This is a genomic window from Amycolatopsis balhimycina FH 1894, assembly GCF_000384295.1.
GTDB classification, from domain to species: domain Bacteria; phylum Actinomycetota; class Actinomycetes; order Mycobacteriales; family Pseudonocardiaceae; genus Amycolatopsis; species Amycolatopsis balhimycina.
Genome location: NZ_KB913037.1, coordinates 1729979 through 1787120, shown reverse-complemented (window position 1 = coordinate 1787120; position 57142 = coordinate 1729979). Strand labels below are relative to the sequence as shown.

Annotated in this window: 49 protein-coding genes and 1 pseudogene; 31 read left to right on the top strand and 19 right to left on the bottom strand. The window is 70.4% G+C overall.

Annotated features, from left to right (window positions below; all coding sequences use genetic code 11):
- The first annotated feature begins 78 nt into the window (after window positions 1-78).
- The 5 genes from A3CE_RS0107240 (at window position 79) to A3CE_RS0107220 (ending at window position 8130) form a co-directional block, all read left to right on the top strand.
- Complete coding sequence (locus A3CE_RS0107240) at window positions 79-1023, top strand: NADP-dependent oxidoreductase (protein WP_026468244.1); 945 nt, start codon at window positions 79-81, stop codon at window positions 1021-1023.
- 29 nt (window positions 1024-1052) lie between these two features.
- Window positions 1053-2003, top strand: a complete 951-nt coding sequence (locus A3CE_RS0107235) for an alpha/beta hydrolase (RefSeq protein WP_020639407.1) — start codon at window positions 1053-1055, stop codon at window positions 2001-2003.
- Between the two features lie 27 nt (window positions 2004-2030).
- A complete protein-coding gene (locus A3CE_RS0107230; RefSeq protein WP_020639406.1) occupies window positions 2031-2978 on the top strand; it encodes an NmrA family NAD(P)-binding protein in 948 nt (315 codons plus the stop codon).
- A 230-nt stretch (window positions 2979-3208) separates the two neighbouring features.
- Entirely contained in the window at window positions 3209-6022 is a 2814-nt protein-coding gene (locus A3CE_RS0107225) for a glycoside hydrolase family 2 (RefSeq protein ID WP_020639405.1), read from the top strand.
- A gap of 29 nt (window positions 6023-6051) precedes the next feature.
- Window positions 6052-8130: a PQQ-dependent sugar dehydrogenase gene (locus A3CE_RS0107220; protein WP_026468243.1), complete on the top strand. Its 2079-nt coding sequence runs from the start codon at window positions 6052-6054 to the stop codon at window positions 8128-8130.
- A gap of 65 nt (window positions 8131-8195) precedes the next feature.
- Here A3CE_RS0107220 and A3CE_RS0107215 read toward each other — a convergent pair whose 3' ends face one another.
- The gene (locus tag A3CE_RS0107215; protein ID WP_020639403.1) at window positions 8196-8972 is read right to left on the bottom strand and encodes a hypothetical protein; all 777 of its coding nucleotides are present in this window, start codon (window positions 8970-8972) and stop codon (window positions 8196-8198) included.
- Window positions 8973-9223: 251 nt separating this feature from the next.
- Here A3CE_RS0107215 and A3CE_RS0107210 point away from each other — a divergent pair, with 251 nt between their 5' ends.
- A complete protein-coding gene (locus tag A3CE_RS0107210; RefSeq protein ID WP_020639402.1) occupies window positions 9224-9847 on the top strand; it encodes a dihydrofolate reductase family protein in 624 nt (207 codons plus the stop codon).
- A gap of 65 nt (window positions 9848-9912) precedes the next feature.
- Here A3CE_RS0107210 and A3CE_RS0107205 read toward each other — a convergent pair whose 3' ends face one another.
- The 3 genes from A3CE_RS0107205 to A3CE_RS0107195 form a co-directional block, all read right to left on the bottom strand.
- The gene (locus tag A3CE_RS0107205; protein ID WP_020639401.1) at window positions 9913-10482 is read right to left on the bottom strand and encodes a dihydrofolate reductase family protein; all 570 of its coding nucleotides are present in this window, start codon (window positions 10480-10482) and stop codon (window positions 9913-9915) included.
- 165 nt (window positions 10483-10647) lie between these two features.
- Window positions 10648-10860, bottom strand: a complete 213-nt coding sequence (locus A3CE_RS0107200; RefSeq protein ID WP_020639400.1) for a hypothetical protein — start codon at window positions 10858-10860, stop codon at window positions 10648-10650.
- Between the two features lie 72 nt (window positions 10861-10932).
- The gene (locus A3CE_RS0107195) at window positions 10933-11814 is read right to left on the bottom strand and encodes an oxidoreductase (RefSeq protein WP_026468242.1); all 882 of its coding nucleotides are present in this window, start codon (window positions 11812-11814) and stop codon (window positions 10933-10935) included.
- Between the two features lie 62 nt (window positions 11815-11876).
- Here A3CE_RS0107195 and A3CE_RS50315 point away from each other — a divergent pair, with 62 nt between their 5' ends.
- Complete coding sequence (locus tag A3CE_RS50315) at window positions 11877-12461, top strand: TetR/AcrR family transcriptional regulator (protein ID WP_020639398.1); 585 nt, start codon at window positions 11877-11879, stop codon at window positions 12459-12461.
- A gap of 105 nt (window positions 12462-12566) precedes the next feature.
- Here the strand turns inward: A3CE_RS50315 and A3CE_RS0107185 are convergent, their stop codons facing one another.
- Complete coding sequence (locus A3CE_RS0107185; RefSeq protein ID WP_020639397.1) at window positions 12567-12956, bottom strand: helix-turn-helix transcriptional regulator; 390 nt, start codon at window positions 12954-12956, stop codon at window positions 12567-12569.
- A gap of 56 nt (window positions 12957-13012) precedes the next feature.
- Here A3CE_RS0107185 and A3CE_RS0107180 point away from each other — a divergent pair, with 56 nt between their 5' ends.
- Window positions 13013-13582 (top strand): GNAT family N-acetyltransferase, encoded by a 570-nt coding sequence (locus A3CE_RS0107180; protein ID WP_020639396.1) that lies wholly within the window; start codon window positions 13013-13015, stop codon window positions 13580-13582.
- 274 nt (window positions 13583-13856) lie between these two features.
- On the opposite strand, the gene A3CE_RS0107175 is transcribed toward A3CE_RS0107180, so the two are convergent.
- The 3 genes from A3CE_RS0107175 to A3CE_RS0107165 are packed head-to-tail and all read right to left on the bottom strand — an operon-like array spanning window position 13857 to window position 16774.
- Window positions 13857-14576, bottom strand: coding sequence for a TetR/AcrR family transcriptional regulator (locus tag A3CE_RS0107175; RefSeq protein WP_020639395.1), 720 nt, complete (start codon window positions 14574-14576; stop codon window positions 13857-13859).
- A 43-nt stretch (window positions 14577-14619) separates the two neighbouring features.
- Window positions 14620-15840 (bottom strand): FAD-dependent monooxygenase, encoded by a 1221-nt coding sequence (locus A3CE_RS0107170; RefSeq protein ID WP_020639394.1) that lies wholly within the window; start codon window positions 15838-15840, stop codon window positions 14620-14622.
- Between the two features lie 43 nt (window positions 15841-15883).
- The gene (locus tag A3CE_RS0107165; RefSeq protein WP_020639393.1) at window positions 15884-16774 is read right to left on the bottom strand and encodes a helix-turn-helix domain-containing protein; all 891 of its coding nucleotides are present in this window, start codon (window positions 16772-16774) and stop codon (window positions 15884-15886) included.
- Between the two features lie 63 nt (window positions 16775-16837).
- On the opposite strand from A3CE_RS0107165, the gene A3CE_RS0107160 reads away from it, so the two are divergent.
- Genes A3CE_RS0107160 through A3CE_RS0107150 form a run of 3 tightly spaced genes read left to right on the top strand, consistent with a single transcriptional unit; the run spans window position 16838 to window position 18692 of the window.
- A complete protein-coding gene (locus A3CE_RS0107160) occupies window positions 16838-17467 on the top strand; it encodes a DsbA family protein (RefSeq protein WP_245589446.1) in 630 nt (209 codons plus the stop codon).
- 20 nt (window positions 17468-17487) lie between these two features.
- Entirely contained in the window at window positions 17488-18294 is an 807-nt protein-coding gene (locus tag A3CE_RS0107155) for an MBL fold metallo-hydrolase (protein ID WP_020639391.1), read from the top strand.
- A complete protein-coding gene (locus A3CE_RS0107150; protein ID WP_020639390.1) occupies window positions 18285-18692 on the top strand; it encodes a nuclear transport factor 2 family protein in 408 nt (135 codons plus the stop codon). Before A3CE_RS0107155 ends, A3CE_RS0107150 begins: the two co-directional genes overlap by 10 nt.
- Window positions 18693-19009: 317 nt before the next feature.
- Here A3CE_RS0107150 and A3CE_RS50310 read toward each other — a convergent pair whose 3' ends face one another.
- On the bottom strand, window positions 19010-19864 hold the full coding sequence (locus A3CE_RS50310) for an SDR family NAD(P)-dependent oxidoreductase (RefSeq protein WP_020639389.1): 855 nt from the start codon (window positions 19862-19864) through the stop codon (window positions 19010-19012).
- Between the two features lie 33 nt (window positions 19865-19897).
- Window positions 19898-20038 carry a hypothetical protein gene (locus A3CE_RS54840; protein WP_020639388.1) on the bottom strand — a complete coding sequence of 47 codons (141 nt, stop codon included), beginning with the start codon at window positions 20036-20038 and terminating at the stop codon, window positions 19898-19900.
- 599 nt (window positions 20039-20637) lie between these two features.
- Here A3CE_RS54840 and A3CE_RS50305 point away from each other — a divergent pair.
- From A3CE_RS50305 to A3CE_RS0107125, 3 genes are all read left to right on the top strand, one after another.
- A complete protein-coding gene (locus tag A3CE_RS50305) occupies window positions 20638-25251 on the top strand; it encodes a DUF6531 domain-containing protein (RefSeq protein WP_051183745.1) in 4614 nt (1537 codons plus the stop codon).
- Window positions 25252-25272: 21 nt separating this feature from the next.
- Window positions 25273-25419: a hypothetical protein gene (locus A3CE_RS56195; RefSeq protein ID WP_020639387.1), complete on the top strand. Its 147-nt coding sequence runs from the start codon at window positions 25273-25275 to the stop codon at window positions 25417-25419.
- Window positions 25420-25602: 183 nt separating this feature from the next.
- Complete coding sequence (locus A3CE_RS0107125; RefSeq protein ID WP_020639386.1) at window positions 25603-26796, top strand: AI-2E family transporter; 1194 nt, start codon at window positions 25603-25605, stop codon at window positions 26794-26796.
- Between the two features lie 80 nt (window positions 26797-26876).
- On the opposite strand, the gene A3CE_RS0107120 is transcribed toward A3CE_RS0107125, so the two are convergent.
- From A3CE_RS0107120 to A3CE_RS58370, 3 genes and pseudogenes are all read right to left on the bottom strand, one after another.
- Window positions 26877-28079 carry an MFS transporter gene (locus tag A3CE_RS0107120; RefSeq protein WP_020639385.1) on the bottom strand — a complete coding sequence of 401 codons (1203 nt, stop codon included), beginning with the start codon at window positions 28077-28079 and terminating at the stop codon, window positions 26877-26879.
- A gap of 83 nt (window positions 28080-28162) precedes the next feature.
- Window positions 28163-28726, bottom strand: a complete 564-nt coding sequence (locus tag A3CE_RS58375; protein WP_245589779.1) for a LysR substrate-binding domain-containing protein — start codon at window positions 28724-28726, stop codon at window positions 28163-28165.
- Between the two features lie 245 nt (window positions 28727-28971).
- A pseudogene (locus tag A3CE_RS58370) lies at window positions 28972-29040 on the bottom strand (LysR family transcriptional regulator); the annotation flags it as partial.
- A 151-nt stretch (window positions 29041-29191) separates the two neighbouring features.
- On the opposite strand from A3CE_RS58370, the gene A3CE_RS0107110 reads away from it, so the two are divergent.
- The 8 genes from A3CE_RS0107110 to A3CE_RS0107075 all read left to right on the top strand — a co-directional run bounded on the left by A3CE_RS0107110 (window position 29192) and on the right by A3CE_RS0107075 (window position 39003).
- A complete protein-coding gene (locus tag A3CE_RS0107110) occupies window positions 29192-30154 on the top strand; it encodes a cyclase family protein (protein ID WP_020639383.1) in 963 nt (320 codons plus the stop codon).
- A gap of 23 nt (window positions 30155-30177) precedes the next feature.
- On the top strand, window positions 30178-31302 hold the full coding sequence (locus tag A3CE_RS0107105) for an FAD-dependent oxidoreductase (RefSeq protein ID WP_020639382.1): 1125 nt from the start codon (window positions 30178-30180) through the stop codon (window positions 31300-31302).
- A gap of 14 nt (window positions 31303-31316) precedes the next feature.
- Window positions 31317-32255: a VOC family protein gene (locus tag A3CE_RS0107100; protein ID WP_020639381.1), complete on the top strand. Its 939-nt coding sequence runs from the start codon at window positions 31317-31319 to the stop codon at window positions 32253-32255.
- On the top strand, window positions 32255-33154 hold the full coding sequence (locus A3CE_RS0107095; protein WP_020639380.1) for a fumarylacetoacetate hydrolase family protein: 900 nt from the start codon (window positions 32255-32257) through the stop codon (window positions 33152-33154). The genes A3CE_RS0107100 and A3CE_RS0107095 overlap by 1 nt, the downstream gene beginning before the upstream one ends.
- The gene (locus A3CE_RS0107090; RefSeq protein ID WP_020639379.1) at window positions 33151-33873 is read left to right on the top strand and encodes an SDR family NAD(P)-dependent oxidoreductase; all 723 of its coding nucleotides are present in this window, start codon (window positions 33151-33153) and stop codon (window positions 33871-33873) included. The genes A3CE_RS0107095 and A3CE_RS0107090 overlap by 4 nt, the downstream gene beginning before the upstream one ends.
- A gap of 11 nt (window positions 33874-33884) precedes the next feature.
- Window positions 33885-35021: an alpha/beta fold hydrolase gene (locus tag A3CE_RS0107085; RefSeq protein WP_020639378.1), complete on the top strand. Its 1137-nt coding sequence runs from the start codon at window positions 33885-33887 to the stop codon at window positions 35019-35021.
- Between the two features lie 376 nt (window positions 35022-35397).
- Entirely contained in the window at window positions 35398-37506 is a 2109-nt protein-coding gene (locus tag A3CE_RS0107080) for an RICIN domain-containing protein (protein ID WP_051183744.1), read from the top strand.
- Between the two features lie 27 nt (window positions 37507-37533).
- Entirely contained in the window at window positions 37534-39003 is a 1470-nt protein-coding gene (locus A3CE_RS0107075; RefSeq protein ID WP_020639376.1) for an RICIN domain-containing protein, read from the top strand.
- Between the two features lie 76 nt (window positions 39004-39079).
- On the opposite strand, the gene A3CE_RS0107070 is transcribed toward A3CE_RS0107075, so the two are convergent.
- A complete protein-coding gene (locus tag A3CE_RS0107070) occupies window positions 39080-40633 on the bottom strand; it encodes an alpha-L-arabinofuranosidase B (RefSeq protein ID WP_020639375.1) in 1554 nt (517 codons plus the stop codon).
- Between the two features lie 286 nt (window positions 40634-40919).
- On the opposite strand from A3CE_RS0107070, the gene A3CE_RS0107065 reads away from it, so the two are divergent.
- Both A3CE_RS0107065 and A3CE_RS0107060 read left to right on the top strand, forming a co-directional pair.
- Entirely contained in the window at window positions 40920-41270 is a 351-nt protein-coding gene (locus A3CE_RS0107065) for a PadR family transcriptional regulator (RefSeq protein WP_020639374.1), read from the top strand.
- Window positions 41267-41986 (top strand): hypothetical protein, encoded by a 720-nt coding sequence (locus tag A3CE_RS0107060; protein ID WP_020639373.1) that lies wholly within the window; start codon window positions 41267-41269, stop codon window positions 41984-41986. Before A3CE_RS0107065 ends, A3CE_RS0107060 begins: the two co-directional genes overlap by 4 nt.
- A gap of 126 nt (window positions 41987-42112) precedes the next feature.
- On the opposite strand, the gene A3CE_RS0107055 is transcribed toward A3CE_RS0107060, so the two are convergent.
- Genes A3CE_RS0107055 through A3CE_RS0107045 form a run of 3 tightly spaced genes read right to left on the bottom strand, consistent with a single transcriptional unit; the run spans window position 42113 to window position 45227 of the window.
- On the bottom strand, window positions 42113-42889 hold the full coding sequence (locus A3CE_RS0107055; protein ID WP_020639372.1) for an ABC transporter permease: 777 nt from the start codon (window positions 42887-42889) through the stop codon (window positions 42113-42115).
- Window positions 42886-44364: an ABC transporter permease subunit gene (locus A3CE_RS0107050; RefSeq protein WP_020639371.1), complete on the bottom strand. Its 1479-nt coding sequence runs from the start codon at window positions 44362-44364 to the stop codon at window positions 42886-42888. The genes A3CE_RS0107055 and A3CE_RS0107050 overlap by 4 nt, the downstream gene beginning before the upstream one ends.
- On the bottom strand, window positions 44361-45227 hold the full coding sequence (locus tag A3CE_RS0107045; RefSeq protein ID WP_020639370.1) for an ATP-binding cassette domain-containing protein: 867 nt from the start codon (window positions 45225-45227) through the stop codon (window positions 44361-44363). The genes A3CE_RS0107050 and A3CE_RS0107045 overlap by 4 nt, the downstream gene beginning before the upstream one ends.
- Before the next feature lie 171 nt (window positions 45228-45398).
- On the opposite strand from A3CE_RS0107045, the gene A3CE_RS0107040 reads away from it, so the two are divergent.
- Window positions 45399-46061 carry a response regulator transcription factor gene (locus A3CE_RS0107040; RefSeq protein ID WP_020639369.1) on the top strand — a complete coding sequence of 221 codons (663 nt, stop codon included), beginning with the start codon at window positions 45399-45401 and terminating at the stop codon, window positions 46059-46061.
- The gene (locus A3CE_RS0107035; protein WP_020639368.1) at window positions 46058-47263 is read left to right on the top strand and encodes a sensor histidine kinase; all 1206 of its coding nucleotides are present in this window, start codon (window positions 46058-46060) and stop codon (window positions 47261-47263) included. Before A3CE_RS0107040 ends, A3CE_RS0107035 begins: the two co-directional genes overlap by 4 nt.
- Before the next feature lie 270 nt (window positions 47264-47533).
- Here A3CE_RS0107035 and A3CE_RS56190 read toward each other — a convergent pair whose 3' ends face one another.
- Window positions 47534-47677: a hypothetical protein gene (locus A3CE_RS56190; RefSeq protein WP_020639367.1), complete on the bottom strand. Its 144-nt coding sequence runs from the start codon at window positions 47675-47677 to the stop codon at window positions 47534-47536.
- A 487-nt stretch (window positions 47678-48164) separates the two neighbouring features.
- On the opposite strand from A3CE_RS56190, the gene A3CE_RS0107025 reads away from it, so the two are divergent.
- Window positions 48165-51140 carry an ATP-binding protein gene (locus A3CE_RS0107025; RefSeq protein WP_020639366.1) on the top strand — a complete coding sequence of 992 codons (2976 nt, stop codon included), beginning with the start codon at window positions 48165-48167 and terminating at the stop codon, window positions 51138-51140.
- 62 nt (window positions 51141-51202) lie between these two features.
- Here A3CE_RS0107025 and A3CE_RS57330 read toward each other — a convergent pair whose 3' ends face one another.
- Entirely contained in the window at window positions 51203-52108 is a 906-nt protein-coding gene (locus tag A3CE_RS57330) for a LysR family transcriptional regulator (protein WP_020639365.1), read from the bottom strand.
- 176 nt (window positions 52109-52284) lie between these two features.
- Here A3CE_RS57330 and A3CE_RS0107015 point away from each other — a divergent pair, with 176 nt between their 5' ends.
- The 4 genes from A3CE_RS0107015 to A3CE_RS0107000 are packed head-to-tail and all read left to right on the top strand — an operon-like array spanning window position 52285 to window position 57050.
- Entirely contained in the window at window positions 52285-54624 is a 2340-nt protein-coding gene (locus A3CE_RS0107015; RefSeq protein ID WP_020639364.1) for a CaiB/BaiF CoA-transferase family protein, read from the top strand.
- Between the two features lie 16 nt (window positions 54625-54640).
- Window positions 54641-55477 carry an enoyl-CoA hydratase-related protein gene (locus A3CE_RS0107010; RefSeq protein ID WP_020639363.1) on the top strand — a complete coding sequence of 279 codons (837 nt, stop codon included), beginning with the start codon at window positions 54641-54643 and terminating at the stop codon, window positions 55475-55477.
- Between the two features lie 2 nt (window positions 55478-55479).
- Window positions 55480-56637, top strand: a complete 1158-nt coding sequence (locus A3CE_RS0107005; RefSeq protein WP_020639362.1) for a thiolase family protein — start codon at window positions 55480-55482, stop codon at window positions 56635-56637.
- A gap of 14 nt (window positions 56638-56651) precedes the next feature.
- Window positions 56652-57050, top strand: a complete 399-nt coding sequence (locus tag A3CE_RS0107000; protein WP_020639361.1) for a Zn-ribbon domain-containing OB-fold protein — start codon at window positions 56652-56654, stop codon at window positions 57048-57050.
- Window positions 57051-57142: the final 92 nt, after the last annotated feature.

Below are 57142 nucleotides of genomic sequence, written 5' to 3'. Positions count from 1 at the left end.
CTTCGAATTCGAAGCAGCAGTACTGTGTCTCTAGTTGCTTCAAGTTCGAAGCAATCCGAAGCGAAAGCGAGACTTCCGATGAAGGCAGTGCGTTTCCACGATTACGGCGCCCCCGACGTCCTGCGCTACGAAGACGTGGAGCAGCCCACGCCCAGTGCCGGTGAAGTCCGGGTCCGCGTCGCCGCGACGTCGTTCAACCCCATCGACGCCAGTGTGCGCACGGGAAACATGCGCGGCCCCATGCCGGTGGCGCTTCCGCACACTCCCGGCCGCGACGTCGCGGGCACGGTCGATGCACTGGGCGAGGGGGTCGACGGCTTCGAGGCCGGTGCCGCGGTCATCGGTTTCCTGCCGATGACCGACGATGGCGCGTCCGCGGAGTACGTTCTCGCCCCGGCCGAGGTCCTGACGCCGGCGCCGAAGAGCATCCCGCTGCCCGACGCGGCCGCGTTGCCGGTGGTCGGCCTCACCGCGTGGCAGGCGCTGTTCGACCACGGCAAGCTGACGGCCGGGCAGCGCGTGCTGATCAACGGCGCCGGCGGAGCGGTCGGCGGCTACGCCGTGCAGCTGGCGCACAATGCCGGCGCCTATGTGATCGCCACGGTCAGTCCGCGCAGCAGCGACGCGGTCAAGTCCGCCGGTGCCGACGAAGTCGTCGACCACACCACCGCCGGCGTGCCGGCGGCGGTGACCGAGCCGGTCGACGTCGTGCTCAACCTCGCCCCGGTCGACCCGGCCGAGCTGACCGCGCTCGCCACCCTGGTCCGTCCCGGCGGGATCGTGGTCAACACGACGGTGTGGATGCCCGCACCCAGCGACGAAGAACGTGGCGTGCGGGGCATCGACCTGTTCGTCCGCAGCGACGCCGACCAGCTGGCGCAGCTGGTGGCGCTGGTCGACCGCGGTGACCTGCGCGTCGAGGTCGCCGATCGGGTGCCGCTGGCCGAGCTGCCGGCGCTGCACGCACGGGCCGCCGACGGCGCGGTGCGCGGCAAGGTCGTCGTCCTCCCGCCCACCGCCTGAAACCCACCCGACCCCGAAAGGCAGCGACCATGTCACTGAGCTTCGACCCCGAAATCGCCGAAGCGCTGGCCCCGATGGCCGGCGCGATGGCAGACGCCGCACCACCGGCGGTGGGCGACATCGCGGCGCGGCGCGCCATGTGGGAGCCGATCATCGGCGCCGCGGGAACGGCCCAGCCGATCCCGGCCGACGTCAAGACCAGCGAGCACCACGCGACCGCGGACGACGGCACGAAGATCACGATGCGCTGGTACGCCAAGGACGGCGCCACCCCAGGCCCCGCTGTGCTGTTCTTCCACGGCGGCGGATACATCTTCGGCCACATCGACCACTTCGACGGGCCCGTCGCACGCTACGTCTCCGCCAGCGGCGTGCCGATGCTGTCGGTCGAATACCGCCGCGCGCCCGAGCACCCTTACCCCACTCCGCTCGAAGACGCCTACAGCGCACTGAAGTGGTTGCACGAGCACGCCGCCGAACTGGGCGTCGACCCCGAGCGGATCGGCGTGATGGGCGACAGCGCCGGCGGCGGCATGGCGGCGGCACTGACGATCCTCACCCGCGAGCGCGGCGGCCCGAAGATCGCACGCCAGATCCTGCTCATGCCCATGCTCGACGACCGCACCACCACACCCGACCCGCACATCGCGCCCTACCTGGTGTGGTCCTACGACGACAGCCTCACCGCGTGGCCGGCTCTGCTCGGCGACGCCGCCGGCGGCCCCGACGTCCCCGCCACGGCGGCGCCGGCCCGCCTCGATGACGCGACCGGCCTGCCCTCGGCCTACATCGAGGTCGGCCAGCTCGACGTCTTCCGCGACGAAGACACCGCCTACGCCACCAAACTCAGCCGCGCCGGGGTACCCGTCGAATTCCACCTCCACCCCGGCGCCCCCCACGAATTCGACTCCATCGCCTTCGACTCCGACGTCGCCCGGCGCGCCATCGCCGACCGCGTCCGGGTTCTCAAGTCGATCTGACAGTTCAAGCGAGAGAAGGAAGTGCTCATGAGCGAGAAGAAGATCATCGCGGTACTGGGTTCGACCGGTGCGCAGGGCGGAGGGCTGGTCAGGGCGATCCTGGACGCTCCCGACGGTCCGTTCGCCGCCCGCGCCATCACCAGGAACGCAGACTCGGCGAAGGCCCGCGCGCTGGCCGAGCGTGGCGCCGAGGTGGTGGAAGCGACCCTCGACGACGAGGAGTCGCTGCGCAAGGCGTTCGAGGGCGCCCACGGCGCCTACGTGGTGACCAACTTCTGGGAGTCCATGTCCGCCGACGTCGAACTGGCACAGGCCGCGACAGCCGCCCGCGCCGCGAAGGCGGCCGAGGTCGCCCACGTCGTCTGGTCCACCCTGGAGGACACCCGCGAGGTCATCCCCGCGTCCGGCCCGCAGGTCCCGGTGCTGCAGGACCGCTACACGGTCCCGCACTTCGACGCCAAGGCCGAGGCGGACGCGTTCTTCCGCGACGCGGGTGTTCCGACGACCTACCTGCGGAGCACTTTCTACTGGGAAGCGTTCACGCAGGGCTCCGGTCCGGTGCGGGGCGAGGACGGACGACTCGTGCTCACCCTGCCGATGGGGGAGTCCAGGCTGGCGGGCATCGCGGCGGAGGACATCGGTCGCACCGCCTACGGAGTGTTCGCCGCCGGCGACAAGTACGTGGGTGAAACGGTGAGCATCGCGGGTGAACACCTGACCGGCGCCCAGTACGCCGCCGCGTTCGCCGACGCGCTGGGCGAACCGGTCGGCTACCGGCCGCTCACGCACGACCAGTTCCGCTCGCTCGGCCTGCCCGCGGGCGACGAGTTCGGCAACATGTTCCAGTTCTACGTCGAAGGCGAGCGTGACTTCGTCGGTGCGCGCGACCTGGACGTGGTCCGGTCGCTCAACCCGCGCCTGCAGACCTTCCGCAGCTGGCTGAACGAGCACATCGACGCGGTCAAACCCGCATGACCACTGTCGACGGCCCGGAAGCGGCGTGAACCGAGATTCCCGTCGGCGTAAGGGGAACGAGCGACGTTCTCGCCTGCGTTCGAAATCGGACGTCCAGCTTGTCCGGCGGTTTGTCCACTTACGCAGCCGGTGTTGTTGTATGGTGCGTCATATATCAGATCGCCCGCTCAGTCCGGTCTGTGTCACTGGGCGCGTCGGCGGACCTCACCTCCCAGTCCTCTGGAGGCCCAGTGGAATTCGATCGCCGCACGGCGTTGGCCATCAGCACGGTGGGTGCGGCTACCGCGGGACTGTCCGCGCTCGGCATCTCGCCGACGGGCGAAGCCGGTGCGGCGCTTGCCGGTCCGGTAACCGAAACCATGCTCCTGACCGGCGCCGACGCCGACCACACCGTCGACTGGGACTTCCAGGTGACGGCCGGGCGGCGCGCGGGGGAGTGGAGCACGATCCCGACGCCGTCGAACTGGGAGTGCCACGGCTTCGGCAGCTACCACTACGGCGGGGATCTCGTCCCGGCGGAGAAGGGCAACTACCGCCACCGGTTCACGCCGCCCGCGTCCTGGGCCGGGCGCCGGGTCTTCCTGGTGTTCGAAGCCGCCATGACCGACGCCGACGTGCGGGTCAACGGCGTCTCCGCCGGGCCGGTGCACCGAGGTGGCTTCTACCGCTTCCGCTACGACGTGACGGCCCTGCTGCGGCTCGGCGAGCCGAACCTCCTGGAAGTGACCGTCAGCAAGGAATCGGCGGACAACTCGGTGAACGACGCCGAGCGCCGCGGTGACTTCTGGAACTTCGGCGGGATCTTCCGGCCGGTGTCGCTGGAGGCCTACCCGGCCGCGCGGATCGACCAGGTCGCGATCGACGCCCGCGCGGACGGGACGTTCGCCGCCCACGTCACGCTCGCCGGGGTGACCGCGGCCGCCCAGCTGACGGCGCAGCTGCGCCGGCTCGACGGCACGGCCGTCGGTGGCACCTTTTCGGTCGCCGTGGCGAGCGGGTCGACCGGCGCGACCCTGACCACCACCGCGGCCCAGCCGGCGCTGTGGACGGCCGAAACGCCGAACCTGCACCGGGTCGAGCTGACGCTCGTGAGCTCCGCCGGCGCGCCGCTGCACAGCACCGTCGAGCGCTTCGGCTTCCGCACCATCGAGGTCCGGGCCGGCGACGGCATCTACCTCAACGGCAGGCGGATCGTCCTCAAAGGAGCGAACCGGCACACCTTCTGGCCGACCTCCGGCCGGGCCTCCAGTCCGCGCCTCGCCCGGCTGGACATCGGGCTGATGAAGGACATGAACATGAACGCCGTCCGGATGTCGCACTACCCGCCGGACGCGTTCTTCCTCGACCTCTGCGACGAGCTCGGGCTCTACGTCCTGGACGAACTGACCGGCTGGCAGCACCGCTACGACGAGGGTGTCGGGGCTCCGCTGGTCAAGGCGATGGTGGAGCGCGACGTCAACCACCCGTCGATCCTGTTCTGGGACAACGGCAACGAAGGCGGCTGGAACACCGCACTGGACGACGACTTCGGCCAGTACGACCCGCAGCAGCGGGCGGTGCTGCACCCGTGGACGACGTTCGGCGGCATCGACACCAGTCATTACCAGACCTACAGCAGCACCGCGAGCAAGGTCGCCGGCGGCACGGTCTTCATGCCGACCGAGTTCCTGCACGGTCTCTACGACGGCGGTGCCGGAGCCGGCCTGAACGACTACTGGAAACTCATGGGCGGGTCGCAGCGTTCGGCGGGCGGCTTCATCTGGGCGCTCGTCGACGAAAGCGTCGTGCGTGACGACCGCGGCGGGGCCCTCGACACGAACGGCAGCCGCGCTCCCGACGGCATCCTCGGCCCGTACCGCGAAAAGGAAGGCAGCTTCTGCACGATCAAGGACATCTGGTCGCCGGTCCAGCCGGCCAATTCCGCGTACTACGACTCGGTTTTCCCGGCGTCGTTCGACAAGACGGTGAAACTGGTCAACCGGTACGACTTCACGAACCTCCGCGAGTGCCGGTTCGCCTGGCGACTGCTGGCTTTTCCCTTGCCCGGCGCGGGAACCGGCCACCAGGTCCTCGCCCAGGGCCAGGCGGCAGCGCCGGACGTCGCGCCGGGGGCCACCGGGGCGGTGACGCTCGACCTGCCCGCCGACTGGACCGGGGCCGACGCGCTGCGGCTGAGCGTGACCGATCCGACCGGCCGGAACATCACCGCTTGGACGTGGCGCATCCGCAAGGCGCCGGACTTCGCCACTCGCCTGGTTCGCCCGGCGACCACAGGGAGCGTCACCGCGGCCGAGACCGCCGGTGAGGTGACGCTCGTCGCCGGGGCCACCCGGATCACCATCAGCAAGGCCGGCGGGCGGCTGACCGGCGTGCGCCGCGGCAGCTCGCCGGTGTCGCTGGCCAACGGACCCGCCCCGGCCGGAGGTACGGCCACCCTGACCGGGTTCAGCCACTTCCGCGACGGCACCGGCTGGGTCGTGCAGGCGGACTACAGCGGCGACCTGACGTCCGTGCGCTGGCGGCTGGACGCCAACGGCTGGCTGCGGCTGGAGTACCGCTACCGCGCCACCGGCGACCACGACCACCTCGGCGTGAACTTCGACTACCCCGAGGCCGGCGTGCGAGGCCTGACCTGGCTCGGGGACGGGCCGTACCGCGTCTACAAGAACCGGCTGCGCGGTGTGCAGCCGGACGTCTGGCACAAGCCGTACAACGACACCGCGACCGGGGCGAGCGGATTCGCCTACCCCGAGTTCAAGGGCTACCACGGCCGGACCTGCTGGGCCGTGCTGGACACCACCGAGGGCGCGATCACGATGGTCGCCGCGGAAGAGGGCCTGTACCTGCGGTTGTTCACCCCGAAGGTGGGCCCCGACCCGCAGAACGCCGTGGTGACCTACCCAGCCGGCGGCATCTCCCTCCTCGACGGCATCGCGCCGATCGGCACCAAGTTCCACGGCGTCGCGGCGCTGGGCCCGGAGAGCCGCCCGAACGCCGCCACCGGCGACTACCACCGCACCGTGTACTTCCGCTTCGACGCGTGAAGCCGGCCCCACAGCGAAAGGTCACGAGAATGTTCCCCTCGAGCTCCCGCCGGCGGTTGCGCCTCCGTGTGCTGACCGCGGTGATCGCCGCCGTCGCCGCGGTGACGGCGGTCGTGCCCGCTGCCGCCGCGGCGGCCACCGGATCCACGGTGACGGGCGTGGCCTCCGGGCGGTGCCTCGACGTCGTCGGCAACAGCACCGCGTCGAAGACGCGCGTCAACATCTACGACTGCAACGGCCAAGCCAACCAGGCGTGGACGTTCACGGCGGCGGGTGAGCTGCGGGTGTACGACGCCGCGATGTGCCTGGACGTCGCCGGCGCGAGCACCACGTCCCCGGCCGACGCCCAGATCTACCCCTGCCACGGCGGTGCCAACCAGAAGTGGCGGATCGGCACCGACGGCACCATCACCGGTGTGCAGTCGGGCCTCTGCCTGGACGTCACCGGGGCGGGCACCGCCAACAGCACCCTGGTCGGGTTGTCGACCTGCAACGGGGGAGCCAACCAGAAGTGGCGGACGTCCCTCGGCGACACCCAGCCCCCGAGCGTGCCGGGAAACCCCCGGGTGAGCGACCTGGTCTGCGACGCCGTCACCTTCGCGTGGAACGCGTCCACCGACAACGTGGGCGTGGCGTTCTACGACGTCTACCACGACGGCCAGTCGATGAAGTCGGTGAGCGGGAGCACCCTGTCGACGAGCCTCACCGTGGTCGGCGGCGCGACCTGGGGCCTCTACGTCAACGCGCGTGACGCCGCGGGGAACGTCTCCCAGGCCAGTACCACGGTCTCGATCACGCCCCCGCAGTGCCAGCCGGACGACCAGGCGCCGAGCGCGCCCACGAAGCTGACCGGCGCCGCATCCGGCACGACGGTGACCCTGGACTGGGCCGCGGCCACGGACAACATCGGCGTCCGCGCTTACGACGTCTACCGTGGTGGCGCCAAGGTCGGTGCCGTCACCGGGACGGCCACCGCACCACCCGCGACCACCTTCGTCGACAGTGGCTTGGCGGCGAACACGAGCTACCAGTATTACGTCGTGGCGCGGGACGCGCAGGCGAACGTCTCGCCGCCCAGCGCGACCACGACCGTGACCACCGGCGCGGCCTGCGGCGACTCCGTGTGCGCGGTGACGCAGATCGCCACCGACACCGACATCCCGTGGGGCCTGGTGACGCTGCCGGACGGCACGATCCTCTACACCCGGCGCGACGCCCATGACATCGTCCACCTGAACCCGGCCACCGGGGCCAAGACCACCGTCGGCACGGTCCCCGGCGTGGACAACACCGACGGTGAGGGCGGCCTGCTCGGCCTGGCCGTCTCGCCCGGGTTCGCCGGTGACCACTGGCTCTACCTGATGCACACTTCCCCGTCCGACAACCGGATCGTGCGGATCAAGCTGGAGGACGACCAGCTCGGCACGACCACGGAACAGGTACTGGTCAGCGGGTTGCTGCGCAACAAGTACCACAACGGCGGCCGGCTGCGCTTCGGGCCGGACGGCAAGCTCTACGCCACCACCGGCGACGCCCAGAACGGCGACAACGCGCAGAACAAGGCGAGCCTCAACGGCAAGGTCCTGCGGCTGAACCCGGACGGCAGCGTGCCTTCGGACAATCCTTTCGGCACCTACGTGTGGAGCTACGGCCACCGCAACCCGCAGGGACTCGCGTTCGATTCCCAGGGCCGGTTGTGGGAACAGGAGTTCGGCGACGGGATCATGGACGAGACCAACCTGATCACCAAGGGCGGCAACTACGGCTGGCCGGCGTGTGAAGGCACCTCCGGAACCTGCGGCACCGCGGGCTTCATCGCGCCGAAGCGGACGTACCCCACGGCGGACGGTTCCTGCTCCGGCATCGCCATCGTCCGCGACGTGCTCTACGTCGCCTGCGAACGCGGGACCCGGATGTACCGCGAAGTGATCAGCGGCAGCGACCTGACCGATGTCCAGGCGTACTTCAACGGCACCTACGGGCGGCTGCGCACGGTGGAACCCGCGCCCGGCGGCGGGCTGTGGCTGACGACCACCAACAACGGCGACAAAGACAGTGTTCCCGACAACAGCAACGAGAAGATCTTCCACGTCACACTGGGCGGGTAGCGGCGCCACCCGGCAGCTCCGCAACGCTGACCGGTTCGACGCCGGAGCTTTCGGAGGTCCGGATGTCAGCCTGCCGGTATGCGCCGGGTTTCGACGAGCTTGGTGTTGTAGTGGGCACCGTTCACGACGGTGGTCTCGACGAGCGCCTCGAAGTGCTTCATTCTCTTGAGTCTGCGGAGGAACTTCCGGTCTCCGAGCTTCTCTGCCGCGGCCTCGGTGCCGTGTTCGAAGCATCCTGCCACGATGACGAGTTCCGCCGTGTCCGGCGCGAGGGGGTTCGGCGTCCGGATGATCAAGGCGTGGTCGCTGACCGGGTAGCCCGGCTCGTCGTACTGCGGTGTCAGTAACCGACCGGATCTCAGGTCGTGCACCACGGCTGCCTCGTGCTCCGGATCTTCGGCGAAATCGTAGGAGATCGTGCCGCGCAGCTTCGTCATCATCGTTCTCGTCACGGCATTGGCCACCGGCCCGCCGATCAGGACGAGGTCCGAACTCAGCTCCCGTGGCGACAACTGCTTCGACTCGGCGATCTTCCCTGCAAAGCCCAGCTTGCGGAGCTGTGCTTCGATTTCCACGAGGGCCCCGATGTCGCCCATGCCCACCACGCCGGCTCTGGCCCACCGCCGCTGCGATCCGAAGTCATGCGCTCCCAGGACGATGAGCGGGTGACGGCCACCCAGCGCCCGCCAGAACCTGCGCGCGCGAACCAGCTTGAGGCGTCGTCTCGCATTCGTCGCCGACCAGACCAGCACGCCGCCGATCGCCGCCGCGATCAGATTGCTGGAGATGTCGGGGAAGGCTTGGACCAGCCAGGCGCCGACGCTTCCGACCGCCAGGCTCATACACAGCTCCCCCTCGTCGACATGATTCCCCTCCCTCAATCGCGAGCGGCCCACGTCCTGTTACCGCCTGTCCATCCGAGCGAGCCCGGCCGGGCGCATGGTGGCGGTTCGCCGCCGCCCTTCTCACGGCACTCCCACGGGTGTGGACACCGGCGGACGGGGAAACTGAGCGGCCGGCGCGCGCCCCGTTTCCCGATGCGACGGAGTCTCCATCAGTGGCAGTCCGACAACACCTGCACCGGAGGGGCGACATGGGAAAGATCATTGCCACCGAGAACGTCTCGCTCGACGGAGTCATCGAGCTTTCGACCGGCGATGAGGGCTTCAGCCGCGACGACTGGCTCGCCGCACTCGCCCCGGCCGACCGCGACGAGTGGGGCAAGCTCATCCTCGACGACGCGCTGGGCGCGCAGGCCTTGTTGCTGGGGCGCCGCAGTTACGAGTTCTTCGCCGCACGGTATCCGTCCCGCACCGGCGAGCTGGCGGACCGGATGAACAGCCTGCCCAAATACGTCGTCTCCACCACCCTCGAAGGTCCCGGCTGGACCAACTCGACCGTGCTCGACGGTGGTCTCGTGGAGGCGGTTTCCGCGCTGAAGCACACAGTCGACGGCGAGATCCGCGTCTACGCCAGCTCCCAGCTGGTGCGTACGCTCATGGAGCACGACCTCGTCGACGAGGTCCGGCTGGTGGTCTTCCCGTTCCTGCTGGGCTCGGGCCGCCGCCTCTTCGACCAGACCGGCGATCACAAATCCCTGCGCCTCACCGACATCCGCACTGTCGGCTCCGGCCTCGCTTTCCTGGTCTACCAGCGCATCCGAGACGTCGACGAGTCGGCGAAACGAGTGGCAACGGCGGGTACCGGCAGTCGGTGACAGGCGTTTCCGGACGTTCGATGCAGCTGCCCTGCGCCGGAAGGGCGCAGGGCAGCGTTCTCGGTTCAGTGCTTCTCGAATTCGTAGGTGTAGAACATGATTCCGTCGCCTACCCGGCGGAGACTCGTCAGGCGCATGGGGTGGGCTTCGGTGAAGCCGTCGAAAAGGCGGCGGCCCGAGCCCAGTACGACGGGGAAGACGCATAGCCGGAGTTCGTCGGCCAAGTGGTGTTCGATCAGGGTGCGGACGAGGGTGTAGCTGCCGTAGACGAGGATTTCGCCGTTGAGCTTCGCCTTGAGTTCTGAGATCTGCTCCACGGCGTCGCCGTTGAGGAGGGTGGAGTTTTGCCAGGCGGGTTCGTCGTTGGTGGTGGAGACCACATACTTGGGCATGGCCAGGGTGCGGTCCGCCCATTCGCCGGGGCGCTCTCGGGTGCCGAACCAGGTGTCGGTTCGCCGGCTCAGCAGAAGCGCTTCGGCTTCCACGGCCTGCTGGGTCGAGAGGACGTCCCAAGCAGGGACGTCGGCTTCGCCGAAGCGGTAGAACCAGCCGCCACGGTCGAAACCTTCTTTGCCGTCGGGGTCTTCGACCACACCGTCGAGGGTGGCATTGGTGGTGATCACGATCTTGCCCACGGGTCCTCCTGTGTCTGGTGGTGCTGCACTTGGGTAGACGTCAGGGGCGTGCCGGAATGGGCGGTCGGCGCTCCGCGCGATCCTCGGCTCGAGCGACATCGCCTGGGCACTCATCGGCGGCTGCGGAGTCCTCGTGCTCGCGCTCGGCGTCCTCTCCACGAGCCGTTAGGCCACGGCCTCCGCCGCGCGCAACGGCCGGCGGCTCGCCGCGTACTCCGCCGCCACCGATGACTGACCGGAGCGGTAGCCCGGGATGTCCTTGGCACTGCGGCGAACGGTCCGTCGAGTGTCCCCTCGGCTCGTTGCGAGCTGGACGGCGTCCGGCCCGGCCGCCGGATCGGTGTGGTCAACGGCCGGCAGGTGTGCGGCGTCAGCCACGGAAATCCAGGAACCTACGATCCCGCCCGCGCACGATCGGGCTACGGGCGCAGAAGTAGCCGGCTCGTTCGCTCAGATCCGCGCGGGAATCGACACGAGCCGCTCGGACGCGCGCCACAGGCGTCCGGCCGATTCCGGATCACGCGCGGCTTTCGAACGGTTGATGAGTTCCGGTGCGCCGCGCATGTGTGCGAGCCGGCTCGGGCCGGCGAAGCTGCCGGACGGGAGGTCGGCGACCGCGGCGTACAGCGTCGGCAAGGCACCGTGCTCGGCGTCCTGGGCCAGGGTGCGGACGACGAATCCGTTCAGGACGTCGGACATCCGGCGCGGCCCGGAGTGGTGGTAGATGCCGGTCGCCACCAGGCCCGGATGGGCCGCGTGCACCGCGACGGCCGATCCCGCGGCGGCCAGCCGGCGGTGCAGCTCGGCGGCGAACAGCAGGTTCGCCAGCTTGGAGTCGTTGTACGCCCGGGATTTCCGGTAAGGGCGCCGCTCCCAGTTGAGGTCGTCGAAGTCGAGCTGCGCGAGGCGCTCGGCCTGCGAGGAGACGATCACCACCCGGCCGGTCAGGTGCTCGAGCAGCAGCAGGGTCAACGCGAAGTGGCCGAGGTGGTTGACCCCGAAGTCGGCTTCGAAGCCCTGCGCGGTCCGCTGCAGGGTGGGAGCTGAGACACCGGCGTTGTTGATCAGCAGATCGACGTCGCCCCGCCATCCCGCGGCGAACTTCCGCACCGACTCGAGGTCGCTCAGATCCAGCTCTCGTACCTCGACGGCGCCCGGCGCGGCGGCCGCGACGGCGTCGCCCTTGCCTCGGTTCCGCACCGCGAGGACCACCCGAGCCCCTGCGCCGGCCAGTGCGCGAGCCGTGGCTTGGCCGATGCCACCGGTGGCGCCGGTCACGATGGCCCGCCTGCCGGTGAGGTCCGGGAGGTCGCGAACAGAGAAATCAGTCATGCCGTCAAACTAGTCAGTGTCTAGTAACTAGTCAACGACTAGTTACTGTTAGGCTGCCGATCATGCCCGAGCGCCCTTACCACCACGGCCGGCTGCGCACCGTGCTCCTCGACGAAGCGCAGCGCGTGCTGCGCGAAAAGGGTGTCGACGGCCTGTCCCTCCGCGATCTGGCGCGCGAAGCCGGGGTGAGCCACGCCGCCCCCCGCTGGCACTTCCCCGATCGGCAGGCGCTGCTGGACGCGCTCGCCGAGGCCGGATTCGAGCGTCTGGCCACCGGGGCCCGCTCAGTGCTCGACCACAACGAGCACGACAGCAAAGCCAAGCTCCACGCGGTCGCTTCGGCCTACCTCGAGTTCGCCATCCGCGACGCCGCCTTGCTGGAGCTCATGTTCACCGCCCGGAAGACCGCGCCGTCGCCGGGACTGCTCGAGGCGTCCGATCGCCTGTTCGGCACCACGCGGGAGATCATCGAAGCCGCTCAACAGGACAACACGCTTCCGGCGGGTGACCCGGAGCGGCTGCAGACGTTGTTCGTCGCGACACTGCAAGGAATCGCCGCATTCGCGATTTCCGGACGAACAACCGAAGAGACGGCCAAGGAGCTCCTGCGCGACGTCGTGGTTCTGTTCTCCCTGCCGGACAAGTAGGCGCGACGATACCGTCACTGCATCGCCCGGCTGGGCCGTAACACGTCGAAGTCCGGCACGGTCAGACGCCGTCGCCCGCGGTGGTGACCGGAGTCGACAAGTCGGCTAGCGGAAGGCGGTGAGGAGCTTGCCCAGCGCGCTGACGGCCGTGGCGGAGGTGTAGGGGCCGAGGGCCACGAGGGACGCGACGAGGGCGGCGACCTCGCCCGGACTGAAACTCACCGGCGGCACGACGGCCGGCATCGTGAGCCGGTAGCCGCCGCCCGTGCCGCGCTTGACCTCGACCGGGACGCCCGCCGCGCGCAGGCGCGTGACGTCGCGTTCGACGGTCCGCACGGTCGTCCCGGTGCGCTCGGCCAGCACCCGGCCGGTGACGAACCGGGGTGTCCGCGCGCGCATCTCCTCGATCAGGGCGTGCTGCCGTTCGACCAGGGGCACGGCTTGGTGCAGCTGGGTCATCCCCGGGTAGCGGCCGGAGCCGACGAGCCGATCCATACGTGGTCCCCTCAACCGACATCGCTTTGTCGGGAATCGGATTCTACGGTGGTTCCATGGTCATCGTTCGTCCCGCTGCACACTTCGAAGACGTCGCTTCGATCCTCAACCCGAGCGGGAACGAGCGTGCCTGCTGGTGCCTCGCGTACCGCGTCACGTCGGCTGAGTACAGCGCGCTGCGCGGTGAAGCACGAGCGGAGCGGATCCGAGGCCTGTGCGCGGCCGAGCCCGCGCCGGGCGTGCTCGCCTACGACGGGGCCACGCCGGTCGGCTGGTGTGGGGTGTCGCCGCGGTCGAGCATGGAGCGGTTGAAACGCTCCCGGACGATGCCGCCGCTCGACGACCTGGCGGTGTGGAGCGTGGTCTGTTTCGTGGTGCGCTCGTCCCACCAGTGCCAAGGCGTGTCCGCGGCGCTGCTGGCCGGGGCGGTCGACTACGCGCGTTCGTGCGGTGCCCCGGCGGTGGAGGGCTACCCGGTCGATCCGGAGGGCGCGCGCATCAGCTCGAGCGCGGCCCACGCCGGCACGACGTCCCTGTTCGAAGCGGCGGGGTTCGAGCGAATCCGGCCGACCGAGGCGCGGGCCGATCGCCGGGTCCGGTGGCTGATGCGGCGGGATCTCCGCTGATCAGGTCCAGGACGACGGCCTCCCGTGACCGTGTGCGGCAGACGAGCGCCTCGCCCTCCGCCGGCGGTCCGGCGCGACCCGCGCGGCGGCACGTCGCAGGACACCGCGAACTCCAGGAGGCTGGGGTAATCCTCGCTCCACGGGGGAGGTCCAAAGTGGACAAAGTATCGAGCGTGAGCTGATCGCTCCCGGCTGTGCAAGACGTCGAGCCGGCGGACCAGCCGCCTGCCCTCGACCGGGTGCTGCCTCGATCGAACCGATACTTGACACGGTGCTATTTCTTGGTTTCTTCGGTGGTCGCGATCAGGGCGAGCACGGCTTCGCGTCGGCGGCGCAGCACCTGCAGGCCCTCCGCGGCGGCTGCTTGGACGTCGGCCGGCTCGGCCTCTTCGGGGCCGAGGAGGGCGGTCACGGCGGTGGCCATCACCTTGTCCGGGGCGTCGACGGTGATGGCGCGGCCTGTCTGCGGGCGGTTGGCGACAGCGAGGAAGCCGGTGATGAGCGCGTGCAGTGCGTAAGCCTGCTCGTCGAACGGCCAGTCGGTGCGCGCCAGCCGGTGCCGGCGCCACACCGGCAGCACCGTCTCCATCAGTGCGGCGGGCCCCAGTGTGTCGAGCAGTTCGGCGCTGCGTGGGTGCTGGGTGAGGGCGCCCAGCAGGTCCGCGTCACCGGCCTGCAGGGCGCCCACGAACGGGTGGTCGAGGGCGAAGCGCACCAGCCGTGGGCAGAGCAGGTGCGGCCGGCTGAGTTCCGGGTCGGCGGTCAGGACGTCGATCTCCTCGTCCGCGCCGGCCAGGAAGTCTCGGGCGAACAGCCCGAGCACGAGGTCCTCCTTGGTTCCCCAGTACAGGTAGGCGGTGCCCTTGCCGACGTGCGCTCGCTGTGCGATCTCGGCGATGGTCACGCCCTTGACCCCGCGTTTGAGCACCAGTTCTCTGGCCGCGGCGAGGATCCGGGCGGCCGTGCCGGAGTCGTGTTCAGCCAATGCCGTCATGATCGCTTCCTCGCTGTCCTCCGGCGGTGTTCTTCGCCGAGCATCATGCTAGGGCGATGTCGGTGTCCTTCAGCTGCCCGGACTTGTCCCGTTTCTGCAGCTGCCTCAGCAGGGACGAGGCCAGCGGGAGCCGCATCCCCCTTGTCATCGCCTTGCGGAGGACGAGTTCGACCGTCGTGCCGGGGACGAAGAACCGGCGCTGCTCGATTCCGTTGCGCTGGAAGGCTTCGATGTGGGGCTGCAGGGCGCGGTCCCATTCGGCCAGTGCGCGCGGCACGTCGCCGGGGTGGCGTTCGAGCACGGTGCCGAGGAGATCCGCGCCGGACATCCCCATCGAGACGCCCATTCCCGCGTAGAGAGTGACGCACCATGCCGAGTCGCCGACGAGGACGACCCGGCCGCGGTGCCGGCCGTCCATGCGGACCTGTTCCACCGAGTCGAACAGCACGCCGTCGGCGGCTTCCATCGCGTCGAGGACCTCGCCGAGGGTGCGGCCGGTCGGTTCCGGGCCGAACGCGGCGCGCACCCGCTCGATCGGCGGCTGCCGGAACTCGGCGTCGACGTCGTCGGTGTGGTAGTTCAGCAGGACGGTCTGCGGGCTGCCGTCGAAGGGGAAGAGCCACATCGACCGGTTGTTCTCGATCAGCGTGGCGCCGTCGCCGGGGTTGAGGTCGCTGAGCGGAGCGGGGAGCTGGAAGGCGACCGCCATGTAGTTGAGCCGGTGGAGGTACTTTTCGTGCGGTCCGAACACCAGTGACCGGACGGTGGAGCGAAGCCCGTCCGCGCCGACGACCAGGTCGAACCGCTCGGTGACTTCGCTGCGGTCCGCGGTGTCGAGCAGCGTGACATCCACGCCGTCGGCGTCCTGTTCGATGCGGGCCGGGACGGTCGAGTAGCGGATCTCGACGTCCTCGGGCAACGCGGCGAACGCGGCCTCCTCGACGTCGCCACGCCGCATCATCCAGGGGCTGCCGGGCAGATCGCCGTAGGCGGCGCCGGGCCGCCGGTTGCCCGCGCGGTCGATCTCGTAGTTGCTGCCGTCCGGGACGCGGTCGCGCAGGTTCTCGAGGATGCCCAGGCGTTGCGCGGCGGGACGGCCCCCGCCGAACAGGGCGATGAAGTACCCACCCGTGCGCCGGGCCGGAGCCCGCTCGACGACGACCGGCGTCCAGCCGATCTGCCGCAGCCGCAGGGCGGTCGCGATGCCACTGATGCCCAGCCCGACAACCAGTGCCCGGCGGTTCTTGTCGTTGGAAGATCCCATGCCCCCACCATAGAGATACTGACCAGATTGTTCATCTGGTCAGTTAGAGACGTGGGTCACACTGCATGACGGGCATGGTCTTCGGTGCCTGAGCGCCGCGGAAGGCGGCCGGTGTCGTTCCGGTGCGGTGCTGGAAGTACTTGGAGAAGTTGGACGGGTCGTCGAAGCCGAGGTCGGCGGCGATCCGGGCGACCGGGTCGCGGCCGTGGGCCAGGAGGCGCTTGGCTTCGAGCACGATCCGTTCGTCGACGAGCTGCTTGGCGGACAGGCCGGTGTTGTCCCGGGCGAGCCGGTTGAGGGTGCGCGGCGAGTAGCCCAGCCGGGCGGCGTAGCCGGCGACCTGGTGGCGGGTGCGGAAACTCTTCTCGAGTTCGTCGCGGAACCACACGAACGCCTGGTGCGTGGGCGGCCGGCGCCCGCTGCCCTCCGGGACGGCCATCACGAGCAGCAGCAGCGCCGCGGCCAGGGCGCGGGCGAGCGCGGCGTCCCGGAGATTCCCGGCCGGTGCCGCCGCCGCGGCGAGCGCGGCGGCCATCGCGGCCTCCGCGGGCGTACCTGCGACAGCGCCCGGGGCCCAGTGGCTGGGGGTGGCCACGCCCGCGGACTGGATCAGTTCCCAGGTGCCGGTGTCGATCGCGGCCGGGGTGAACAGGAACACCGGGCCGTCGATGTCGTCGATGGCGCCCCACTGCTGCACCTGGCCGGCCCGTACCCAGAGCAGGTCGCCGGGCGCGAGCGGGTAGCCGGTGAAGTCGACGGTGTGCACAGCGCTTCCCGCCTCGATCTTGATCAGCAGGTCGAAGCCGAGGCGCTGCGGGGTGAGGAACTCGTGCGGACCGCCGCGGGCCCGCATGCGCGCCAGCGACGTGAGCTCGATCTCGCCGGTCACCCCGGGCGGCGGCTCGTACCGCACGGGCCGGATGCTGTGTCCCATTTTCACCATGATAGGTCACGTGACGACCGTGAAAAGCCCAGGCCACGTCTCTAGCCTGTGATTATGGCAGTGAAATTGACCTATGTGTTCGACGCTTACTGCGGCTGGTGCCACGGCTTCGGCCCGGCCGTGGCCGGGTTCGCCGCGGCCAACGCCGGGCGGATCGAACTCGACGTCGTCAGCGGTGGCCTGTTCACCGGCGCCCGCGTCGCCCCGATCGGCAGCATGCCCTACGTGGCCGGCGCCAACGCCCGCATCGCCGAGCTGACCGGCGCCGAGTTCGGCCCCGGCTACCGCGCCCTCGTCGCCGACGGCCGGTTCCGGATGGACTCCACGGCCGCCGCCACCGGATTCGCCGCGTTGCGGACGGTCGCTCCCGGGCGGGCCCTGGAGGCGGCGGAGGCGATGCAGCGCGCGTTCTACGTCGACGGGCTGAGCCTGTCCGAAGCTTCGACCTACCGGCACCTCGCCGGACAGCTGGGCCTCGACGCCGACGCGGTGCTGACCGAATTCGCGACCTCACCCGCTTCGGCGGTGCAGGACTTCACCCGCGCCGCCCGGCTGGGCGTCACCTCCTACCCGACGCTGCTGCTGCACACCCCGACCGGCGCCGTCCGCCTGGGCAGCCCGGCGGCCACCGCCGCCCACCTGACCGACGCCCTCGACCGCCACCTCGCCACTGCTTCCGCGTGACCTCCCGAAAGGACCACCCCATGACCTCCCTCGACTACCGCGTCATCGACGCGGCCGACACGTCCCTGAACAAGACCAGCGTGCTCGTCACCGGCGAGACGGAAGCCGTCGTCGTCGACGCGGCCTTCACCCGCGCCGACGGGCACCGGATCGTCGCCGAGGTCCTCGACTCCGGCAAGCGGCTCACCACCGTGCTGATCACCGCCGGTGACCCGGACTTCTACTTCGGCGCCGAAGTCATCGCCGACGCCTTTCCCGAGGCGGAGTTCCTGGCGCCGGCCGACGTCATCGAGCACATTCGCGACACCTACGAGAAGAAGCTGACCGCGTGGGCGCACCTCGGCGCCAACCTGCCCACCCGGCTGGTCGAGATCGCGCCGCTGACCACGCCTTCGATCACTGTGGACGGTGTCGCCCTCGAAGTCCGGCGCGCCGGCACGGCGCTGGGTGACCGTGCCTGGTACGTGTTCGAACCGGCGGAGCGCGCACTGCTCGGCGGGGTGCTGCTGTTCGAAGGCCTGCACGTCTGGACCGCCGACAGCGGGACGACCGAACAGCGCACGGAATGGCTCCGCGTCCTCGACGACCTCGAAGCGCTCGAGCCCGCCTTCGTCGTCGCCGGTCACCGGGTGGCCGGCGCGCCGACCGACACCACGGCGATCCGGTACACCGCCGACTACCTGCGGTTCTTCGAGAAGACCGTCGCCGAGTCCGCCGACGCGGCCGCGGCCGAGGAGCGGCTGCTGGCCGCCTATCCGGACGCCGGGCTGAAGGTCGCCGCGTCACTTGGCACCAAGGTCGCGAAGGGTGAGATGACATGGGGCTGACCGACGACACGAACCCCGCCGCCGTCGTCCGGCGGCAGTACCTCGCCTCCGCCGCGGGCGACCTCACCGCCCTGCGCGAGACGCTCGCCCCGGACGTCGAGTGGACGGAGATGGCCGGGTTCCCGCTCGCCGGCACCTACCGCACCCCCGACGGCGTCACGAGCGGCGTGATGGAGAAACTGGGCCAGGACTGGGAGAACTGGACGGCCCACGACGACACCTACGTCGTCGACGGCGAAAACGTCGTCGTCCTCGCCCGCTACACCGCGATCCACAAGGGAACCGGCAAACCGTTGAACGTCCGGGTCGCGCACCACTTCACGGTGCGCGGTGGGCTGATCGTCCGGTTCGAACAGTTCGTCGACACCGCACTGGTCCGCGACGCCGCCACGCCGTGACGCGGAGCAGGCCCCCGGCGCAACGACCGGCCCCTTGACGTGATCCGCTCCGAACGATCGCGGACGTCCGGTCACGCGCCGGATCAGCTCGCGGCTGCGGACCGGCTTGCTGGCGAGCCGGATGGTGGCGTCGCCGCTCGTGCGGGCCGCCAGGTCGGCGGCGTTCAGGTCGAACGCGTCCAGATCGACGACGGCGAACGGGGGATCCAGGTGCCCGGTCGCCCGAGCGAGCTGCCCCATCCGGATCTCGGGGGCGGCAGCGCGGTCGGCGTCCGGTGCGGAGGTCAGAAGGACAGACATGGGGTATCCGTTTCTCGTCATTCGGTCCGGCCGGGCACGGCGGACAACCGGGTCTTGCCGGTATTGATCAGCCGCTGCCGTTCGCGCCGCCCCTTGGCCTCGATGACGGGGATGAGCCGGCGAATGAGCTGGGGGAAGACACCCGCGATCCGCTGAACCCGGCCGGAGAACGCCGGGAAGACCACCTCCACCGGTTTGGTGGTGATGGCGTCGACGACGACGCGGGCGACGTGCTGCGGGGTCGTCGCCTTTTCCGAGAAGGCGGTGGCCGAGGTGGGATCGGCCAGCTCCTGCTCGAGCATCTTGGTCCGGGTGGATGGCGGGTGCAGGATCGTGAAGTGCAGCGGGCCGTGCCGTTCCTCGAGGGCCACCGCGTGGTGGAAGGCTCGTAGCGCGTGCTTGGTGCCGCCGTAGGTGGCGTATCCGGGCAAGGCCAGGAACGCGGTCATGCTGCAGACGGTGATGAGGTGCCCGCGCCCGCGCTCGGTCATCCGGGGGAGGGCGGTGTGGATGCCGGTCATGGCGCCGAGCAGGTTGACCTCGACGATGTCCCGGTGCTGCTGCAGGCTGAGGTCCCGGGCGTGTCCCGTGTGGATGATCCCGGCGTTGTTGACCAGGACGTCGACCGGGCCGAACTGCGCCTCGGCCGCGTCGAACGCCTTGACCCAGCCGTCCGGATCACGGATGTCGAGGGCGACCGCGGCGGCCCGCTCGCCCAGGCGGCCGGCCGTGGTGCGGACGGCTTCGGCGTCGATGTCGGTGAGCAGGACACGGTGACCGGCGGCGATCGCGGCTTCCGCGATCGCGGCTCCGATGCCGGTGGCGGCTCCGGTCACGAGGACGACTCGGTCGGTCTCGGGCTTTTTGCGCATGGCCTCGAACTCTCTGCTGGTCAACCTGCTGGGTCAGAGCTGAAACACTTCGATGCGACCTCCGCCGAGCTTCGCGGCCTCGATCGGATCGTCGGTCGGGACCGTGGCGGCGAACAGCGTGTCGCCGTTCTCGCCCGCGACCAGGCAGCTCAAGGTGTGCTGACTGGTCGTCACCCGGCCGAGAACGCGACCGCCCCGCGCTACGTGGACGCACTCGCCCCGCAGCGCGTTCGCTGGGGTCCGAAGAGGGCAAGGCGGTGGCCGCGGACGTGCCGAACTACGCGACCGGCGGGGTCGAAATGATCCACTACCCGCTCAGCTGAGCTCGGGGGCACCGGGACGCGGCGCGAGGTGCCGGCATCGACGGAGGCGGCGACGATCTGGTGGTGACCGGTGGATCTGGTGGTCGTTCACTGCGTGAGCAAAGTGTGTTCTGTGGGCGTGACGGTGATCTCGGGATGGTTCGCTCGTGACCTGGCCCGGGTGCACGAGCGCTTCCCGGACGCCCGTGGCGGGCGTTCCTGACGCCGATGGCCGGCGGACCGGCCTGACGTGCTGGTGCGAACGGGCTCTTCCGGCGGTCTTCCGCGCAGTTTCCACATTGTTAACCGCCGGTTGGTGGCGAAGACCCACTAAGGTCATCTCGTAGGGGATCTACGCTGCCCGGTCACGAGAGTCGTCAGCGGCACCTGTGTGCGCGACGTCGTCATGGTGGAAGCCGGTGGTTGCGGCGGTCGTCGAGTGCCGGTGAATCGCGAGAAGGAACGAACGCCATGGCGAACCCGCTGGTAGCTCAGCGCGAAGATTCCACCACAGCCATTTCCGGGGTGCCGCTGCTGGAGTCCGCGAACGATCTCAAAGAGGGGATCGAGAAGGGCGACTGGGCCTCGGTCGCGATGGGCGCCGTCGGGGTCGCGCTCGATGCGTTGTCCATGGCCATGGATCCCTTCGGGTCGATCCTCGCCGCGGGGGTCGGGTGGCTGCTGGAACACGTCGGCCCGCTTTCCGCGGCGCTGGACGCCTTGACCGGGGACGCCGACCAGATCAAGGCCCAGTCCCAGACGTGGGCGAACGTCGCCAAGGAACTCGGGGCCGTCGGCACGGACCTGGCCGACATGGTCAAGGCCGACCTGCAGTCGTGGAGCGGGAACGCCTCCGACCAGTACCGGCAGCGGGCCGCCGACACGGTCGACATCCTCACCGCCGCCCAGAAGGGCTGCGAAGGGGCCTCCAGCGGGGTCAAGACGGCCGGTGAGGTCGTCGCCGCCGTCCGGACGCTCGTCCGCGACATCATCGCCGAGCTCGTCGGCCACCTCATCAGCTGGGCGCTGCAGGTGGTGTTCACCCTCGGCATCGGCCTGACCTGGGTGGTGCCGCAGGTCGTGGCCGCGGTCGCCAAGACCGCGGCGAAGATCGCCGACATCACCAAGAAGCTCGTCAAGGCGCTCAAGGCTCTCATCCCGTTGCTCAAGAAGGCCGGGACGCTGTTCGACGACGCCGCCAAAGCGCTGCGCAAGATGAAGCCCGGCAAGGTGGACGCCCCGAAGCCCATCAAGGACATCAAGGAGAGGGGTGGGGGCAAGAAGGGTGACGGCGGACCCGACGGCAAGAAGGACAAACCGCACGACGACGACAGCACTTCCACCTCCAGCGCCGGTCACGGCGACGGCAAGGGCGGCGACGGTCACAAGAGTGGCGACAACGGCGTAGCCAAGAACGGCCCCAAGAACGACACCGACCAGACGAACCCCAGCGGTGCCGGAAACGGCGGCGGCAAGGCAGACCGGGGCGGCAACAACGACACCGCGAAGAAGGACAAACCCGACCGTTCGACGGCCGACAAGTCGAAGAACTACTGCGGCGACCCGATCGACGTCGCGACGGGTGAGGTCGTGATGACCCAGGTCGATGTCACCCTGCCCGGCGAGGTCGCGGACCTGGAGATCTCCCGTACGCACCTGTCGTCCTACCGGGCGGGCCGGTGGTTCGGTCCGTCGTGGACGTCCACTTGGGACCAGCGGCTGGAGTTCGACGCGAACCGCGTCCGGTTCTACGCCGAAGACGGCATGGTGCTGGACTACCCCGTCCCGGGCGACGAGCCCGTGCTGCCGGCGCAGGGCCCGCGGCACCGGCTGCGCCGTGTGCCGCAGGGTTTCCGGCTTTCGCTCGGCCATCGCGAGCTGCACTTCTCCGGCACCGGCGGCGTGCTGCCGGTCACGGCCATCGAGCAGGACGGCGAGCGCACCGAAATCGACTACGCCGCCGACGGTTCACCCACGAAGCTCCGCCGGCCCGGCGACGTCGAGATCCTGGTCAGCACCGCGCGGGGGCGGATCGTCGCGCTGGGGGCGCCGGGGCAGCCGCCGGTGGTGCGGTTCTCGTACAACCGGCACACCCAGCTGAGCACCGTGACGGACTTCGCGGGCCGCTCGATGGCGCTCGACTACGACTTCGACCACCGGCTCGTCGGCTGGCAGGACCGGGTCGGCACCTGGTACCGCTACGTCTACGACGACGCGGGCCGCTGTGTCCGCGCGGTGGGCGCGAACGGCTACTACAACGCGGCCTTCGCCTATGAACCCGGCGCGACCCGGCACACCGATGCCCTCGGCCACACCTGGACCTACCGCCTGAACGCGGCCCACCAGCTGATCGAGCGCGTCGACCCGCTCGGCGGCTCCCGGCGCTACGCATGGAACCGGCGGGACGAACTGCTGTCCCAAGTGGACGAACTGGGCCGCGAGACCCGCTACGAGTACGACGACGACGGGCTGGTGGCCGTCCAGCGCCCCGGAGCGCCCGCCGTGCGGCTGACCCCGGCCGAAGACGGCGCGGTGTGGCTGCAGGCCGGCGAAGGCGACGACGAGATCGAGCGCCTGGTGTTCGAGTTCGACCCGGCCACCACTCTGCTCGGCAACGGGCTGCCGGTGGACGTCCTGGAGTCGCCCGACCCGTTCGAGGACGCTCCCGTGACCGACCGGGCGGCCCGCCCCGGCGACCGCGACCTCTACGGCCGCCCGCGCCTCGCGCACACGGCGTCCGGCGCGGCCGCGCGGCTCGGCTGGACCGCCGACGGCCGCCGCGCCTGGCGGCTCGGTCCGCACGGCGGCCGCGAGACGTGGGTGCACGACGCGGAAGGCAACGTCGTCGAATACCGCGACGCGGCGGGTGCGCCGCGGCGCCGCAAGCACGGCCCGTTCGGCCTGGTGCTGGAGGAGACCGACGCCGCGGGCGCGCGCACGCTGTTCACCTACGACGGGGAGCTGCGGCTCACCTCGGTGACCAACCCGGCCGGCCTCACCTGGCACTACGTCCGCGACGCCGCCGGCCGGCTCGTCGAGGAGACCGACTTCGACGGCAGGCGGACCACCTACGCCCACGACGCGGCGGGACAGCTGCGGCGCATGACCACCGGCGCGGACCAGGTGGTCGAGTACGACTACGACCTCGAGGGCAACGTCGTGGAGCGGCGGACCCCCGACGACGTCACGAGCTACGTGTACGACGCGCTCGGCCGGCTGGTCGTCGCCGAGAACGCCGAGTCGCGGGTCGAGATCCGCCGCGACGGCGGTGACCGGGTCATCGCCGACACGATCAACGGGCTCGGCGTGTGCTGGCGCGACGAGGGCGACGAGGGCGACACCGTCATCCGGCGGACTTCGTCCGGTGTGGACAGTGAATGGCGCTTCGATGACTCCGGACGGCCCCGATCGCTGCGGATCGCCGGCCACGACGTCGAATTCACCTACGACGACGCCGGGCGGGAAGCCGTCCGCAGCGTCGACGGTGCGGTGGTGCTCCGGCGGCGGTTCGACGAGGAGGACCGGCTCGCCGAGGAGGACGTCGCCGGGGTGGGGCGGCGCACCTACCGCTACCGCCCGGACGGCAGGCTCGCCGGCGTCGACGACACGATCCGGCCGTGGCAGCTCTCCTACGACGCGGCCGGCCGGGTCAGCGAGGCGCACGGGCCGTCCGTCGTGGAACGGTTCTCCCGCGACGCCGCTGGCAACATCACCTCGGCGACGACCCCGTCGCCGCCGGGCGCGCGCGGCTACGAGCGCAACCGGCTCGCCCGCATCGGGGACCTCCACTTCGACGGCGACGCCCACGGCCGCGTCACCGGCTGGCGCCACGCCGACCGGTCGTGCGGCTACACGTGGGACCACCTCGACCGGCTGCGCTCCGCGCGCACGCCCGACGGTGCGCTCTGGACCTACCACTACGACCCGATCGGCAGGCGGTTCGCCAAGCGCTGCTGGGTGAGCGGCCCGGACGGGGAGCCCGAGCTCGCCCTGGACGTCCGGTTCCTGTGGAGCGAGCTGAACCTCGTCGAGCAGGTGGAGCATCGCCCGGCGGACGGGTCCTACCGGTTCCTCACGTGGGAGCGCTTCGACGACGATCGCCCCGTCGTGCAGATCGAGCACGCCGGCGTCGTCGAGGAGGCCCGGTTCCGGGTGGTGATCACCTCGCCCGCCGGGACGCCGACCGAACTGCTCGACGAGCGCGGGACGCTGGTCTGGCAGGACCGCAGCAGTTTCTGGGGCGTGCCGCTGGCCGGTGCCGACACCGCGGCGATACCGCTGGCGTTCCCCGGTCAGTGCCGCGACGAGGAGACCGGGCTGCACTACAACGTCTTCCGGTACTACGACCCCCGGACCACGCGCTACCTCAGCCAGGACCCGCTGGGCCTCGCCGCGGCGCCCAACCCCGTCGGCTACGTCGACCAGCCGCTGCTCGACAGCGACCCGCTGGGCCTCGCCCCCCAGCGGTGTTTCAAGGGGAAGGTGAAGGACCGCGCGAAGCGGCTGCGCGACCGGAACAAGAAGAAGCAGGTGACCCAGCCGGCGACGCGGAAGAGCCCGCGGAAGCAGCCCATCCGCGTCGACAACATGACCAGGGAAGAGTTCGAGAAGTTCAAGCCGGAGCTCGACAAGATGCTGAAGGCCGACAAGCACTTCTTCTGGTCCGGCGGTCACCTGGAGCGCGTGCCCGGGAAGAACAACCCGGACAAGTACCTCGGGTCGATGGAGGACAAGGCCACCGAGATCGCGAAGAAGCACGGCGGCAACACTCTCGAAGGCACCCTCAAGGACAACAACGTGAAGATGCCCGGGTGGATCAAGGATCCCAACGACCCGAGGCGGCCGCTGGTCCAGGAGAAGTGGGACTACGTCTCCGAGACCTTCGCCAAGAACTCCGAGGCCGGCAAGACGCACGTGGTCTTCCCCAGCCACCCGGGCAAGGGCCACGACGTCTACCCGTTCCGGCGCCCGGACAACGTGTTCGACGTGACCGAGTACCCGCGTCTCAAGCAGGACGGCAAGGGGGACATCACCAAGTTCCACGACCGGACCGACTACGAGCGCCCGTACCGCGCGCCCCAGTGAGACCGTCCTCTCGGACGGTGCGTGGCCGCCGTGCTCGAGTTCGCCCGCGAGGACGGACGGCTCGGGTTCCAGCCCGGTTCCGAGCGAGCCTTCCGCCCGGCCGCCGGCTGGTCGCGCGGCACGTCCAGCCGCGTTTACGTGCCGCGCGCGGTCGTCGTGGCCAACTGACTGAAAGGGGCGCTCCACCCCCTCTTCGGCGGCCTCTACGAGTACTACCACCGCGCCGGCCTCCTCGGCCGCGAACCAGCCTGACCCCCCGAAGCAGGAAAGATGTCTCGCCGGTCTCGCTTCAAACCGCCGGAACGGGGAACTCGCGCCCGGTGACATCCGGCGGTATGGAGGGACACGACCATGACAGCGTCTTCCGGTGGCGAGCCCGGCGACCGCGTGGATTCCGCGCGCGAGGGGCACCACGATCTGGTGGCCCAGCCCCACACCGAGGACGAAGGCGCGGTGGCGGAGGCGGAGGCGGAGGCCGCGCAGCTGAGCACCCGGACCCAGCCGCTGGGCGAACCTGGCCGCCGCCTCGACCGCAAGTCGCCGTTCTTCGTCGGCCTGCTCGGGGCCGCCGGGGTGGCGGTGGCCTACGTGCTCGCCCAGGTGATCGTGACCGCGCAGGACACCTTGGTGCTGATCGGGCTGGCGCTGTTCCTGGCGATCGGCTTGGAGCCCGCGGTGTCGTGGCTGGTGGGCCGCCGGTTCCCGCGGTGGGTGGCCGTGCTGGCCGTGCTGCTCGGCCTGCTGGTCGTGGTCGGCGGTTTCCTCGCGCTGGCGATCCCGGTGGTCGTCGAGCAGGCGACGACGTTCGCGCACCAAGCTCCCCGCTACCTGCAGACGTTGCGGGACCACAGTTCCCCGCTGGGGCAGCTCAACGACCGCTTCGGTCTGCAGCAGCACCTGCAGCAGCTGCTCAACGGCGGGTCGGGAGTGTTCGGCACCGCGCTGTCGGCGGGCAAGGCCGTGCTCGGGACGCTGGGGGACCTGCTGATCGTGATCGTGCTGACGATCTACTTCCTGGCCGACCTGCCGCGCATCCGCCGGGGCTTCTACCGGCTGGTGCCCCACTCCCGCCGGCCGCGGGTGATCCTGATCGGCGACGAGATCTTCGCCAAGGTCGGCGGCTATGTCCTGGGCAACGCGCTGATCTCCCTGATCGCCGGGACGATGACGTACGGCTGGCTGCTGATCTTCGGCGTGCCGTACGCGCTGCTGCTCGCGATCCTCGTCGCCCTGCTCGACCTGATCCCGGTGCTCGGCACGGCCATCGCCGGCATCACCGTGTCGCTGGTCGCGCTGACGGTGTCCTGGCCGGTCGCGCTGGCCACCGTCGGGTTCTTCCTCGTCTACCGGGTGCTCGAGGACTACCTGCTGGTCCCGCGGATCATCGGGAAGGTCGTCAAGGTGCCCGCGCTGGTCACCGTGGTCGCGGTCCTGCTCGGCGGCGTCCTGCTCGGGGTGATCGGCGCGCTCGTCGCGATCCCGATCGCCGCGGCGCTGCTGCTGATCCTGCACGAAGTCACCTTCCCGCGGCTCGACCAGGCCTGAACACGGCGTCGACTTCGGAGACATCGGAACGAGGAGGCCGCCTACCCACCGGCGTTGCCGTGGACGCGCCGCTGACGGGCTCAGCCCACGGCCGGCCGCGTGGGGCGGACGATCCGGACGGCCACGGCGAGCAGGAGCGCCGCGGCGCCGACGACGAGCAAAGCGGGGGAAAGACCGCTGATCGCGCCGGAGAGGGCGAGGACGACGAGCGGGCTGGCGAACTGGCCGATGAACAGGGCCGAGGTCCAGATGCCCGTGCCGCGGCCGCGCTGGGCGAACGTCAGGGTGCCCAGCGCCCAGGTCAGCAGGGCGGGCAGCATCAACCCGTTGCCGAGGCCGGTCACGACGGCGCCGAGCACCACGACCGGAACCGAGGAAGCCAGCGCGAGGCCGAGGATTCCCAGTCCACAGAGGACGAACGCCGCCGGGATCGTGACGGCCGGGCCCAGCCGGGCGACGCGGGGGAACAAGAACGCCGCGACGGCCGTGGCCAGCGAGCCGACCGCGCTGACCAGGCCGATGGTGGCGGTGGCCGTGACGCCGATGCCGTCGAGCACATAGGACAGTTCGACGATGAGGACGTAGAACACGAGACCGCCGGCCAGGGTGACACCGACCGGCACCAGGAGGCCGCGCCACGGCAGCGGCGGGAGCTTCTCCTTCTTCTGCTGCGGGGGCTGCCAGACGACCCGGGCCGCGACGAACGCGAGCGGCAGGCTCACCGCGTAGACCCAGAACGGCGTGCGCCAGCCCCAGGAGCCGAGCAGGCCGCCGACGGCGAAGAAGAGCGTGGCGGCGACGGTGGTGTAGACCACCTGGAGGCCGAAGTACCGCACCCGCCGGGGGCCGTGGAAGTAGTCGGCGAGCAGGGTCGTGCAGCAGGTCATGATCGCGGCTTCGGTGAGCCCGACCAGGATCCGGCTCGCGACGATCAGCGGCAGGGACGACAGCCACAGCGGTGCGGTGCCGACGAACGCGTACACGACGAGTGCGCTCACCAGCAGCCGTTTGCGGCCGAGGCGGTCGACGACGCGGCCGGCGATCGACGCGGTGAGCCCGATGACCAGGGCGGGCACGGTCAGCACGGTCGGGGTGAGGGTGGCGACGCCCGGTGTGCCGGCGAAGGCGTCCTGGATGCGAGGCAAAACCGGGGCGAGCAGGACCGCGCCGAGCACCGACAGGCAGCTGGCGAGGAGCAGCACGATGGCCTGGGCGGGGCCGGCCTGGCGTCCGGTGCCGGGGTCCACGGCGAGCGGGGGAGCGGAGACGGAGTGATCGGACACGGGCAGCTCCGGAGGTCACCGAGCCGGTCTTCGGTGACCGGCGTGTGCGTCGAAGTGTCGGTTCCGGCCGGGGCGAGCGGAAATCACTTCTGCCGAAGCGGCACATCCACGCCGTCGATGCCGATCATGGCCGCCACCGCCCGGACGACGACGTCGCGCAGGTAGCGGTGCTCGGGGTCGTCGTCGTACATCGGGTGCCACCACATGGCTTCCACCAGCGGGCTCGCTTCGAACGGGCACGGCAGGGCCCGCACCCCGAGCTCGCCGGGGATCCCGTCCGCCAGCCGCCGCTGGACCAGTGCGACGCGATTCGTGCCCGCGACGAGTCCGGGCACGGTGAGGAAGGTTTCGGTGACCACCTGGACGTGCGGCTCGATCCCGAGCATGCGCATCTGCCGCGCGGCGGGCGTGGACGCGGTGGGGCCGTGGTAGGTGACGACCCACGGCATCGTCTCCAGCTGGCCGACGGTCAGGCAATCCCCGACGTCGGTGTTGCTCGCGGCGACCAGGCAGACCCATTCGTCGCGGTAGAGGTCCTGGTGCGGCAGGTCGTCGACGAACCCGTGCGGGATGACCAGCAGGTCGGTGTGGACCAGCTCGTGGACGGCCGCGTCGACCATCTTCGGGGTGTTCGCGGGAAACCGCAGCCGGGTGCCGGGAGCCTCGTCGGCGAGCCGGGCCGCGATGCCGGGCCGAGGACGGCGATGCCGTAGTCGCTCATGAGCATCGAGAATTCCCGGGTGGACGATGCGGGGTCGAAGTCGGGCTCCGCGGCGAAGACCCGCTCGGCGCCGGAGAGGGCGACTCGTACGCGTTCCTTGAGCTGCATGGCCAGCGGCGTGAGCCGGTACTGGTTCCCGGCTCGGGTCAGCAGGTCGTCGTGGAAGTGCCGGCGCAACCGGCCCAGCTGGGCCGACACCGCCGGCTGGCTGAGGCCCATCCGCTCGGCCGCCCGCGTCACGCTGCGCTCCTGCAGCAGCGCGTCCAGTGCGACCAGCAGGTTCAGGTCCAGCCGTGCGAGGTTCACAGCCGTCAACAGTATCAACACCGCTGATACCGCACATCAACGATTTCGCCTTCCCCGATACCGTCCGGGCACCGACAGTGAAGAGGTGGACCGAACCGATCCCGAAGGCGCGATCGCCGCGGCCGCCAAGCGCTGCTCCAACTGGGGCCGCTGGGGCGCCGACGACGTCCTCGGCACGCTGAACTTCCTCGACGACGCCAAACGCCGCGAAGGCGCCGCGCTCGTCCGTCGCGGCGCGAGTTTCTCGCTCGCGCAACGCTTCGACGCGGACGGCCCGCAGAAGGGCTGGCGGCGGCGCACCAACCCCGTGCACACCATGCTCGACACCGGCACGGACGCCGAACGCGGCACGCAGGGCTTCCCGCACGGCATCGGCGGGGCCGACGACGTGGTGTCCATGCCGCTGCAGGCCTCGACGCAGTGGGACGGCCTCGGGCACATCTTCGACCACGGCCTCGCCTACAACGGCCGCCGGGCCGGCGACGTCGTGACCAGCGAAGGCGACCGCGTCACCGGCATCGAAACCACGGCCGGGCTGATCGCGGGCCGCGGGGTGCTCCTTGATGTGGGCAGGGTGTTCGGTGTGGACGGCGAGCTGCCCGACGGGTTCGCGATCACCGCCGACCACCTGGAGGCGACGATCACCGAGCACGGCGACACCGCGCACGTCGGCCGCGGCGACCTCCTGCTGGTGCGGACCGGACGGCTCACCCGCGCCCGGCGGGAGGGCTGGGGCGACTACGCCGGTGGCGACTCGCCCGGCCTGTCCTTCGCCACAGTGGACTGGCTGTTCGGTACGGAGATCGCCGGGATCGCGACCGACACCTGGGGTGTCGAAGTCCGGCCCAACGAGTTCGACCACGCCTTCCAGCCGCTGCACCAGGTGGCCATCCCGCACCTCGGCCTGTTCCTCGGCGAGATGTGGGACCTCGACGCCCTCGCCGCCGACTGTGCGGCCGACGGCGTCCACGAGTTCTGGCTGACCGCCGCCCCGCTGCCGGTGACCGGCGCGGTCGGCGCCCCGGTCGCACCCATCGCCGTCAAGTAACCCCAGGACAAAGGAGTCCTCGCATGCCCGCGGTCACCAAGGTACTGGTCCTCGGCGGTGGTCTCGCCGGGACCGCGACAGCGATCCTGCTCGCGCAGGCGGGCGTCGCCGTCGACCTCGTCGAGAGCAAGGCCGATGTCGCTGCCATCGGTTCCGGAATCACGTTGCAGGGCAACGCCTTGCGAGAACTGCGCCGGCTCGGTGTGTGGCCGCGCGCCAAGGCGGCCGGCTATCCCTACGACTGCCTCGGCCTGCGCGCGCCGGACGGCACTCTGCTGGCCGAGATCCCCGACGTCCGCAGCGGCGGGGACGACCTGCCCGCCACGATGGGCATGCCCCGGCCGGCGCTGGCCCGGATCCTCCTGGACCGCGCCCGCGAGACCGGTGTGAAGATCCGCTTCGGCGACACCGTAACCTCGTTCGACCAGGACGGATCCGGCGTCGAGGTGACGCTCGCCTCGGGGACGGGCGACCGGTACGACCTCGTGATCGGCGCCGACGGCGTCCGCTCGGCGACCCGCCGGATGCTCGGCATCGACGTCGAGCCGCGACCCACCGGCATGGGGATCTGGCGCGCGTTCGGGCCACGCCCGGCGTCGGTCACCCACACCGATCTCTACTACGGCGGCGCGAGCTACATCGCCGGGTACACGCCGACCGGTGAGGACTCGCTCTACGCCTACATCGTCGAAGACGCCCAGGACCACAGCGGGCTCACACCCGAGGAGCAACTCGCCGCGATGTGCCGGCTCGCCTCTGCCTACCACGGGCCGTGGGACGAAATCCGGTCCACTCTGGACGATCCGAGCCGGGTGAGCTACACGCGGTTCGAAACCCACGTCGTGCCGTCGCCGTGGCATCGCGGCCGGGTCGTGCTCATCGGCGACGCCGCGCACTCCTGCCCGCCGACCCTCGCCCAGGGCGGTGCCCAGGCCCTCGAGGACGCGGCCGTGCTGGCCGAGCTGCTGCTCACCCGCGACGTCGTCGACGAGGACCTGTGGGCGGAGTTCATCGCCCGCCGACACGACCGCGCCAGAACCGTCGTCGAGGCCTCCAACCAGCTCGGCCGGTGGCTGCTCGACCACGAGCAGGGCGACGTGCCCGGCCTCGTCCGCCGCATCGGCACCCTCGTGTCCCAGCCCGCTTGAAAGGGGAGAAATCCGTGACCGATCGCCTGATCACCCACCTGCGGCACGTCGACCTCGCCGTGCCCGACCTCGCGCGCCAGCAGGACTTCTACACCGGCGCCTGGGGCCTGGCGGAGGAACACTCCGACACCGGCATCTCCTTCCTCGCCGCCGAAGGCTCACCGGAGCAGTACGTCGTCCGGCTGCGCCAAGCCGACGACAAGCGGATCGACCTGATCGCGTTCGGCGTGGCCACGCCCGCCGACGTCGACACGCTCGCCGTCCGGCTGGCCACCGCCGGGGTGACGCTCGTGCACGAGCCCCGGGTCCTGGACACCCCGGGCGCCGGGTACGGGTTCCGGTTCTTCGACAACGAGGGCCGCACGATCGAGATCAGCGCCGACGTCGCGATCCGGGCCCACCGCCGGATCGAGGAGGGCGAGTCCGTCCCGGTGCGACTGTCGCATGTGGTCATCAACTCGGCCGACCCGGAGGGCACCCGCGCCTTCTACGAACGCCACCTCGGGTTCCGCCTGTCCGACACGCTCATGCACCCGCGGATGGGGGAGATGATGTACTTCCTGCGGATCAACGCGTGGCACCACAGCCTGGCGATCGCCCGCGGCCCGCACCCGTCGTTGCACCACGCGTCGTTCGAGCTGCGTGGCCTCGACGAGTACATGCGCGGCACCGGGCGGTTGCTGCGCGCGGGTGTCGAGAAGATCTGGGGCCCCGGCCGGCACCTGGCCGGCCACAACACCTTCAGCTACTTCCTCGACCCGCACGGCAACACCGTCGAGTACACCACCGAGCTGGAGCAGGTCGACGAGGACGCCTGGCACCCGCAGCTGCACGACTTCTCGAAGCCCGAGGTGTCGGACCAGTGGGGCACTGCGAACGCGATGGACGAGTTCGTCGCGAAGAAGTCGTTCAACGACCCCGACAAGGGCCTGTTCGTGGCCCCGCCCGTCTGATGCGGCTCGCCACCTACGAACACCGCGGCGCGGTGCACGCGGGCGTGGTGACGGACGAGGGTGTCCGCGCCTTCCCGGCCGGGGTGACGGTCCTGGACCTGGTGCGGTCCGGTCTGCCCGCCGCCCTCGATGCCGGTGTCCTCAGTGGACCCGCCGTGCCGCTGGCCGACGTCCGGTTGCTGCCGCCGCTCGACCCGCCGACCGTGCGGGACTTCGTCGCCTTCGAGGAGCACGTCGAGGGCATGGTCGCCCCGGGTTCGGTGCCGCCCGAGTGGTACGAGGCGCCGACGTTCTATTTCACCAACCCGTGCGCCCTGGTCGGGGCGCACGACGACGTGCCGATTCCGCCGGGTTCGCGGTTGTTCGACTTCGAGCTGGAGGTCGCCGCGGTGATGGGCCCCGACGCGATCTTCGGCTACACCATCTTCAACGACTGGTCCGCCCGCGATCTCCAGCGCCGCGAAATGAAGGTCCAGCTGGGGCCGGCCAAGGGCAAGGACTCGGCGACGACGCTCGGGCCGTGGCTCGTCACCGCCGACGAGTTCACCGTGGACAGTGACGGCTTCCTCGACCTGGCGATGCGGGTGTCCGTCAACGGCGCCGAGATCGGGCACGACCGGTTGTCGAACATGGGCTGGCCGTTCGAGGAGCTCGTCGCCTACGCCGCCCGCGGCACCCGGGTACGAGCCGGGGACGTCCTCGGCTCCGGCACCTGCGGCAATGGCGGCTGTCTCGCCGAGCTGTGGGGACGCCGCGGCGCGCAGGACCCGCCGCCGCTGAAGCCCGGTGACGTCGTCGAGATGACCGTCGAGGGCATCGGCACGATCCGCAACACCGTCGTCGCCGGTCACGACCTGCCGCCGGTCCGCCCGGCCCGTTCTCGTCCGAGGCGGCGGTGACCGGCAAGGTCGTGGTCGTCACCGGCGCCGGGCAGGGCATCGGCGCGGCGACGGCGCGGCTGCTGGCCGCACGGGGTACGACGGTGATCGGAGTCGACCTCGCCGAAGCGCCGGACCTGCCCGGCATCGACTACCGGCAGCTCGACGTCACCGACGACGCCGGCTGGGCCGGCCTCGCCGCGAGTCTGGAGCGGGTCGACGGACTGGTCGCGAGCGCGGGCATCACCTGGCGAGCCCGCCTCGACGACCTTGACCCGGGCGACCTGGCCCATGTGCAGGACGTCAACGTCGGCGGCGTCCTGCGGGCGGTGCGCGCGGTCGTGCCGGTGATGCCGTCCGGTGGCTCGATCGTCGTGGTGGGCTCGGCCGCCGCGCTGACCGGGCACTATCCGGTCGCCTACACCGCGAGCAAGTGGGCCCTGCGTGGCTTCACCAAGGCCGCTTGCCTCGAACTCGGCCGCCGCGGCATCCGCGTCAACGCCGTGCACCCCGGCTACGTCGAAACCCCGATGACGGCGTCGGCGCCACCCGGGTTCCGCGCGGCGAACGTCGCCGAGACGCCGCTCGGCCGGACCGGCACCGCAGCCGAGGTGGCCGCGCTCGTCGCGTTCCTGCTCAGCGACGAGGCGTCCTACATCTCCGGCGCCGAGATCCCCGTCGACGGCGGGATGACCGCACACGGCGGCGTCAAGTCGATCAGCGAAGCAGCCCGAATCTGAGAGGAACCCCCGTGTTCGAGTACTTTCCCGGCAACTACGTCTGGAACCTGGGCGTCGTCGCCACCCTCAACAGCGGCGGCCTCATCGACGAGGTCGACCGCGCCTGCCGGCCCATCCGCGAGGCCGCCGCTCAGGGCGAGGACGCGGGCACCCCGGACTTCCTGCGGGCGTGGACGACGCTGACCGACCAGCTCGTCACCCAGGCCGAGGAAGCCGAGAAGGCCGGCCACACCCGCACCGCCGGACAGCTCTACGCCCGCGCCACCAACTACCTGTGCCAGGCCGAACGCCTGCAGAGCGCGTCGGCGCCGGGGCGGCTCGAGACCTACCGCCGAGTCCTGGAGCTGCAGCAGAAGGCGTTCGAGCTCAAGGATCCGGGCATCAGCCGGGTGGAAGTCCCGTTCGAGGGAACGACGTTGCCCGCGTACTTCAGCTCGGCGGGCGACCGGGCGCCGGTGATGATCATGTGGAACGGCTTGGACTCGACGAAGGAACACATGTATTCCTCGGGCCACTGGGCGGAACTGGCCGCCCGCGGCATCTCGTGTCTCATGGTCGACTGCCCCGGTTCCGGGGAGGCGCTGCGCCTGCGGGGGCTCACCGCCCGCGTCGAGACGGAGGGCTGGGCGAGCGCGTGCGTGGACTACCTCGAAACCCGCGACGACGTCGACCCCGCCCGGATCGGGCTCGCCGGCTGGTCCCTCGGCGGCTACTTCGCCCCGCGCGCGGCCGCGTTCGAGAAGCGCCTCGCCCTCGTGGTCGCCTGGGGCGCCAACCACAACTGGGGCGCGGTGCAACGCCGCCGGGTCGAGCGCGAGGGCGAGCGCCCGGTGCCGCACTACTGGGAACACGTGAAGTGGGTCTGGGGGTACGACGACCTCGACGCGTTCCTCGGCTACGCCGACGGCGTGCACCTCGACGGCGTCGTCGAGCGGATCACGGTGCCGTTCCTCATCTGCCACGGGGAGAACGACCGGCAGATCCCGGTCGCGTACGCGCACCGGTCGTACGACCAGGCCGTGCGCAGCCCGAACCGCCACCTGCGGATCTTCACCGCGGAGGAGGGCGCGACCGAGCACATCGGCCTCGACCACCTGACCCACACCAGCACCTACATCGCCGACTGGGTCGCCGGCACCCTGGGGTGAAGGTGGCGTTTCTCGAACCGATTCGACTGCGCGTCCGGCGAGAATGTAAGTTTCCGGTCCCGCCCGCCGTCGCCGCCGGGAACCGGGTGCCCAGCCGGGGTGGCACTGACGATAGATATCGTTGTGTAGCAAGCGTTTTACCGCGCCGGTCGGATCTCAGCGCCTGTCCTCGGCGCCGGTCGGGCGCAAGACGTCGTTGACCTGTCGACGGCGGGGTTCGTACTATGCTGGCGAACCGATTACGCGAACCGGTTCGACGCCCGGCGACCCGCCCGGACGCTGACGAAACTTTTCCGAACCGGACGCAGAACGTCCCCGCTCCGCGTCCCGTCGTGTCGCGCCACAGTGCGGTGGCGCCGAACCGCAGGAGGAGTCGATGAGGACGAAACTCCGATCGGGGCGCCTGGCGTCGATGATCGCCGCGGTGCTGGTGGTGGCGTTCCCGCTGCTGCCGGCGGCCTCGGGGCACGCGGCGGCGGGTGAGTCGATGACGGTGGACCTTTCCTCGTCGCGCGGGCCGTCGACCGCCGTCGGCGAGGGGTTCCTGTACGGCATCAGCCAGGACGGCACGCAGCCGGCGGACCAGTACCTGCAGCCGCTGGGCATCACGGCCTTCCGCGGTGGTGGCTGGTTCTCCGGCGGGTGGATCAGGGACAACTACCAGAACGGCACCGCGACCAAGGCCGACCTGAACTCGATCATCGCGCAGGCGAAGCGGCTGACCCAGCCGCCCTACCACGCGCAGTACCAGGTGCTGGTCAGCGACATCTACGGGGCGAACGGCGGCCAGCCGTCGAACACGATGTACCCGTGCGACAACGGCAACTGCTCGAACTGGGTCAGCTTCATCGACGCCACCGTGGGCGCGTTGCAGGGGTCGGGACTGAAGTTCGCCTACGACATCTGGAACGAGCCCGACATCTCCGCGTTCTGGACGCGAGGGGTGTCCAGCCCGCAGTACTTCCAGATGTGGGACACCGCCTACCGGGAGATCCGCCGGCTCGCGCCGGGTGCGCTGATCGTGGGGCCGTCGCTGGCCTTCACGCCGGACCAGAACCCGGGGGAGTGGAACGCCTTCCTGTCGCACACCAAGGCGGCCGGGACCGTGCCGGACGAGATCACCAACCACGACGAGGGCGATGGGGACGACCCGGTGCAGGTCGGCCAGTCGATCACCCGGTACCTCACGAACAACGGGCTCTCGCCCATCCCCCTGTCCGCCAACGAATACCAGCCCGCCGACCGGCAGACCGCCGGGGTGACGGCCTGGTACGTGGCGCGGTTCGCCCAGTCGAACTACGTCAACGCGATGCGGGGCAACTGGGTCTGCTGCGTGACGCCGAACCTGACCGGAGTCCTGACGCAGAGCGGCGGGAACTGGCTGCCGACCGGCCACTGGTGGGTGCTTCGCGACTACGCGGACATGACGGGCACGCTGGTGAACACCTCCGGGCAGGTCGGATCCACCGCGATCTCGGCGGCCAAGGACAGCGCGGCTGGCCGGGCCGTCGCCGTCATCGGTGACGAGAAGGGGTACACCGGTCCCGCTTCGGTCGCCTTCACCGGGCTGTCCTCGGTGCCGTGGCTGGCCGGCAACGGCAGCGTCCGCGTCGTGGTGCAGCGGATCCCGGACCAGGCGCCGCTGAGCTCACCGCAGGTGGTCTTCAGCCAGAACGTGACGGTCTCCGGCGGTTCGGTGACGGTCCCGTTCACCTTCCAGGCCTCGCACGACGCCTTCGCGATCTACCTGACGCCGACGGGTCCGACGGGTGGCAACACCGTCACCGTCACCAGCCCCGGCGACCAGACCGGGACCGCGGGCACGGCGATCAGCGGCCTGCAGATCCACGCCACGGACTCGGCGTCCGGGCAGAGCCTCGCCTACGCGGCCACCGGCCTGCCGCCGGGACTGACGATCAACGCCTCCTCCGGCCTGATCACCGGCACCCCGGCCACGGGCGGGACCTACACCGTGACAGTCACGGCGACGGACACCACCGGCGCGTCCGGGACCGCGACGTTCACCTGGACCGTCTCCGGCGACACGGGCGGCTTCCCGGCCGGCTACCACTCGCTGGTGGTGGCGAGCGACAACCTGTGCCTGGACGTGTACGGCAACTCGAGTACCGCCGGCGCCGTCGTCGACCAGTGGACCTGCACCGGGCAGGCCAACCAGCAGTTCCAGTTCGTCGCGGGTTCCGGCGGCTACGGCGAGCTGCGGGCGCGGAACTCCGGCCAGGACGTCTCGGTGTCCGGCGACTCGACGGCGCAGGGCGTCCCGGACATCGTCCAGCAACCGGCGCCCGGGTCGGCGGGCAGCCTGTGGCTGCCGCAGCGGCAGTCCGACGGCTCCTGGCAGTTCAAGAACCGCAACAGCGGCCTGTGCCTGGACGTCTACGGCGCCGGCGGCAACACCGGTCAGCAGCTGGACCAGTGGCCGTGCAAGAACGCCCCCGGCACCAACCAGGACTTCTCCGCCCGCTGACGCACCCGTCACCAGAGAGGATCCAGCATGTCCGGCTCACCGCACCCGAGCACCCCGGCACACCGGCCGCTCGCCCTGCTCGTCGTCCTGCTCACCGTCCTGGCCGGTGTCCTGGTGCCCGCGGAACCGGCGCAGGCGGCGGCGAACACGTTCACCCTCGGCGCCACGCGTTACGACACCGGCGGCCGCGCGTTGCAGCTGCACGGCCTGGGCATCGTCCAGGCCGGGACCACGTGGTACGGCTTCGGCGAGGACAAGACCGGCGAGACCACGGCCAACACGTCCTTCCAGGACATCCCCTGCTACACGTCCACCGATCTGGCGAACTGGACCCACCAGGGGGTCGCGCTGGCGAAGCAGGGCAGTGGTGACCTCGGGCCGAACCGCATCGTCGAACGGCCCAAAGTCCTCTACAACGCCACCACCCGGATGTACGTGATGTACCTGCACATCGACAACACGAGCTACTCCGAGCAGCGGGTCGGCGTGGCGACCAGCCCCACGCCCTGCGGCCCGTACAGCTACCGGGGGAGCTTCCAGCCGCTGGGCAACCAGAGCCGCGACATCGGTCTGTACCAGGACACCGACGGGTCGGCGTACCTGCTGAGCGAGAACGCCGGCCGCAGCCTGCGCATCTACCGGCTGTCCGCGGACTACACGTCGGTGGCGAGTGCGGTGGCGACGTTGCCGAACTACGAGTCCCCGGCCGTGATCAAGGTCGGCGGGACGTACTACCTGCTGGCTTCGCACCTGACCGGGTGGGCCACCAACGACAACGTCTACGCGACCGCGACGTCGCTCGCCGGACCCTGGTCGGCGTTCCGGAACTTCGCGGCGCCGGGCACGAACACCTACAACAGCCAGACCGCGAACATCATCACGGTCCAGGGCAGTACGGCGACCACCTACATCTATGCGGGCGACCGCTGGACGGGCAATGCCATGGGCGATTCGCCGCTGATCTGGCTCCCGCTCACGATCCGCGGCACGACGGTCAACCTGGGCCAGTACCCGAGCTGGAACCTCGATACCGCCGCGGGGACGTGGTCGGCGAATTCGGGGCTGCCCAGCGCCACCACACACGTGCTGAAGAACGCCAACAGCTCGATGGTGATGGACGCCTCGGGTGCCTCGACCGCGACCGGCGGCAAGATCATCCAATGGTCCGCCCACGGGGGCACCAACCAGCAATGGCGGTTGACGAAGCTCTCCGACAACGTCTTCACGGTGGTCAACGTCAACAGCGGGCTGTGTCTCGACGTCCCGGACGGGTCCACGGCGAGCGGAACCCAGCTGCAGCAGTGGACCTGCACCGGCGCCGCCGGCCAGCAATGGGCCGCGGACCTGGTGGGGAGCCTCACCGGCAGCCAGTACGTCCTGGAAAACGTCAACAGCGGCCTCGTGATCGGGGTGGCCGGGTCCTCCACCGCGAGCGGTGCGCAGGTCAGCCAGCTCGGCGGGACGGGCGCCTCGAGCCAGGTGTGGACGATCTCCTGAGCGGGAGGAAGCGGGCACGGCAGCCCTGCGACGCTGCAGGGCTGCCGTGCCCGCCGCTTGCGTGCCCGGTTCTTCGTCAGCTCCAGGGAGACGCGACGAGCCAGCTGGTGTCCTCGCGCCACAGTGAGGTGGTGTCCCAGGCGTTGGTGCCGCCGTTACCGGCGATGTAGCCGGTCATGGCGTAATGGCGGACGTACTCGGCCGGGTAGTTGAAGGACTGGAGCGAGTAACCCGTGCCGCTGTTTCCCGGTTTCGGGCAGAATGTGGCGTCGGCGGCGAACTGGGTGGTCCCGTCGTTCGCCTTGAGGTGGAGCACGAACGCGTAGTGCCTGAGGTAGCTGCCGGCCGCGTTGGCCGACTCGAAGGAGACGCAGCTGCTGTCGGCCAGGCCGGGCCGGACGATCCAGGTCGCGTCGGCTTTGTCGGTCGCGGAACTGCCCGAGGCCACCGGCGCGATCACGACCTTGTCGTCACCGGCGTCGTGCTGCAGGTAGTCGGTGGTGCAGCAGGAAGTGGTGGCCTTCAGGGAGATCCTCGAGCCCGGGGTGAAGGGCGCGATGCCGGTGGTGTAGCCGGCCGCGGCGATGTTGGCCTGGACCGCGGCGTCGGTGGCGTCGGAGGGATAGCCCTTGGTCATGGCGCCCTCGTAGAAGGTCCCCGCGCTGGCGTTCCTGTTGGTCTGGCAGCAGTCCCCGCCGCTGCCGAGGATGATGGCGCCCTGCTTGTGCATCGGGTTGTAGCCGCCGGGCAGTGCGCCGTCGTAGAACTTGGTCAGGTTCCCGGACTGGGCGTTGGCGCCCTGCAGGGCCATCCGGGTGGTGCCGTTGTTCTTGAGCATCGCGGTGACGAAGTGGCTGGTTTCGGAGACCTGGTTGGGGTTCCACGTCTTGCTGCCGCCGGTGAACAGGCCGTTTTCCAGGTCGGCTTGTACCCAGGGTCCGGTTCCGCTGCAGCCGCCGAACCAGCATTCCGTGCCGAAGTTGATCGCGTCCATGGCGCCGTTTCCGTCGGCGTGGTGGTCGGTTTCGGTGTTGCCGTAGTCGAAGCAGCAGCCGTTGTTGACGTGCGTGCCGCTGGTGACCATGTACGCGCCTTCCGGCGAGCTGCCGGTGGGGATGCCCGAGCCGCCGGCGAAGTAGCTGTTGCCGGGGTTGATGTACAGCGCGTACGCTTTCTGCCCGCCCACGGTCATCGGTTCGGTGGTCGCGGTGGCTGCGGTGTCCGCGCCGCCGGTCCCGCCGGGCCCCTGGTAGACGAGGGTGTTGCCGCTGCTGCCGGTCTGGTCGTAGACGCGGGTGATGGTGCAGGTGGTGCCGGCGCAGAAGGAGTCCTGCGCGGCGGCGTTGGCGATGCCTCCGGCGGACAGCAGCCCGATGTCCCGCACCGCGTTGTCCGACGTCCGCTGCACCTGGTAGAGCGGGCCGTTGTAGGAGGCGAACAGCGCGCGGGTCGTGCTGTGCGCGGCGACGCAGGGGGTGCCGCCCGCGGCGTAGATGTCGCAGGGACCTTGGGCGGCGGCCTGAGAGGTGCCGCCGAAGGTGACAAGGCCGGTGAAGGCGAGCGCCGCCGCGGCCGAGGAGACGACGAGCCTCCGGCGCAGCCGGCCGAACGTTTTCCGGGCAGGCATCATGAACTCCTTTGTTCATCGATACGGGGGACAGCGCGCCCGACCGGTTCGCGGTGGGCCGTGGGGCGCCTGGATCCGGGCCGGGTCCGCGGCGACCGGCCTGAATGTTAGCGCTAACAGTTCGGGTGGCGAGTGGTCCTCACTCGGCCGTTCGGATTGAGACATCACTATCAACGAACACCGGCCCGGCGTCAAGGCGTCGAACCGGTCGCGTTCCGCGCTGCCGGTAGCCGGCCGGCCGGGTTGGCCAGTCTGAAGCATATACCGCGAGATGGTATATGCTTCGAGCGTGAAGTCACTGAGCGAACAGTCGTTCCTGATCCTCGCGGCGCTCGCCGACCGGCCCCGGCACGGGTACGGGCTGGTGACGGAGGTCGCGGAGATGTCCGGGAACCGGATCCAGCTCCGGGCGAGCACGCTCTACGCGGCGCTGGAGCGCCTCGCCGCCCGCGGGCTCGTCCAGCCCGAACGCGACGAGGTGGAGAACGGCCGGCTGCGCCGCTACTACCGGCTGACAGACGCGGGTGCGGCCGCGGTGGAGGCCGAGACGCAGCGGATGACCACCCAGGCCCGCGCGGCCAAGCGCCGCCTCGCTCGGCGTGCCGGGCAGCAGGCGCCCCGGCTCGGGCTGATCGGATGAGCCCGTCGGAGCGGACCGGGCCGCTGGAACGGCGTTACCGCCGCCTGCTGCGGCTGCTGCCCGCCGGCCACCGGGCCGCGCGCGGCGAGGAACTGATCGGGCTGCTGCTCGACCTCGACGCAGGTCGCGCCCGGCCCAGCTTCGGGCAGGCCGCCGGGGTGATCGGCCTCGCGCTGCGGCTTCGCCTGCCCGGCGCGGCATCCCTGCTGATCACCGCGTTCCTCGTCGCGTTCAGCACGGAAATCGCCGCCACCGCCTACCGGATCGGGGCCGGTGCGATGACGGTCGGTGTCGACAGCCGGTTTCCCGTCCACAACGTGGTCCTGGCGCTGCTGATCCCCGCACTGCTCCGGCTCGCCGTCGCCGCGGCCTGGATTTTCGGTGCTCGTCGCCTGACGCTGGCCGCCTGCGTGACGCTGCTCGCCTATTCGCTGGCCACTGGCGGGCTTCTCACGTTCGACCTCGTGGTCTTCGCCGGGTTGGGAGCCGCCGCGGCTTGCCGGTGCCGGCCGGCGCGACGCCTGCGGATGGTGCTGCTGGCCACGGTTCCGTTCGCGATGCTGGTGTGGGCTCTGAGCGCGGCCTGGGACATTCCCCTCAGCCTCGGCTGGCTGCTGTCCGTCACCGCCGCCGTCGCCCTGGCCGGCACGGTCGGCGGCCGGTGGCCCCGGCGGCCGGACGGACCACAAGACCACCCGGCATCCCCGAACGGCTGATCCGCGGCCGGCCGCGGAGGCGTCAACGGGTTCGTGCCTTGTTCGCAGTCGCCCGCCATCTGCACGAACCTGGCCTACTACGCCACCTGGTTCCGGCAGCACCGGCAGATCGTGCGATGGCGAGCATCAGGCATCACGCAGCCGCAACAACAGGGCGCCGGCCAGAAGCGCGGCACCCGTCCAGGTGGCGAGGACACCGAGGCCTGCCCATGGCGCGATGGGCAGGCTGTCGAGGTCAGTGGTGGCTTGCACGGCGAGCCCGGCGCTCATCGGCCCGATCTGGGCCAGGAGCCGCTGCCAGTGCGGATCGTCGATCACCGGCGAGAGGATCGGCACGAGGTAGAGCAGGCCCAGGATGGTGCCGATGCCGGCGGCGGCATCGCGCACGACGGTGGCGATGCCGAGGCTGAGCAGGGCGATCAGGACCAGGTAGAGGACCGATCCGGCGGTCGCGCGCAGGGTCGGCCCGTCGGCCAGGGACAAGGCCGGGTGGCCGTGGGCGGCCGTGAAGCCGTGGCCGGGCAGGATGAGCCGCCCGGCCAGCAGCGAACCGAGAACCGCGACGGTCCCGGCCGCGGCGACGACGCCGGTGAGGACGAGGGACTTGGCCACGAGGACGGTGGCTCGGTGCGGGATCGCCGTCAGGGTGGTGCGGATCAGGCCCGAGTCGTATTCGCTGCTGATCACCAGGACGGCCAGGACGACGACCGGTGCCTGGCCCAGCTGGACGCCGGTGAGGCTGAGCTTGGCCGCGTCGTGGCCGCAACCGGTGGCGTCGCACGTCATGACCGAGGTGATCGCCGCACTCAGGGCCATGGTCGCGGCGATGGTGCCCAGCAGCAGCCAACGGGGGCCGGTGAGGGTGCGGATCTTCGTCCATTCCGCGTGCAGGGCCGGTCTCATGCGTCCCGCCGGTGGAGCAGGACGGCCGCCGCGGCCAGTGCCACCGTCGCGTAGCCGGCCAGGACGGCGAATCCGGTCCAGGGCGCCAGCGGGTAGTAGCCGTTGTAGGGCGTGTAGATGCTGGTGACCTGGTGGTACGGCGTCAGCGTTTGCTGGACGGAGAAGGCCGCGGCCGGAGTCACCCGGGTCAGCCAGTCCATCACGGCGGCGGGGATGAACGGGATCTGCGCGACCAGCAGGTAGGGCAGCACGATGACCAGCGTGACGGTGGTGACCGCGCCGGCACTGCGCCGGAACGCGGTGCCGGCGGCGAGCGCCAGGATCGCGGCGGTGGCGAGCAGGGCGGCGGTGCCGAGCTCGATCCGCAGCTGGGTGGCGGCCGTGATCGGGAACAGGTACACGCCCTTGGCCCGCGCGAGGTGCTCGCCCAGGGGAATCGCGACGGCCGCCCCCGCCAGCCCCGCGACGAAGGTGACCGCGCCCAGCACGATCGCCTTGGCGGCCAGCACCCGGCTCCGGCTCGGGCCGGCGGCCAGGGTGACGTGGATCAGGTCGTCCCGGTATTCGGTGGTGATGAACAGCGCTCCGAGAGCGATGACTGCGATCAGCGCGGGGAACGTGCCGGTGAGGAGGTCCGCCACGGTGCCGGCGGTGCCCAGCGATGCGCGGACGGCGGGGGCGATGTCGCCGGCGCCGGTCACGGTGACGCTGCCGCCGGACCGGGTGAACGCTCCTGAGATGTGCCGCGGATAGCCGGAGAAGCCGGCGGATCCGGGCCCGATCTGGTCACCGGTCCACCGGTCGCCGAGCTGCCCGCCTGCGGTACGCAAGTTCCCGAAGACGGCGGTAGCGACAGTGGGCACCGTGCCGAGGCCCTGCACGGCGTCCGGAGAGGCGACGAACAGCCCGGCTTGCGCGGTCGTTCCGAGCGCGGCCAGGCGCACGGTACCCACCGTGGTCCAGCGGACGCCGTCGGCGGATTCGGAGCCGGTGATCAGGTCGCCGGAGCGGTCCAGCCGTAGCCACCGGGGCGATGCGGTGGAGACCGCGCCGGGGGCACCGGCTGTGTCGTTGACGTAGTTGTCCTGCATCCGCACCCCGTGGTTGCCGGTGACCATGATCGCCGCGTAGGGCGACCCGGGGTGGGTGCCGTCCTTGACGAGAAGCCCGGCTTTCGCCCACGGCACGGTGCCGGGTCCGAGGTCGGGCGCGATGTGCGCGTCGAGCGCGGAAACGGAGGCGGTGACGCTGCCGTTTCCGGTCAGCGGCTGGTGCAGGAAGAAGAAGCTGTCGGTGACCGGTTCACCGCCCGGGCCGATCGGAACCGGCGGTGCGCCGTGCTGATCGCTGCCGGCCCCGGCGAGCAAGGCGACCAGCACCATCATCAGCGCCGCGGCCACCACGGTGGCGGCCCAGCCGCGGACGGTCCGGAACTTGGTCCATTCCGCGTGCAGCAACGAGGAAAACGGAGTCACCGTGGCACCTCCGCGGGTGCCGTGGCGTGGAACTCGACCGCGTCGCGGGTGAGTTCCAGGTAGGCCTGCTCCAGCGTGGCGCGGTGCGCCGACACCTCGGAGAACCGGACCTCGGCCTGGTTCAGCAGTGCCACGATGCGGTCCGGCGCCAGGCCGGAGACGATCAGGGTGTCCGGGCCGGTGGCCGTCGTGGTGGCGCCGGCCCGCGCGAGCACGCTCGTCGCCGCCGGCCGGGCCGTGGTCCGCAGGGCCACCCGGTTCTTGGACGCGGCCGCGATCAGCTCGGCCACGCCGGTGTCGGCGATGGCCTGGCCGCGCCCGGCGACGACCAGGTGATCGGCCGTGTCCTGCACCTCGCTCATCAGGTGGCTGGACACCAGGACAGCGCGGCCCTGGGCGGCCAGGGATCGCAGGAACCCACGCATCCAGATGATGCCGTCCGGGTCCATGCCGTTGAACGGCTCGTCGAGCAGGACGATCGGCGGGTCGCCCAGCAGGGCCGCGGCGACGCCGAGCCGCTGCCGCATGCCCAGCGAGTAGCCGCCCGCCTTGCGCCGGGCCGCCGAAGTCAGGCCGGCCTGCTCGAGCACCTCGTCCACCCGCCGCGGCGCGAGGCCCTGGGAATGCGCCAGCCAGAGCAGGTGGTTGCGAGCGCTCCGGCCGGGGTGCGGCGCCACGGCGTCCAGCAGGGAACCGACGTGGCGAAGCGGGTGCCGGAGACTGCGGTAAGGCTTTCCGTCGACCAGGGCGGTGCCTTCCTCGACCGCGGCGAGGCCGAGGATCACGCGCATCGTGGTGGACTTCCCGGCCCCGTTCGGGCCGACGAAGCCGGTCACCAGGCCGGGACGGACCGCGAAGGACATACCGTCGAGAGCTCGGGTCGCCCCGTATCGCTTGCGCAGGCCGGAGACGACGATCCCGGAGCCGGCGGTTCTCAATGGACTCATGACGGAGGTTGTACGCAGCACCCGGTCGCGACCCGGTCGCAGCCGCTGCGACCTGGCTGGAACCCCGCTTCTGGCATCGTTGGGCAGATGAGGGTCCTGGTGGTCGAGGATTTCGAGGTGCTGGCCCGCTCCATCGGGACCGGGCTGCGCCGCGAAGGCATGGCCGTCGACGTCACCCTGGACGGAACCGACGCCCGGGACCGCCTGGCCGTCACCCGCTACGACGTGGTGATCCTCGACCGGGACCTGCCCGGTGTCCACGGGGACGAGATCTGCCGTCAGCTGGCCGGCAACCGGTGTGAGACGCGCGTGCTGATGCTCACCGCCTCGGACACGGTCGAGGACCGCGTCACCGGCCTCGGGCTCGGCGCCGACGACTACCTGCCGAAGCCGTTCGCCTTCGCCGAACTGGTCGCCCGCGTCCGGGCCCTCGCTCGCCGCGCCGCCCCGCCACTGCCACCGACGCTCGTGTGCGGGGACATCAGCCTCGACCCGGCCCGCCGGGCCGTGTTCCGCGCCGGCCGGCGCCTCGAGCTCAGCCCCAAGGAGTTCGCCCTCCTCGAATGCCTGCTGGCCACGCCCGGCCTGGTCATCTCTGCCGAAGAACTCCTCGAACGAGTCTGGGACGAGGCGGCCGACCCCTTCACGTCCGCGGTCAAGCACACCGTGCACCGGCTGCGCGCCAAACTCGGTGACCCGCCGGTGATCGAGACCGTCCGCGAAGGCGGCTACCGGATCGGACCACCATGACCGTTCTGCAGCCGGTGCCCAGCCGATCCTTGCAAGCCAGGCTCACCCTCTTCTACGCCACCGGAGTCTACGTCGCGGGGATCGTGGTCCTCGCCATCGTGATCCTTCCCCTGGCCGGCATCCGGTCGACCGTTCCCGCCCACAGCCCGGCCCCGGCCGCGATCACGGGGACCGGGCAGGGGATCGGCCCGCACCAGCTCCTCGTCGGCACCGTGGTTGCGCTCGTCGTGCTCGTGCCCGTCAGCGTCGCGGCCGGCTGGTTCGTCGCCGGCCGGTTCCTCCGGCCGCTGCGGGCCATCACCGCCACCGCCAAGGCCATCTCCGCCGGCAACCTCGACCAGCGTCTCGACCTCGGCGGACCCATCGACGAGCTGACCGAACTGGGCCACATCCTCGACGACCTCTTCGCTCGTCTGGAAGCCTCCTTCACCGCCCAACGGCATTTCGTCGCCAACGCTTCCCACGAGCTACGCACACCGCTGGCCGGCCTGCGGACCCTCCTGGAAGTCGCGCTCGGCGACCCCGACGCCGACGCCGACACCCTCCGCGCGGCCTGCCGGGAAGCTCTGGCCTTGGGCGGGATGCAGGAACGGCTCGTCACCTCGCTGCTCGCCTTGGCCACCAGCGAACGCGGCGTCACGCGCTGGGAAACGGTCGACCTCGCGCACGTCGTCACCGGCGTCCTCACCTCGCGCCGCGACCAGGCCGCCGAGAACGGCATCGATCTCGCTGTGCACCTCACGCCCGCGGTGACGGCAGGGGACCCGAGACTGATCGAAAGCCTCACCACGAACCTCATCGACAACGCCGTCCGCCACAACCATGCGGACGGGCACATCCGGATCACCACGGAAACCTCGGGGCTCCGGGCGGCCATCACGGTCACCAACAGCGGACCTGTCGTGCCCGAAGACCAGCTCCAGCGGCTGTTCCAGCCTTTCCAGCGACTCTCAGCCGACCGCAACGACCACCGCGGCGGCCACGGTCTCGGCCTCGCGATCGTCAACGCCGTCACCGAAGCCCACCACGCCACCCTCACCGCCACCGCACGCCCCCAGGGCGGCTTGTCCATCACCGTCCAGTTCGCACCCGTACCGCAACCCGGCCAGGTCCAGCACCCACCGGCTCAGCTCGCCGCCGAGAAATCCCGTCCGAAAGACCAAGCAACAGGCGGCAGACAACAAGAGCACACGAATCCGTGACAGAATCGGGAATCCTGCCCACTCGATCACTGCCGCGGTCAAAGCGTGAACCGTGCGTCCATCGGAATTGCGTTTTGGTGACACGGTGAACTACATCGGTGCGGGGGGACCTGTTCACGAGGCTGCGCGGGCTGAACATGCTGCCGGTCTGCCTCCACGTCTGACGATCTCCGGCCACCGAAATGAGGAATCCGGTTGTTCGCCGAGGACGTAACCTCGGCCCTCGATCGCGCCCGCGCTCCCGGGTGAGGGGATCTTTGGCGCGCGGCTTCAGGGCGCGCTGCAGGTCGGGCGGCCCCGGTGGACCCAGCAGATGTCGACGGAGTAACCGTCGGGGTCGACCAGCGAGACCCCGATGGTCGCGGCCCCGCCGGGCACGTCGGCCTTGAGCGGAATGTGCTGCGGCGAGGACATGGTGCACCAGAGCCGGGTGCCGTGAAGGTCCAGATAACGCAAGTTCCCTCGACCAAGGCGCGCACGAGGCTACGGCACCGACCTGGTGGTGCGCAGCGAAACGGCAAAACGGCAAACCCACGGCTGCGGCTGCCGATCGATTTGCGGCAGGCGCGCATCGCCGGCAGCGCGCGATCGCGGGCGGCGGGCGGGACGCCGCGGACAGCCATCGAGGGGGAGAACGTCGAGACCGCCCCTGAAGGAATGATCTCCAGAATTGCTGTCCATCGGCCAATTAGCGCTGTGATCAGGTGATGCGGGTCTTCGTTCGACCGTTGACTTTTTACGTCGGTTTTACCTGGGAGACCATTCATCCGCTCCGGGGCGCCGTTCGGCGACTTCAGGATTGCTGCCCCGACGGGCTCGTCCATACACTCGAATCTTGGGCAAGTGCGTGTGGGGGAAAATGGAGCACTCACGATTGGTCGTCCATCGCACTGTACTCGCGGTGGATATCGAAGGTTACGGTCACCAGGGCAGGACCACGCCGCACCGGCTGGTGGTCCGACAAGGTCTCGACCTCGCGCTACGCCGTGCCTTCAAGGAGGCCGGGGTGCCCTGGTTCGACTGCAAGCACGAGAGCACCGGCGACGGGGCTTTCGTGCTCGTGCCGGCACAAATCCCCAAAGGACCCTTCGTCGAGGTTCTTTCCGTGGCCCTCGCCAGGGAACTTCGGCGGCACAATGAGACGCACCGGGCCGAGGAGCGGATCCGGCTGCGAATGGCACTCCATGCGGGAGAAGTCGCCTACGATGACCAAGGGGCGACCGGTCCCGCGATCAATCAGACATTTCGCCTGATTGAGGCCCCTCAGCTCAAGATCGCGCTGGCCGAATCGCCGGGAGTGCTCGCGCTGATCACTTCAACGTGGTTCTTCGACGAAGTCGTCCGTAGTAGCACGATCGTGGACTCCTCAGCCTTTCGGCCAGTGCATGTGGCCGTGAAGGAGACAGTGACCGTCGGCTGGATCAGCCTGCCGGATCACCCGTGTCCGCCGGGTACCGAAGAGCTTTTTCCGGTGGAAGCGGAGCAACCGGCAGGGCGGCCGGAAGCGGTACATTCGCCGGCTTCGATGAGCGGCCGCTCCACGCTGCCCCGTGACCTCCCGGCCTTCACCGGCCGCGGTCAGGAGCTGGCCGAGCTCACCGCGACGGTGTCCACCGCCGCGGGTCAGGGCACCCTGGGGATGGCCGTCCACGTCGTGGACGGCATGCCGGGCATCGGGAAGACAACGTTCGCGGTCCGCGCCGCCTACCAGCTCGCCGGCCATTTCCCCGACGGCCAGGTCTTCCTCGAACTGCACGGCCACAGTCCTGGGCAAGCACCCGTGGATCCTGGTGACGCCCTTGCTTCGCTGCTGCTTCTCTGGGGCGTCCCCGCGATCGACATTCCCGCCGGTCTGGATGATCGTGCCCGGTTGTGGCGCGAGAAGCTGGCGGGGCGGAAGATCCTGCTGCTGCTCGATGACGCCGTCGGGGACGAGCAGGTCCGGCCGCTGCTGCCCGGCAGTCCCGGAAGCCTCGTGCTGGTCACCAGCCGACGTCGGATCGAGTCCGTTGCCGACGCCAGTCCAGTCTCGTTGCAGACCCTCCCGCCCCAGGACGCTGCCGCGATGTTTCAGCGCTACACCGGTGCGCATCGACACGATCCCGGAGCCGTGGCCGAGTTGATGGCGATGTGCGGGTACCTGCCGCTGGCCATCACGCTCACGGCCGGCCGGCTGCGAAATCACCCCTGCTGGACGCCCGAACAGCTGGCCGATGACCTCCGGCGCTCCCGCAACCGAATCACGATGCTCCGCGCGGGCAATCGAACCGTTGCCGCTGCGTTCGACCTCTCCTACCGGGACTTGAGCCCGGACGAGAAGCGTCTTTTCCGTCGCCTCGGCCTCCACTCCGGCAACCAGATCGAGGCGCGCGCGGCTGCGGCGCTCGACGGCGAAGATCCGGAAACGACCTGTGAACGTCTCGATGCGCTGTACCTGAATCACCTGCTGGAAGAAGTGGCTCCCGGTCGCTATCGCTTGCACGATCTGACCCGGGCCTACAGCCTGACCCTGAGTAACGAAGATGGGGACGACAAAGCCTTCGAGCGCCTGCTCGACTACTATCTTTACGCTGTCCGGTCGGCGACGCGATTCGTCGCCACCCGCGGCCCGCGTCCGGAAATCGCCACCAGGCCGCCGGTGGGGACACACGAATTCGAGTCGGAGGGCGAGGCGATCGCGTGGTTGAGCGCGGAACGCGCCAACCTCGGTGCCTGCATCACCCATGCCGCGGTCCACGACCACCTGCACCGGGCCGCGGAACTCGCGGTCGCGCTCCACCCCTATCTCGAGCAGCACGGATACTGGCATGACGCCCACCGGATCGACCAGGCCGTGCTGGCCGCGGAACAAGCGGCAGGCAACCTCACGGATGAAGCAGCCACCCGCGCGGATCTGGGCCGGGTGCAGAGTCTGCTCGGAGACTATCCCGCAGCGGTCGAAGACCTGATCCGAGCACGGGACTTGTATGCCAGATCCGGCGACCGGCTCGGCGAAGCCGCGGCGCTGACCGAAATCGGGTTCGCTCGAATGGAGCTCTCCGAGTACCCGGAAGCGATCGAGTACCTCACCCGTGCCCGTGCGCTGTATGAGAAGCTGGAGAATCCGTTCGGTATCGCAGGTGTACTCGGCAGCCTCGCGAGCGTGCAGTTCCGGCTCGGGCGGCATGACGCCGCCAGAGCTGACGGTGAACGGGCTCTTGCGCTGTACGTCGAGCTCGGCAACAGGCTCGGAGAAGCCTTGAGCTTGCTCTGCATCGGCTGTACTTACGGTGTCTGCGGAGACTATGCGAGCGCGATCGGCATATTCGATCAAGTGCTTTCCCTGTCTCGAGAGCTGGGGGACCGGTACACCGAGGCCAGGGCCCTGAACAACCTCGGCCGGATGCATTTCGAGCGCGGCAACTACGGAATGGCCGACAGCTGCTACAGCAGCGCCCAGATCATTTACAGCCGATTGGACAGCCGAACCCGTGAAGCGGTCGCCCTGAACAACCTCGGTCGGCTGCACCACGCGGGCGGCAACTTCAGGCTGTCGCTCATGTACCTCAAGCGCGCCCAGACTCTGTTCGGTGATGACAGGGCGTGGCAGGCCGAGAACCTCAACAATCTCGGCGGCCTTGCCATGGCCTGGCCCGAAGCGGGCGATGCCGGCGAATTTTACCGTCAGGCCCTCGACCAGTCGCGAGCCATCGGGATCCGCCTGCAGGAAGGACGAGCGCTCGAAGGGCTTGGACGATGGTCTTGGGGAGCCGGGGACGTCGCAGACGGCGTCGCTCGGCTGCGGGAGGCCTTGGCCGTGTTCGACGAGCTGAAGGCTCCGGAGGCGAAGGCTGTGCGGGCTGCTCTGGCGAATTCGAAGCGACTGTTTCCGGAGTAGCGGCGTCTACGGCGATGTCGCCTCCCCTTCCTGCTCGAGTCGCACGTCATTGCCGACCGGCGTCAGCCGATGAGGGGCAGGTCGTCGCCGTCCGGGCGGAGGAGCGTGGTCACCGCTTCGAGCGCGTCGCGGTGGACGGAGTCGCGGCTGCGCCAGGCCAGGCCGATCTCGAACCGGATTTCCCCGTCGGTGACGGGGTAGGTCCGCAGGTGTTCGAGGTCGAGGAACCGGCTCGTGGGCAGGTCGTCGCTGAGGATGGCGAGCATCAGCTCGCCGGTCCGGGCCATCCGCCCTTCGAGCCCGATGATGTCGCGCAGGTCGACTTCGGCGACGGATTCGACGCCGGCGCCGGTCAGGGCGTCGAGCATGGCCTGCATGGGCGCCGGCTGCATCATCAGCGGGAAGGACAGCAGGGTGCGCCCGCGCAGGTCCGCCAGCTGGAGCGGCCGGCCCTCCGGCAGGGCCGGATCGCCCGCGGCGGCGATCGAGTAGCGGTAGCGGGCCAGGCCTGCCGTGGCGATGCCGGGGACCGACACGGGCAGGTGCACGAGGGCCAGGTCCAGCTCGCCGTGCCGCAGGGCTTCGATGAGCACCGACGAAATGTCGGATGTGAACTCCGGGGTCCCGGGCGAGTGTGCGGCCGCGGCCTGCGTGAGCCGCTGGGTCAGCGCCTTCGACGTCCACGGCGTCGCACCGATGCGCAGCGGAGCGTCCGTGCCCGCCGCGAACCGCTGTGCTTCCTCGGCCTGGGCGAGGACTTCGACCGCCAGCGGCAGGAATTCTTGCCCGAACGGGGTGCGCTCGAACCGGTGGTACTTGCGGTCGAAGAGGTCCTGGCCGAGGTGGCGTTCCAGTTCGCGGATGGTCCGGCTCAACGGTGACGAGGTGACGTTGAGCCGCTCGGCGGCCGCGGCGATGGTGCCGGTGCGCGAGACCGTGACGAAAGCCCTCAGCTGTGACAGCTCCACGGCGCCACTGTAAGTCCTCTCGAACCCGCGCGCCCGGTCCGATCGCGGCCGGTACACATTGCGCGAATTGGCCGGTGTTGCGGTCCGCGCGGGCGACCTTCTCCCGGCTGTCTTTGCGCTGTGCCAGGCGGTTGGCGGTGACCACAGTGGAAAGGAGCCGCACGAAGGAGTGAACCATGCCCCAGGACGATGACGTCTTGATCGACCGGCCGCTGAGCGGGATCCGCGTCGTCGACGCGGTCGACGGGCCGTTGCAGACCGTCGGGCGGGTGCTGGCCGACCTCGGCGCGGAGGTGCTGCGGGTCGAAGCCCCCGGCGGCTCCCCGGCCCGCGCGTCCGGCGTGGTGCACGCCGGACGCAGCCTGACCTTCCTGCTGCGCAACGCCGGCAAGAAGAGCGTCGTGATCGACTCCGGCACCGCGGAAGGGCGGGCGGACTTCGCCGCCCTGGCCGCTTCGGCGGACGTCGTCCTGCGGGACGAACCGGGCAACCCCACCGCCGAGTCACTGCGCGCCCGCAGTCCCCGGCTCGTCGTGGTGGAAATGAGCGACTTCGGCGTCACCGGGCCGCGGTCGGGGTGGACCGCGACGCCGGACGTGCACGCCGCGCTGAGCACCGTGCTGTCGCGGTCCGGTTTGCCGGACGTCACCGAACCGCTGCTGCCGCCCGAGTTCCTGCTGTACGAGTCCGCGGCGGCCCAGGCGGTGTGGACCGTCCTGCTGGAACTGGCGCACGTGCGCGCCACCGGGGAGGGTGACGTTGCGGACTTCTCGGTGCAGGAGGCGCTGATCCAGATCCTGGACCCGGTGTTCGGGATCGGCGGCAGCGCCCGCGCCGGGGTGCCGCTGAGCGACCTGCCCCGCGGCCGCCCCGACGCGCGGCACCTGTACCCGATCTTCCCGGCGCGGGACGGGATGGTGCGCGTCTGCGTGCTGTCGAAGCGCCAGTGGCAGGGCATGTTCGAGTGGCTCGGCCGGCCCGCGGAGTTCGCCGACCCGAAGTACGACAGCACGGTGACCCGGTTCGCGGCCGCCGGCCGGCTGTACCCGCTGATCGGGGCGATGTTCTCCCGCCTCGACGTCGCCGAAGCGGTCGAGCAGGGGCAGCGGCACGGCGTGCCGGCCGCGGCGCTCGCGAGCGCGGACGAGGTGATCGCCCAGCCCGCGTTCCGGGAGAACGGCTCGTTCGCCGAGACCACTGTGGACGGCGCCAGGGCCGTCGTGCACTCGGGCTGGTTCGAGCTCGACGACGTCCGGCTCACCGCGCGGGCCGGCGCGCCCGAGCTCGGCGAGGGAACAGTCTCGGCCACGCACGCCCGCCTGACACCACTGCCCGGCGCCAGGCCGGGCCGGCTGCCGTTCGAGGGCCTGCGGGTGCTCGACCTCGGGGTCATCGTCGTCGGCGCGGAGCTCGGCCGGCTGTTCGCGGACTACGGCGCCGACGTGATCAAGATCGAGTCGTCGGCGTTCCCCGACGGCGCCCGGCAGACCCCCGGCGGCGAGGCGATCTCGGAGGGGGCGAGCTGGGGGATGCGCAACAAGCGCAGCCTGGGGCTCAACCTGCGCGGCGGCGAGGGCAAGCGGGTGTTCGCCGAGCTGGTGCGCCGCGCCGACGTCGTGCTGACCAACTTCAAGCCGGGCACCCTGGCTTCGCTGGGGTTCGGCATGGACACGCTGCGGTCGCTGAACCCCGGGGTCATCCTGTCCGAGTCGAGTGCTTTCGGGAACCACGGGCCGTGGAGCCGGCGCCTCGGTTACGGGCCGCTGGTGCGGGCGAGCGCGGGGCTGTCGAAGCTGTGGTCCTATCCCGGTGAGGCCGACGGCTACAGCGACGCCATCACGATCTTCCCCGACCACGTCGTCGCCCGGCTGAACGCGGCGGCGATCGTGGCGCTGCTGATCCGCCGCGACCGCACCGGCGCCGGAGGCCGGGTGAGCACCGCCCAGGTCGACGCGATCTTCGGCGCCATGGCGGACCTGCTGCTCGCCGAGTCCCTCGTACCCGGGTCCGGGCCGCGGCCCGAGGGCAACGACCGCGGCGTCTTCGCCGGGGCCGGTGACGACGAATGGCTCGTCGTCGACGTCGAGAGCGACTTCGCCGCGGTCGCCAAGACCATCGGCCACCCCGGCGCCGGTAGCGCCGAGCTGCGCGATCTGCTCGCCGAGTGGAGCGCAAGCCGCGACCCGCGGGCCGCGGCGGCCGAGCTGCAGGCCGCGGGCGTGTCCGCCGGGGCGATGCTGCGCGTCGAGGACCTGCGGGCCGACGAGCACCTGCGCGTCCGGGGTGTGTTCGGCGAGCTGGTCCAGCCGCAGCTGCCGAGCGCACTGGTCACCAACCTCGGCGAGGCCAGGACGCGAACGCTGCCCCCACCCCGGCTCGGGCCCGCCCCGCTGGCCGCCGAACACACCCATCAGGTGCTCCGCGACGTCCTCGGCCTGGCCGAGGACGAGATCCAGCGCCTCCTCGACGCGGGCGCGCTCGAGGAAAGCCCGGCTACCGCACCCGCCCGTCTCTGAGAAAGGACTTCGCGACATGACCGAACGCAGCATCGACGGCGAGCCACAGCGGATCGCCGTCGCGGGCGACGACGCCGTGCTCGCCGAGCAGCGGGGGCACGTGCTGCTGGTGACGTTGAACCGGCCCGAAGCGCGCAATGCCGTCAACCGGGCGGTGACCACCGGCGTCGGCGAGGCGCTGGAGTACGCCGAGGACACCGCCGACGTCTGGTGCGTGATCATCACCGGCGCCGGAGACCGCGCGTTCTGCGCCGGGGCCGACCTGAAAGCCGCGGCGGCCGGCGAGCTCGGCGGCGACGACGAACGCCTGCGCCGCTGGGGGTTCGCCGGCTACGTGACCCACCACATCTCCAAGCCGACGATCGCCGCCGTCAACGGCTTCGCGCTCGGCGGCGGCACGGAGATCACCCTGGCCAGCGACCTCGCCGTCGCCGCCGACAGCGCCGCCTTCGGGCTGCCCGAGGTGAAACGCGGCATCTTCGCCGGCGCGGGCGGGGCGTTCCGGCTGCCACGGCAGATCCCGGACAAGATCGCCATGGAGGTCATGCTCACCGGAGAACCGCTGTCCGCCCGGCGCGCCCTGGAACTCGGCCTGGTCAACCGGATTGTGCCGTTCGACGAGCTGCTGCCGGCCGCCTTCGCGCTGGCCGACCGGATCCTGGCCAACGCGCCGGTCGCGGTGCAGGTGACCAAGCGGATCGCCAAGGGCATCACCGGCGGAAAGGTCGCCGCGGAGGACGCCGACTGGGCCCGCAGTGCCACCGAGGGAGCGTTTCTGATGACCACACAAGACGCGCGAGAAGGCATGCGTGCCTTTGCCGAGAAGCGCGAACCGCGCTGGGAAGGGAAGTGACCATGACCGTGCGCACCGCCATCGCCGGTCTCGGCATGAGCGAGATCGGCAAGGTCTACGGCCACACCGCGAACGAGTTCGCCTCGATCGCCGTACGCAACGCCGTTGCCGACGCCGGGCTCGAGCTGAGCGACCTCGACGGGCTGATCATGTCCAGCGGCCTCGGCAGCGGTGTCGACCTGGGCCTGCAGGGCACGCTCGGGCTCACCGACCTGAACCTGCTCACGTCGATGCAGGGCTACGGCTCCACCGCGGCGCAGATGGTGCAGTACGCCGCGATGGCCGTCCGGTCCGGGATGGCGTCCACGATCGCCGTCGTCTGGGCCGACGACCCGCTCAAGGAAAACGTCGGAGCCGGCGCGGCCTACCAGTCGGCGGCCTCGCTGCCCACCGGGTGGCGCGGGATGATGGCCGCGGGTGGCCTGTACAGCGCCAACACCTATTACGCGCTGGCCGCCCGACGGCACATGCAGAGGTACGGCACCACCAACGACCACTTCGGCGCCATCGCGGTCGCCCAGCGGCAGTGGGCCACGATGAACCCGCTCGCGCAGCTGCGCACGCCGATCACCCTCGAGGACTACCACGCGTCGCGCTGGATCTCCGAGCCGTTCCACCTGCTCGACTGCTGCCTGGTCTCCAACGGCGGCATCGCGCTGGTGATCACCTCACTGGACCGTGCCCGCACGCTCGCGCAGCCGCCGATCGAGGTGCTGGGCTGGGCCCAGGCCCACCCCGGCCGCACCGGCGTGCGCAACGACGACTTCGGGCTCGTCAGCGGTGCCGCGCGCTCGGGCCCGGCGGCGCTGCGGATGGCGGACACGAAGCTGGACGAGATCGACGTCGTCGAGGTGTATGACTGCTACACCTTCACCGCGCTGATCACGTTGGAGGACTATGGGTTCTGCGAGAAGGGCGAGGGCGGGCCGTTCCTCGCGCAGCCGGGAATGCTGGGCCCGGAAGGGAAGCTGAAGGTGAACACCGGCGGCGGCGAGCTGTCGTCGTACTACCTGTGGGGGATGACCCCGCTGTCCGAGGCCGTCATCCAGGCCCGGGGGCAGGCGGGGAAGCGGCAGGCCGAGCGGCACGACCGGGTCCTGGTGTCCGGCAACGGCGGCACCCTCGACCACCACGCGACGCTCGTGCTCGGCACCGTCTAGAAAGGACGTTCGAAATGGCCCTGTTCCCCGTCCGCCGCGACGCGGCGACGTCGGCGTTCTTCGACGGCACCGCGCGCGGCGAGTTCCTGCTGGTGCGCGACACCGTGACCGGCGAGGTGCTCGACCCACGTACGGACACTTCCTTCGACCGGGCCCGCTTCGAGCACGTCCCGGCTTCGGGGGAGGGGACCGTCGTGACGTGGTCGGTGCCCCACACACGGCTACCCGCCGGCGGCACCCACCGGTCGGTGGTGGGGATCGTCGAGCTCGTGGAGGGTCCGTGGTGGTGGACCGAACTGCGCGGTTTCGACCCAGAGGAAGACCTCGCCGGCGTCCGGGTCGAGGTCCGGTTCGAAAAGTCCGGTGACGGCGAGCACGACGAGACCGTTCCCTACTTCGCCAAAGCGGAGTGACGAGGCCGGCGTGATCCGCGCGGTCGTGGCCGCGGTGGTCGCCGGAGCAGGCCGTCGACGAGGAGTTGCCGCTTCCGGGTGGCCTGATCGAT

Excerpts from the sequence above, each read along its gene's own strand:
- A3CE_RS50305 (WP_051183745.1), top strand. The coding sequence starts at position 20,638 with ATGGCGAACCCGCTGGTAGCTCAGCGCGAAGATTCCACCACAGCCATT.
- A3CE_RS0107185 (WP_020639397.1), bottom strand. The coding sequence starts at position 12,956 with ATGGATCGGCTCGTCGGCTCCGGCCGCTACCCGGGGATGACCCAGCTG.
- A3CE_RS0107165 (WP_020639393.1), bottom strand. The coding sequence starts at position 16,774 with ATGGGACACAGCATCCGGCCCGTGCGGTACGAGCCGCCGCCCGGGGTG.
- A3CE_RS0107045 (WP_020639370.1), bottom strand. The coding sequence starts at position 45,227 with ATGTCCTTCGCGGTCCGTCCCGGCCTGGTGACCGGCTTCGTCGGCCCG.
- A3CE_RS0107220 (WP_026468243.1), top strand. The coding sequence starts at position 6,052 with ATGTTCCCCTCGAGCTCCCGCCGGCGGTTGCGCCTCCGTGTGCTGACC.
- A3CE_RS0107230 (WP_020639406.1), top strand. The coding sequence starts at position 2,031 with ATGAGCGAGAAGAAGATCATCGCGGTACTGGGTTCGACCGGTGCGCAG.
- A3CE_RS0107150 (WP_020639390.1), top strand. The coding sequence starts at position 18,285 with ATGGGGCTGACCGACGACACGAACCCCGCCGCCGTCGTCCGGCGGCAG.
- A3CE_RS0107010 (WP_020639363.1), top strand. The coding sequence starts at position 54,641 with ATGACCGAACGCAGCATCGACGGCGAGCCACAGCGGATCGCCGTCGCG.
- A3CE_RS0107040 (WP_020639369.1), top strand. The coding sequence starts at position 45,399 with ATGAGGGTCCTGGTGGTCGAGGATTTCGAGGTGCTGGCCCGCTCCATC.
- A3CE_RS0107080 (WP_051183744.1), top strand. The coding sequence starts at position 35,398 with ATGAGGACGAAACTCCGATCGGGGCGCCTGGCGTCGATGATCGCCGCG.
- A3CE_RS0107180 (WP_020639396.1), top strand. The coding sequence starts at position 13,013 with ATGGTCATCGTTCGTCCCGCTGCACACTTCGAAGACGTCGCTTCGATC.
- A3CE_RS0107215 (WP_020639403.1), bottom strand. The coding sequence starts at position 8,972 with ATGAGCCTGGCGGTCGGAAGCGTCGGCGCCTGGCTGGTCCAAGCCTTC.
- A3CE_RS0107015 (WP_020639364.1), top strand. The coding sequence starts at position 52,285 with ATGCCCCAGGACGATGACGTCTTGATCGACCGGCCGCTGAGCGGGATC.
- A3CE_RS0107060 (WP_020639373.1), top strand. The coding sequence starts at position 41,267 with ATGAGCCCGTCGGAGCGGACCGGGCCGCTGGAACGGCGTTACCGCCGC.
- A3CE_RS0107055 (WP_020639372.1), bottom strand. The coding sequence starts at position 42,889 with ATGAGACCGGCCCTGCACGCGGAATGGACGAAGATCCGCACCCTCACC.
- A3CE_RS0107070 (WP_020639375.1), bottom strand. The coding sequence starts at position 40,633 with ATGATGCCTGCCCGGAAAACGTTCGGCCGGCTGCGCCGGAGGCTCGTC.
- A3CE_RS0107160 (WP_245589446.1), top strand. The coding sequence starts at position 16,838 with ATGGCAGTGAAATTGACCTATGTGTTCGACGCTTACTGCGGCTGGTGC.
- A3CE_RS0107000 (WP_020639361.1), top strand. The coding sequence starts at position 56,652 with ATGGCCCTGTTCCCCGTCCGCCGCGACGCGGCGACGTCGGCGTTCTTC.
- A3CE_RS50310 (WP_020639389.1), bottom strand. The coding sequence starts at position 19,864 with ATGCGCAAAAAGCCCGAGACCGACCGAGTCGTCCTCGTGACCGGAGCC.
- A3CE_RS50315 (WP_020639398.1), top strand. The coding sequence starts at position 11,877 with ATGCCCGAGCGCCCTTACCACCACGGCCGGCTGCGCACCGTGCTCCTC.
- A3CE_RS0107125 (WP_020639386.1), top strand. The coding sequence starts at position 25,603 with ATGACAGCGTCTTCCGGTGGCGAGCCCGGCGACCGCGTGGATTCCGCG.
- A3CE_RS0107155 (WP_020639391.1), top strand. The coding sequence starts at position 17,488 with ATGACCTCCCTCGACTACCGCGTCATCGACGCGGCCGACACGTCCCTG.
- A3CE_RS0107175 (WP_020639395.1), bottom strand. The coding sequence starts at position 14,576 with ATGACGGCATTGGCTGAACACGACTCCGGCACGGCCGCCCGGATCCTC.
- A3CE_RS0107240 (WP_026468244.1), top strand. The coding sequence starts at position 79 with ATGAAGGCAGTGCGTTTCCACGATTACGGCGCCCCCGACGTCCTGCGC.
- A3CE_RS0107005 (WP_020639362.1), top strand. The coding sequence starts at position 55,480 with ATGACCGTGCGCACCGCCATCGCCGGTCTCGGCATGAGCGAGATCGGC.
- A3CE_RS0107235 (WP_020639407.1), top strand. The coding sequence starts at position 1,053 with ATGTCACTGAGCTTCGACCCCGAAATCGCCGAAGCGCTGGCCCCGATG.
- A3CE_RS0107075 (WP_020639376.1), top strand. The coding sequence starts at position 37,534 with ATGTCCGGCTCACCGCACCCGAGCACCCCGGCACACCGGCCGCTCGCC.
- A3CE_RS0107035 (WP_020639368.1), top strand. The coding sequence starts at position 46,058 with ATGACCGTTCTGCAGCCGGTGCCCAGCCGATCCTTGCAAGCCAGGCTC.
- A3CE_RS0107105 (WP_020639382.1), top strand. The coding sequence starts at position 30,178 with ATGCCCGCGGTCACCAAGGTACTGGTCCTCGGCGGTGGTCTCGCCGGG.
- A3CE_RS0107170 (WP_020639394.1), bottom strand. The coding sequence starts at position 15,840 with ATGGGATCTTCCAACGACAAGAACCGCCGGGCACTGGTTGTCGGGCTG.
- A3CE_RS0107195 (WP_026468242.1), bottom strand. The coding sequence starts at position 11,814 with ATGACTGATTTCTCTGTTCGCGACCTCCCGGACCTCACCGGCAGGCGG.
- A3CE_RS56190 (WP_020639367.1), bottom strand. The coding sequence starts at position 47,677 with ATGTCCTCGCCGCAGCACATTCCGCTCAAGGCCGACGTGCCCGGCGGG.
- A3CE_RS0107210 (WP_020639402.1), top strand. The coding sequence starts at position 9,224 with ATGGGAAAGATCATTGCCACCGAGAACGTCTCGCTCGACGGAGTCATC.
- A3CE_RS0107095 (WP_020639380.1), top strand. The coding sequence starts at position 32,255 with ATGCGGCTCGCCACCTACGAACACCGCGGCGCGGTGCACGCGGGCGTG.